At 73.0% G+C, this 57671-nt stretch carries 52 protein-coding genes and 3 tRNA genes (2 of these 55 cut by a window edge); 44 read left to right on the top strand and 11 right to left on the bottom strand.

What is annotated here, in order from left to right; genetic code table 11:
* The 6 genes from LQK89_RS10325 to LQK89_RS10300 form a co-directional block, all read left to right on the top strand.
* Positions 1–165: the 3' end of an NAD(P)/FAD-dependent oxidoreductase gene (locus tag LQK89_RS10325; protein ID WP_231049047.1), read on the top strand. It extends 777 nt beyond the left edge of the window; the window shows 165 of its 942 coding nt (coding positions 778–942); the start codon falls outside the window, past its left edge; its stop codon occupies positions 163–165.
* Between the two features lie 45 nt (positions 166–210).
* Positions 211–282, top strand: a tRNA-Gln gene (locus LQK89_RS10320).
* Positions 283–722: 440 nt separating this feature from the next.
* On the top strand, positions 723–1580 hold the full coding sequence (locus LQK89_RS10315; RefSeq protein WP_231049046.1) for a glycosyltransferase family 2 protein: 858 nt from the start codon (positions 723–725) through the stop codon (positions 1578–1580).
* On the top strand, positions 1577–2539 hold the full coding sequence (locus tag LQK89_RS10310) for a glycosyltransferase family 2 protein (protein ID WP_231049045.1): 963 nt from the start codon (positions 1577–1579) through the stop codon (positions 2537–2539). Before LQK89_RS10315 ends, LQK89_RS10310 begins: the two co-directional genes overlap by 4 nt.
* 92 nt (positions 2540–2631) lie before the next feature.
* On the top strand, positions 2632–4800 hold the full coding sequence (locus tag LQK89_RS10305) for a hypothetical protein (protein ID WP_231049044.1): 2169 nt from the start codon (positions 2632–2634) through the stop codon (positions 4798–4800).
* Between the two features lie 7 nt (positions 4801–4807).
* On the top strand, positions 4808–5665 hold the full coding sequence (locus LQK89_RS10300; RefSeq protein ID WP_231049043.1) for a glycoside hydrolase family 16 protein: 858 nt from the start codon (positions 4808–4810) through the stop codon (positions 5663–5665).
* Positions 5666–5752: 87 nt separating this feature from the next.
* On the opposite strand, the gene LQK89_RS10295 is transcribed toward LQK89_RS10300, so the two are convergent.
* The gene (locus LQK89_RS10295) at positions 5753–7258 is read right to left on the bottom strand and encodes a lipopolysaccharide biosynthesis protein (RefSeq protein ID WP_231049042.1); all 1506 of its coding nucleotides are present in this window, start codon (positions 7256–7258) and stop codon (positions 5753–5755) included.
* Entirely contained in the window at positions 7255–8151 is an 897-nt protein-coding gene (locus tag LQK89_RS10290; RefSeq protein ID WP_231049041.1) for a beta-1,6-N-acetylglucosaminyltransferase, read from the bottom strand. The genes LQK89_RS10295 and LQK89_RS10290 overlap by 4 nt, the downstream gene beginning before the upstream one ends.
* Positions 8152–8601: 450 nt before the next feature.
* Between LQK89_RS10290 and LQK89_RS10285 the strand changes: the two genes are divergently transcribed.
* Positions 8602–9942 (top strand): glycosyltransferase family 2 protein, encoded by a 1341-nt coding sequence (locus LQK89_RS10285; RefSeq protein ID WP_231049040.1) that lies wholly within the window; start codon positions 8602–8604, stop codon positions 9940–9942.
* A 213-nt stretch (positions 9943–10155) separates the two neighbouring features.
* Here the strand turns inward: LQK89_RS10285 and LQK89_RS10280 are convergent, their stop codons facing one another.
* The gene (locus LQK89_RS10280) at positions 10156–11544 is read right to left on the bottom strand and encodes a glycosyltransferase (protein ID WP_231049039.1); all 1389 of its coding nucleotides are present in this window, start codon (positions 11542–11544) and stop codon (positions 10156–10158) included.
* A gap of 313 nt (positions 11545–11857) precedes the next feature.
* On the opposite strand from LQK89_RS10280, the gene LQK89_RS10275 reads away from it, so the two are divergent.
* The 9 genes from LQK89_RS10275 to LQK89_RS10235 all read left to right on the top strand — a co-directional run bounded on the left by LQK89_RS10275 (position 11858) and on the right by LQK89_RS10235 (position 18570).
* Positions 11858–13147, top strand: a complete 1290-nt coding sequence (locus tag LQK89_RS10275) for an ABC transporter substrate-binding protein (protein ID WP_231049038.1) — start codon at positions 11858–11860, stop codon at positions 13145–13147.
* 157 nt (positions 13148–13304) lie between these two features.
* Positions 13305–14279: a carbohydrate ABC transporter permease gene (locus LQK89_RS10270; RefSeq protein ID WP_058741711.1), complete on the top strand. Its 975-nt coding sequence runs from the start codon at positions 13305–13307 to the stop codon at positions 14277–14279.
* Positions 14276–15187: a carbohydrate ABC transporter permease gene (locus tag LQK89_RS10265; RefSeq protein WP_058741712.1), complete on the top strand. Its 912-nt coding sequence runs from the start codon at positions 14276–14278 to the stop codon at positions 15185–15187. Before LQK89_RS10270 ends, LQK89_RS10265 begins: the two co-directional genes overlap by 4 nt.
* A 7-nt stretch (positions 15188–15194) precedes the next feature.
* Positions 15195–15602, top strand: coding sequence for a hypothetical protein (locus LQK89_RS10260; RefSeq protein ID WP_231049037.1), 408 nt, complete (start codon positions 15195–15197; stop codon positions 15600–15602).
* Between the two features lie 13 nt (positions 15603–15615).
* Positions 15616–16629 (top strand): LacI family DNA-binding transcriptional regulator, encoded by a 1014-nt coding sequence (locus tag LQK89_RS10255; protein ID WP_231049036.1) that lies wholly within the window; start codon positions 15616–15618, stop codon positions 16627–16629.
* 188 nt (positions 16630–16817) lie between these two features.
* Positions 16818–17450, top strand: coding sequence for an MBL fold metallo-hydrolase (locus tag LQK89_RS10250; RefSeq protein ID WP_231049035.1), 633 nt, complete (start codon positions 16818–16820; stop codon positions 17448–17450).
* 129 nt (positions 17451–17579) lie between these two features.
* Positions 17580–17655 (top strand) — tRNA-Glu (locus LQK89_RS10245).
* A gap of 67 nt (positions 17656–17722) precedes the next feature.
* Positions 17723–17795: transfer RNA gene (locus LQK89_RS10240), tRNA-Glu, on the top strand.
* 226 nt (positions 17796–18021) lie between these two features.
* On the top strand, positions 18022–18570 hold the full coding sequence (locus LQK89_RS10235) for an FAD-dependent monooxygenase (protein WP_231049034.1): 549 nt from the start codon (positions 18022–18024) through the stop codon (positions 18568–18570).
* A 281-nt stretch (positions 18571–18851) separates the two neighbouring features.
* Here the strand turns inward: LQK89_RS10235 and LQK89_RS10230 are convergent, their stop codons facing one another.
* Positions 18852–19961 (bottom strand): NAD(P)-binding domain-containing protein, encoded by a 1110-nt coding sequence (locus LQK89_RS10230; RefSeq protein WP_231049033.1) that lies wholly within the window; start codon positions 19959–19961, stop codon positions 18852–18854.
* A gap of 119 nt (positions 19962–20080) precedes the next feature.
* Between LQK89_RS10230 and LQK89_RS10225 the strand changes: the two genes are divergently transcribed.
* The 7 genes from LQK89_RS10225 to LQK89_RS10195 all read left to right on the top strand — a co-directional run bounded on the left by LQK89_RS10225 (position 20081) and on the right by LQK89_RS10195 (position 27361).
* A complete protein-coding gene (locus LQK89_RS10225) occupies positions 20081–21586 on the top strand; it encodes a pyridoxal phosphate-dependent decarboxylase family protein (RefSeq protein ID WP_231049032.1) in 1506 nt (501 codons plus the stop codon).
* Entirely contained in the window at positions 21583–22971 is a 1389-nt protein-coding gene (locus tag LQK89_RS10220) for a lysine N(6)-hydroxylase/L-ornithine N(5)-oxygenase family protein (RefSeq protein ID WP_231049031.1), read from the top strand. The genes LQK89_RS10225 and LQK89_RS10220 overlap by 4 nt, the downstream gene beginning before the upstream one ends.
* Positions 22968–25289 (top strand): GNAT family N-acetyltransferase, encoded by a 2322-nt coding sequence (locus tag LQK89_RS10215; RefSeq protein ID WP_231049030.1) that lies wholly within the window; start codon positions 22968–22970, stop codon positions 25287–25289. Before LQK89_RS10220 ends, LQK89_RS10215 begins: the two co-directional genes overlap by 4 nt.
* Positions 25290–25371: 82 nt before the next feature.
* A complete protein-coding gene (locus tag LQK89_RS10210) occupies positions 25372–25842 on the top strand; it encodes a RidA family protein (protein ID WP_083519960.1) in 471 nt (156 codons plus the stop codon).
* A gap of 84 nt (positions 25843–25926) precedes the next feature.
* Complete coding sequence (locus LQK89_RS10205) at positions 25927–26373, top strand: fluoride efflux transporter FluC (protein ID WP_231050784.1); 447 nt, start codon at positions 25927–25929, stop codon at positions 26371–26373.
* Positions 26370–26759 carry a fluoride efflux transporter FluC gene (locus LQK89_RS10200; RefSeq protein ID WP_058742008.1) on the top strand — a complete coding sequence of 130 codons (390 nt, stop codon included), beginning with the start codon at positions 26370–26372 and terminating at the stop codon, positions 26757–26759. The genes LQK89_RS10205 and LQK89_RS10200 overlap by 4 nt, the downstream gene beginning before the upstream one ends.
* The gene (locus LQK89_RS10195) at positions 26756–27361 is read left to right on the top strand and encodes a histidine phosphatase family protein (protein ID WP_058742009.1); all 606 of its coding nucleotides are present in this window, start codon (positions 26756–26758) and stop codon (positions 27359–27361) included. The genes LQK89_RS10200 and LQK89_RS10195 overlap by 4 nt, the downstream gene beginning before the upstream one ends.
* 192 nt (positions 27362–27553) lie before the next feature.
* On the opposite strand, the gene LQK89_RS10190 is transcribed toward LQK89_RS10195, so the two are convergent.
* Positions 27554–28621, bottom strand: coding sequence for an FUSC family protein (locus LQK89_RS10190; RefSeq protein WP_144800840.1), 1068 nt, complete (start codon positions 28619–28621; stop codon positions 27554–27556).
* A gap of 227 nt (positions 28622–28848) precedes the next feature.
* Between LQK89_RS10190 and leuC the strand changes: the two genes are divergently transcribed.
* The 6 genes from leuC to LQK89_RS10160 all read left to right on the top strand — a co-directional run bounded on the left by leuC (position 28849) and on the right by LQK89_RS10160 (position 35351).
* Positions 28849–30300: a 3-isopropylmalate dehydratase large subunit gene (leuC, locus tag LQK89_RS10185; protein ID WP_231049029.1), complete on the top strand. Its 1452-nt coding sequence runs from the start codon at positions 28849–28851 to the stop codon at positions 30298–30300.
* On the top strand, positions 30300–30896 hold the full coding sequence (leuD, locus tag LQK89_RS10180; protein WP_114850093.1) for a 3-isopropylmalate dehydratase small subunit: 597 nt from the start codon (positions 30300–30302) through the stop codon (positions 30894–30896). The genes leuC and leuD overlap by 1 nt, the downstream gene beginning before the upstream one ends.
* On the top strand, positions 30896–32263 hold the full coding sequence (murA, locus tag LQK89_RS10175) for a UDP-N-acetylglucosamine 1-carboxyvinyltransferase (protein WP_058742013.1): 1368 nt from the start codon (positions 30896–30898) through the stop codon (positions 32261–32263). Before leuD ends, murA begins: the two co-directional genes overlap by 1 nt.
* Positions 32264–32267: 4 nt before the next feature.
* Entirely contained in the window at positions 32268–33116 is an 849-nt protein-coding gene (locus tag LQK89_RS10170; RefSeq protein WP_231049028.1) for a lysophospholipid acyltransferase family protein, read from the top strand.
* A gap of 91 nt (positions 33117–33207) precedes the next feature.
* On the top strand, positions 33208–34221 hold the full coding sequence (locus LQK89_RS10165; protein ID WP_058742053.1) for an NAD(P)H-dependent glycerol-3-phosphate dehydrogenase: 1014 nt from the start codon (positions 33208–33210) through the stop codon (positions 34219–34221).
* 32 nt (positions 34222–34253) lie between these two features.
* Entirely contained in the window at positions 34254–35351 is a 1098-nt protein-coding gene (locus LQK89_RS10160; RefSeq protein ID WP_231049027.1) for a D-alanine--D-alanine ligase family protein, read from the top strand.
* A gap of 112 nt (positions 35352–35463) precedes the next feature.
* Here LQK89_RS10160 and LQK89_RS10155 read toward each other — a convergent pair whose 3' ends face one another.
* Positions 35464–35949, bottom strand: a complete 486-nt coding sequence (locus LQK89_RS10155) for a DUF3515 family protein (protein ID WP_058742014.1) — start codon at positions 35947–35949, stop codon at positions 35464–35466.
* Positions 35950–35973: 24 nt separating this feature from the next.
* Here LQK89_RS10155 and thiL point away from each other — a divergent pair, with 24 nt between their 5' ends.
* A complete protein-coding gene (thiL, locus tag LQK89_RS10150; RefSeq protein WP_231049026.1) occupies positions 35974–36990 on the top strand; it encodes a thiamine-phosphate kinase in 1017 nt (338 codons plus the stop codon).
* A gap of 39 nt (positions 36991–37029) precedes the next feature.
* Here the strand turns inward: thiL and LQK89_RS10145 are convergent, their stop codons facing one another.
* Positions 37030–37593 carry an RsmD family RNA methyltransferase gene (locus LQK89_RS10145; RefSeq protein ID WP_114850091.1) on the bottom strand — a complete coding sequence of 188 codons (564 nt, stop codon included), beginning with the start codon at positions 37591–37593 and terminating at the stop codon, positions 37030–37032.
* Between the two features lie 168 nt (positions 37594–37761).
* On the opposite strand from LQK89_RS10145, the gene LQK89_RS10140 reads away from it, so the two are divergent.
* The 7 genes from LQK89_RS10140 to LQK89_RS10110 all read left to right on the top strand — a co-directional run bounded on the left by LQK89_RS10140 (position 37762) and on the right by LQK89_RS10110 (position 46949).
* The gene (locus tag LQK89_RS10140) at positions 37762–39942 is read left to right on the top strand and encodes an ATP-dependent DNA helicase RecG (RefSeq protein WP_442874066.1); all 2181 of its coding nucleotides are present in this window, start codon (positions 37762–37764) and stop codon (positions 39940–39942) included.
* 91 nt (positions 39943–40033) lie between these two features.
* Complete coding sequence (gene coaD / locus LQK89_RS10135) at positions 40034–40537, top strand: pantetheine-phosphate adenylyltransferase (protein ID WP_175325000.1); 504 nt, start codon at positions 40034–40036, stop codon at positions 40535–40537.
* Positions 40538–40603: 66 nt separating this feature from the next.
* Complete coding sequence (locus tag LQK89_RS10130; protein ID WP_231050783.1) at positions 40604–41155, top strand: YceD family protein; 552 nt, start codon at positions 40604–40606, stop codon at positions 41153–41155.
* A gap of 44 nt (positions 41156–41199) precedes the next feature.
* Complete coding sequence (gene rpmF, locus LQK89_RS10125) at positions 41200–41403, top strand: 50S ribosomal protein L32 (RefSeq protein WP_056126067.1); 204 nt, start codon at positions 41200–41202, stop codon at positions 41401–41403.
* Between the two features lie 13 nt (positions 41404–41416).
* Positions 41417–42142 (top strand): ribonuclease III, encoded by a 726-nt coding sequence (gene rnc, locus LQK89_RS10120; RefSeq protein WP_083519962.1) that lies wholly within the window; start codon positions 41417–41419, stop codon positions 42140–42142.
* 4 nt (positions 42143–42146) lie between these two features.
* A complete protein-coding gene (gene mutM, locus LQK89_RS10115; protein WP_231049024.1) occupies positions 42147–43121 on the top strand; it encodes a bifunctional DNA-formamidopyrimidine glycosylase/DNA-(apurinic or apyrimidinic site) lyase in 975 nt (324 codons plus the stop codon).
* Positions 43122–43199: 78 nt separating this feature from the next.
* Positions 43200–46949: a chromosome segregation SMC family protein gene (locus LQK89_RS10110; protein ID WP_231049023.1), complete on the top strand. Its 3750-nt coding sequence runs from the start codon at positions 43200–43202 to the stop codon at positions 46947–46949.
* A 155-nt stretch (positions 46950–47104) separates the two neighbouring features.
* Here LQK89_RS10110 and LQK89_RS10105 read toward each other — a convergent pair whose 3' ends face one another.
* Positions 47105–48133 carry a TerC family protein gene (locus LQK89_RS10105; protein ID WP_231049022.1) on the bottom strand — a complete coding sequence of 343 codons (1029 nt, stop codon included), beginning with the start codon at positions 48131–48133 and terminating at the stop codon, positions 47105–47107.
* Between the two features lie 209 nt (positions 48134–48342).
* On the opposite strand from LQK89_RS10105, the gene ftsY reads away from it, so the two are divergent.
* Positions 48343–49212, top strand: coding sequence for a signal recognition particle-docking protein FtsY (gene ftsY, locus LQK89_RS10100; RefSeq protein WP_058742022.1), 870 nt, complete (start codon positions 48343–48345; stop codon positions 49210–49212).
* 50 nt (positions 49213–49262) lie between these two features.
* Positions 49263–49421, top strand: a complete 159-nt coding sequence (locus tag LQK89_RS10095) for a DUF4175 domain-containing protein (RefSeq protein ID WP_141862001.1) — start codon at positions 49263–49265, stop codon at positions 49419–49421.
* Positions 49422–49522: 101 nt separating this feature from the next.
* Here LQK89_RS10095 and lipA read toward each other — a convergent pair whose 3' ends face one another.
* Positions 49523–50506 carry a lipoyl synthase gene (gene lipA, locus LQK89_RS10090; protein ID WP_231049021.1) on the bottom strand — a complete coding sequence of 328 codons (984 nt, stop codon included), beginning with the start codon at positions 50504–50506 and terminating at the stop codon, positions 49523–49525.
* A complete protein-coding gene (gene lipB / locus LQK89_RS10085) occupies positions 50503–51261 on the bottom strand; it encodes a lipoyl(octanoyl) transferase LipB (protein WP_175325941.1) in 759 nt (252 codons plus the stop codon). The genes lipA and lipB overlap by 4 nt, the downstream gene beginning before the upstream one ends.
* A 117-nt stretch (positions 51262–51378) precedes the next feature.
* Between lipB and ffh the strand changes: the two genes are divergently transcribed.
* The gene (gene ffh / locus LQK89_RS10080; RefSeq protein WP_231049020.1) at positions 51379–52935 is read left to right on the top strand and encodes a signal recognition particle protein; all 1557 of its coding nucleotides are present in this window, start codon (positions 51379–51381) and stop codon (positions 52933–52935) included.
* A 72-nt stretch (positions 52936–53007) separates the two neighbouring features.
* Here the strand turns inward: ffh and LQK89_RS10075 are convergent, their stop codons facing one another.
* Positions 53008–54138, bottom strand: coding sequence for a glutamate--cysteine ligase (locus LQK89_RS10075; protein WP_231049019.1), 1131 nt, complete (start codon positions 54136–54138; stop codon positions 53008–53010).
* Positions 54139–54216: 78 nt separating this feature from the next.
* Between LQK89_RS10075 and LQK89_RS10070 the strand changes: the two genes are divergently transcribed.
* The 4 genes from LQK89_RS10070 to rimM all read left to right on the top strand — a co-directional run.
* Positions 54217–56337, top strand: coding sequence for an FAD-dependent oxidoreductase (locus tag LQK89_RS10070; protein ID WP_231049018.1), 2121 nt, complete (start codon positions 54217–54219; stop codon positions 56335–56337).
* A gap of 176 nt (positions 56338–56513) precedes the next feature.
* Positions 56514–56930 carry a 30S ribosomal protein S16 gene (gene rpsP / locus LQK89_RS10065; RefSeq protein WP_231049017.1) on the top strand — a complete coding sequence of 139 codons (417 nt, stop codon included), beginning with the start codon at positions 56514–56516 and terminating at the stop codon, positions 56928–56930.
* 4 nt (positions 56931–56934) lie between these two features.
* Positions 56935–57171, top strand: a complete 237-nt coding sequence (locus tag LQK89_RS10060) for an RNA-binding protein (RefSeq protein ID WP_022902329.1) — start codon at positions 56935–56937, stop codon at positions 57169–57171.
* Positions 57172–57190: 19 nt separating this feature from the next.
* Positions 57191–57671: the 5' portion of a ribosome maturation factor RimM gene (gene rimM / locus LQK89_RS10055; protein ID WP_331000541.1), read on the top strand. The gene runs 62 nt beyond the window's last position; only the first 481 of its 543 coding nucleotides appear in the window; its start codon is at positions 57191–57193; its stop codon lies off the right edge, out of view.

Below are 57671 nucleotides of genomic sequence, written 5' to 3'. Positions count from 1 at the left end.
CGGCTCGGGCGGACAGGTGTCGCAGGGCTCTACGCGGTCGGTGACGTGACGCCGCCCGGACCGGAACAGCTCATCGTGGCGGCCGGTCACGGGGCGGCGACGGCGGCTGCCGTGCACCGTGACCTGGTGGGTGGTCTCGAAGACGCTCGGGATGCTGTACAGTAGTTGATCGTGCCCCGGGCAACCGGGAACAGAAGGCCAACGGCCTTTTGGGGTATGGTGTAATTGGCAACACAGCGGTTTCTGGTACCGTCGTTCTTGGTTCGAGTCCAGGTACCCCAGCAACAGGACAAGTGAAAGGCCCCCGGGAATCCCGGGGGCCTTTCGCGTTGTCCGCGGACGGCCTCGGATCCGAGGACACGCCCGGATCGCCCGCGAGGCTCGGATCCGCCCGGGTCGCGCGCAGCAGACTGCTCACGTCGGATGGTCCGCGCTGGACTGGTCGCGCCGGCGGCTCGCACCAGGGTGGGGAGCACCCGGCGGGACGCGCGGGGCGGGCGCGGTGGCGATCCTCCAGGCCGGCGGCGGAGCCGCTTGCGGGTTTCCGTAGCGGTCGCTGGTGAGCCGCAAGGCGGACCCGAGCGCATTGACCCGCCCATGCGCCGCGACGAGGGTTGGAGCACGGACGAGGCGTACCCACTCGTCCAGGACCCCCGGCGTCGTACCCGCGTCCCTGCTGGGAGCCGTCCCCTGCACCCTGAACCCGACAGGAGCACCTCCGCATGTCCGTCAGCCCGGTCCGTCCGGCAGACCCCCGCGTCTCCGTGGTCATCCCGGCGCGCAACGAAGCGCGCAACCTCGAGATCATCCTCCCGAAGCTCCCGCCGGTGCACGAGGTCATCCTCGTGGACGGCAACTCGGTCGACGACACCGTCGCGACCGCCCGCCGGATCATGCCCGGCATCCGTGTCGTGCACCAGACCCGGAAGGGCAAGGGCAACGCCCTCGCATGCGGGTTCGAGGCCGTGACCGGCGACGTCGTCGTGATGTTCGACGCCGACTGCTCGGCGGACCCGGACGAGATCCCGCGCTTCGTCCAGGCGCTCCGCGACGGTGCCGACGTCGCGAAGGGCACCCGGTACGCCCTGGGCGGCGGCAGCGACGACATCACCATCGTCCGGAGCCTCGGCAACCGCGGGCTGAACCTGCTGTGCAACGTCATCCTCGGCACCCGGTACAGCGACCTCTGCTACGGCTACAACGCCTTCTGGGCCGACACGCTGCCGGCGATCGCGCTGCTGTCCTCGACGCTGCCGAAGCCGCTGGACGGCTCGATGCTGTGGGGCGACGGGTTCGAGATCGAGACCGTGCTGACGTGCCGGTGGTCGGCCGCCGGACTGCGCATCGCCGAGGTGCCGAGCCACGAGAAGCTGCGCGTGCACGGGGCGAGCAACCTCAACGCCGTCACGGACGGCATCCGCGTCCTGACGTCGATCGTGCACGAGCGGCGGCGGGCCTCCGGGCGCCGAGCCGTGTCGGCTGCGCCGGTGGTGGTTGCGCCGGTGGTGCTGCCGGCGGCGCACGCGCCGGCGGCGGCGCACGCGTCGCCGGCCGGGGCGCTCGAGGGGGACGCCGCGTGACACGGGTCGCCGTCGTCGTCTGCGCCTACACGCAGCTCCGGTGGGGCGACCTGCAGGACAGCGTCGAGTCGGCGCGTCGGCAGCCGGAGCACCCGGAGGTCGTGCTGGTGATCGACCACGAGCCGGAGCTGCTCGCTCGGGCCCGTGCGCGCTGGCCGGAGCTGCTCGTCCTCGAGAACGCCGAGGACCGCGGCCTGTCCGGCGCCCGCAACACCGGGGTGGCGGCGACGGACGCCGACGTGGTCGCGTTCCTGGACGACGACGCCACCGCCGACCCCGACTGGCTCGGGCACATGCTCGCCGCGCTCGAGGACCCCGCGGTCGTCGGCGTCGGCGGCCGCGCCACGCCGTCCTGGCCCTCGACCACGGGCTCCGGGCCGTACGTCGACGAGCTCCTGTGGATCGTCGGCTGCAGCTACACCGGCCTGCCGGAGACCGCGGGCGACGTCCGCAACGTGATCGGGTCGAGCATGGCGTTCCGTCGCGAATCGATCCTGCGCGCCGGCGGCTTCCGGTCCGGCATCGGCCGCGTCGGGAACCAGCCGCTCGGCTGCGAGGAGACCGAGCTGTGCATCCGCATCGCCGCGGTGCAGCCGGGGGCGCGGATCCGCCACGAGCCGCGGTCGAACGTGTCGCACCGGGTGTCGGCGGACCGCGTCGGCATGCGGTACCTGCTCCGCCGGAGCTACTACGAGGGCATCTCGAAGGCCGTGCTGGCACGTCGCGTCGGCACCGGTGATGCGCTCGCCAGCGAGTCCACCTACCTGACCCGGGTGATCCCGCGGGCGGTGCTCCGCGAGCTCCGTGCCGTCGGTCGCGGCGGGCTCGCTCGCGCTGCCACGGTGGTCGCGTCGGTCGCCACGACCGTCCTGGGCTACGCCGTGGGCCGGCTGCTCGGCGGCGTGGTCGTCGCCGCATCGGCACCGCGTCCCGTCGCCGACCCGGTCGGCACGCGATGAGCCGGGGGACCGCCACGCCCGCGGTCGGTGCCCACGTCGCCACCGGACCCACGTCGGCCCGACGGCGCGATGGTGTGGACGCGGACGACGTCATGGGACCCGGTGCTCGGCTCGCCGCGGCCGGGGTCGTCGTCGTCACGCTCGTCGCCGTGGCCCTCGGCGCCGGGCTGCACCTGCCGGTCCTGCGGGGGAGCGCGGCCGTCGTCTTCCTGTTCGCCCTGCTCGGCGTCACGCCGCTGCTGCTCGTCCGACCGATGCCCCTGGCACGCTTCGCGCTGCTCGCGGTCGCCGGGTCGATCACCGGCACGATCGGGATCGGCTACACGATGGCGACCGTCGGGTGGTGGCACCCGGCGGTGCCCTTCGCCGTCGTGGTCGTCCTGACGTCGGCGGTGCTCGCGTCCACCGTGCTGCGGGACCTCCAACAGCTGCGTCGACGGGAGCGCCGACCGGCCCCGGCACCCCTGACGGAGTCCGTTCGGACCGGGTCCGGGCGGATCGTGATCGGGTGGATCGTGATCGGGGGGACCGTGCTCGGTCTCGCGACGGTGGTGGTCGCCGCGGTGACCCACGTCGGCGACCCGATGCCCGCCGGACTGTTCGGCCGGCTCGGGATCGGGCTGCCGGTCGGACTCGCCGTGCTCGTCGCGGCGGCGGTCGTCGCGTTCGTCCGGGGTCGAGCCGTCGCCGTGCCCGTCGTGGCGCTCGGCCTGGCCGTGCAGCTCGCGCAGGCGATCACCTACGGGATGCCGACCGTGACCGCTGCCGCGCGGCACGTCGGGGTCCTGGAGTACATCCGGCAGTTCGGCCGCACCGATCCGGCCTCGGACATCTTCCAGACCTGGTCGGGGCTGTTCGCCGGGGGTGCGTGGGCCGCTGACGTCGGCGGCATCGTGAACGCGATGACGATCGCAGCGTGGGTGCCCGTGCTGCTCGCGGGCGTCACGACGCTCGGCGTCGGGGTGCTCGCCGCGCACTGGCTGCCCGGTCGACGCCGGCCGTGGATCGCGGCGTTCCTCACCGCGATGACCGGTTCGCTCAACACGACGTACTTCTCGCCGCAGTCGACCGGCGTCCTGCTCGTCGTGGCGATGCTCGTGCTCGCCACCGCTCCGCTCCTGGAGACCACAGTGCCCGCCGACGACGGATCCGTGCAGCGGGTCCTCCGGCCGCGCACCGTGCGGCTGCCGCAGGTGCTCGCGATCGCCGTGATCGGCGTCGTCCTCGTCGTCACGCACCAGATCTCGCCGTACCTCGCGGTCGCGGCGCTCGGCGTGCTCGTGGTCTTCCGGCTCCTGCGTCCGTGGTGGCTGCCGGTCGTCGTGCTCGTGCCGGCGGTGGTCTTCGCCGCGCTGAACGGCGACGTGCTCGGCCGGTTCCTGTCGCTCTCGGCGATCGGGAAGGTGTTCGACAACGTGCAGCCGCCCGAGCACGACATGACCGTGCTCCCGAAGCCGCTCGTCACCGGGCTGGCCTTCGACGTGCCGGCGGCGACGCTCGTGCTCGTCGGCCTCGTCGCGGTCGTCACCGTGCTGGCCCGGCGCGACCGACTGCACTGGGGGCTCCTCGCCGCGGCCGCGAGTCCGATCTCGCTGCTCGTCGCGACGAACTACGGGCAGGAGGGCATCTTCCGCGTGGTCCTGTTCGCGACCCCGTGGCTGGCGGTCCTCGCCGCCGGGCTCCCGCTCCCCGCCGGTCGGTGGGCACGCGTCGGGACGGCCGTCCGGGCAGCGCTCCGGCCGGCAGCCGCCCGGTACGTCCTCGCTGCGGCGGGCGTCACGGCCCTCGTGGCGGTCGGTGCCTTCGGACAGACCGCCCTGGACTGGAACCGCGTGACGACCCGGAGCGAGTCGGCGGCGACGCAGTGGTACGACCGGACCGCGCCGAAGGGCTCGGTCATGCTCCTCACCGGTTCGGGGAACGCGGTGCCGGGGAACACCGGCGCCCGGTACTTCGACGTCGACTACGTGTCGCGTGAGGCGCTCGGCCCGTACCCGTCCGGTACCGGCTACGACCCCGACGCCGACGTCTCGACCCTGACGCGGCAGTTCGTCGCCCGGACCACCGCGACGAAGTACTACGCCCTCGTGGCCGCGCCGATGGGTGCGTACGACGAGCGCTACGGCTACCAGCGGTACCCCGACTACGAGCGGCTCGCGGACGCGATGGCCTCGTCGCCGTACTGGCACCGGGTCTGGTCGTCCGGCACCACCGCCGTGTACGAGCTGACCACGGCCGGGATGCGGCATGCCGCGAGCTGATCCACCGATGACGACGACGGCCGCGCGGGCCACCACGGACCGTGGCGGCCCGCCCGGCCGCGGCCGTCACCGTGCGACGGCGCTCGGTGTCGGCGCGGTCGTCGGCGCGCTCGCCGTCGGCGCCGCGGTGCTCACGGTGACCGGCGGCTCGAGCGCGCACGACCCGAGCGGCGAGACGATGCCGACCTCGGACGGCGGTGCGTGGCATCGCGTGTACTCCGAGGACTTCGCGGACGACGCGCCGACCGGGACGTTCGCGTCCCGGTACGCCGACCGGTTCACCACCTACGACGGGTTCGCGGACACCGCCGGGACCGGACGGTACAGCGCGTCCGCGGTCACTGCGCACGACGGGCTGCTCGACGTCGGGCTGCGGACGACCGACGGCGGCACCCCGCTGGCCGGTGGCGTCGTGCCGCTCGTCGACGGGCGCTGGGGCGGGCAGACCTCGGGACGGTACAGCATCCGGATGAAGAGCGACCGGGTCGACGGCTACGGCGTGGCCGTCCTGCTGTGGAGCGACGCGAACCGGTGGTCGGACGGCGAGGTCGACTTCCCCGAGGGTGGCCTGGGGCAGCGTGCGTGGCTCAACGTGCACTGCCTGGACGACCCTGCGCGGCAGTGCGTGCACCACGAGACGGACGCCCGGCTCAGCGACTGGCACACCTACACGATCGAGTGGACGCCCGAGCGGATGACCTTCCTGGTGGACGGACGCGCGGTCGGCACGACCACCGAGGACGTCCCGACGGCGCGCATGCACCTCGTGCTGCAGGCGGGTTCCACCGGTGGCACGCCGCCGCGGGCCGCACGGGGCTCGGTGCTCGTGGACTGGGTCACGATCGACGTCCCCGCGGCGGGCTGAGACCGTCGGCCCCGACGCACGGACGGCATCGCGCCCGCCGCTTGCGCCGGACCGGGCGCACGAGCACGCGTCCGCGCGGCTCCGTCGTCAGGCCGCGGTGGCTCCGCCGCGCGCCGCCCCGAGCCGTCGCAGGAACCACGGCACGCACGCCGCGACGCCGACGACCCGCACGACGTCCCACGGGGTGTCCTGGGGCAGCAGCAGGGACACCCCGGCCACCACGAGGGCTGCCACGAGGGGCAGGGTCACCCGGGCTCCCGGTCCCCGCCACGCCCGACGGTCGGGCAGCGCGAGCAGCTGGGCCGCCGCGAGGAGCGTGTACGCGAGCACGGTCGCGACGCCCGCGCCGAGGATGCCGAGCCACGGGACGAGGACCAGGTTCGCCGCGATGTTCACGGCCCCGGCGCCGGCCGCGATGACGCCGACGGCGACTCCGCGGCGCTCGACCACGAGCAGCCGCCCGGTCGCGCCGCTCGCCACGACGGGCACGGCCGTGACGGCCACGACGAAGACGACGACGCCGAGCTCGTCGACGCGGTACGACGCGGGCGCGAGGAACGGCAGCGCGACGGGTGCCGCGAGCGTCACGGCGAGGACGACGGGCGCCACGAGCCGGTAGAGCTCGTCCCGCGCGTGCAGGGCCAACCGGAGTCGGGCGCCGGCGTCCCGGAGCGCGGCGAAGTGCGGTGCCCACGCCGAGTTCGTGAACGTGAGGAGGAGGACCACGGCCGACCCGACGACGTAGGCGATCTGGTAGCGGGCGACCTCCGCCGGGCCGAGCAGGCTCTGCACGACGACACGGTCGCCGGCGTTGAGCACGAAGTACGACAGGTTGCCGAGGGCGACCGGGACCCCGAGTCGGAACGCCCGGGCCGTGGTCCGCCGGTCGAACAGGCCCTGGAGGCGGGGCCGCGTCGCCGCGATCCCGATCACCATCGCGACGCCCTGGGCGACGACACCGCCCCATGCGTACGTGGTGGCGTCGGCGTGCACCCACAGGAGCAGCCCGAGACCGATGACGGAGCCGCCGACCGACGACAGCAGGCTCGTGACCGCGAAGACCCGGATGCGGTCCTGCGCGACGAGGAGCGCCAGCGCCACCTGGACGACCGCGGCCGGCGCGGTCCAGAGCACGGCGACGAGGAGCAGCGGGTGCGCCCCGACGAAGCCCGCGGCGTCCGCCCAGACCGGGATCGTGGCGAGCGCCGTCCCGGTGACGACCGCGGCGGTCAGCGCGCCGACGGCGAGCAGCCCGCGGGCGCGACGGTCCGAGCCGTCCTCGGCGCGCTGCAGGACCGTCGCCTGGTCGAGCCCGGCGACCGCGAGCACGGAGAGCGCCTGGAACAGGGCGATCGAGGACGCGAGGACGCCGAACTCCGACGCGGGCAGCAGGTGCGCGAGGACGGGGGAGATCAGCGACGAGACGACGAGCTGCATCGACCAGACGACGACGTACAGCAGACCGCGGCCGAACAGTCGGGACGACCCCTCGGCGACGTCGTCGACTGCCGCGTCCGATGCGTCCGACATCCGGTCGGACGCGGCCCGTCGTGCCCGACCGAGCGCCTCGCGCCGGGTGAGGGGCTGGGTCACGACCGGACCACGTCCTGCCGCAGGGCGAACGCCCCGTCGATGAGGTCGAGCAGCTCCGTGCTCCGCTCGGTCGAGAACTTCCGCGCGAACAGGTGCGGCAGGCCGCCGTCCGGGACGGTCCGGCGCTCGAGCACCCGTCCGGCGTCGGCGGTCCCGAGCCACGGCGGGCTCTTCCGCCGCGAGTCGTCCCAGCCGATCCACCACAGCGAGTGCTGCACGTGCTCGTCCGCGAACCCGGGGGTGAGCGCCGGGGTCGCCAGCACCGTCGGGACGAAGGTCTCGTCGGCCACCCAGCTGCGCCGCCAGGTCCGGACGAGCTCGGGGCGGCCGTCGAACGCGTCCACGACCGCGGTGGCGTGCCGGCGGGCGAGGACCTTGAGCTGCGACCCGCCGGTCAGGACGACGCCCGAGGGCAGCCGCCGGGGGATCGGCAGCCGCAGCATGTGCTTGCGCCAGGCCCAGTGCCGGTAGCGGAGCCGGGCGAGCCCGCCGTCACGGCCCCAGAGCGGGTCGGGCAGCGGGAACGTCGCGACGAAGGAGTCCTCGCGGTGCGCCTCGAGGGTCGCGCGGATCTCGGCGGCGTCCGCCAGCGGGTAGTCGCTCCCGGTGAGGACGGCGACGTGGGTCGCGTCCGTGCCGTCGAGCGCGGCCCGGTAGCCGGCGACCTCGGCGACGACGTTCTCCCACCGGGCCCACCCGGTGCGGATGCGCGGCAGGAGTCGGACCCGGTCGGGCAGTCCGTCGACCATCGCGCGGTACACGGACTCCGGGGTGCTCACGTCGCAGTGCAGGAACACGTCGAACGGGTCGAGTGCCTCGACGAGCCGGCGCACGTGCGCAGGGTCCTGGTGCGCGAGCACGACGCACGCCGGGACCGCGGGGGAGATGGCCATGCCGGGACGCTAACCCGGGTGCAGCGCGGCGGGCAGCCGGTCCCGGGCCCCCTGCGGGGAAGCGGCGGTTTCCCGCAGACGACGACACAGGCGCACGGCGCACGACACAGGCGCACGGCGCACGACGCAGGCGCCGGCCACGGCGCCAGCGCAGCCGCAGTCGCCGGTCAGCGCCGCAGGCGGAACCTCGGACAGTCGCAGAGCGCGCAGTCCGTGCCCGAGCGGTAGTGCTCGTGCGCGGCACGCGGGTGCCCGCAGACGCAGGGGTCCGTGTCGGATCCGGCCGGCATGGGTCCTCCTCGTGCCCGGCTCGGGTCGGCCGGTGCGTCACCCGCGATCCTACGGGGCGCGAGCGGTCCGGTCGCGGCAAACCGCACGGCTCGGCGACCGTCGCCGCAACCGTCGCCCGGGTCGCTTGACCCGTCCCGGCCCGCTGCCGAGCATCGGGACGTGACCCCGAGCCGGACCAGCCCGATCGCCAGCAGCGTCCTGACGCTCCGCCCTGCGCTGCCGCGCGCCGACGAACCGACGTGGGCCGGAGCCGCCTGGGTCGGCGCCGTCGACCGACCGACGGCGCTCGCCGCGACGACGGTCGCGCTCGCAGGAGCCGACGGCTTCCGTCGCGCCCGCCTGCTCGTCCGCGACGGGCTCGAGATCGCCGGCTCCGTCGACGTGTCCGTCACCCCGGACGGGGACCTGGACCCGGCCGAGCTGGGACGGGCGCTGCGCGCGCTGCCGGCCACGATCCTCCCGGCCGACACCGGCCCCGCACCCGTGGGGCGCGTCTCCGTCGTGATCGGGACCCGCGACCGGCCGGAGGACCTGCGGACCTGCCTGCGGTCCGTCCTCGCGTCGACGTGGCCCGACCTCGAGGTGGTCGTCGCGGACAGCGCGCCGACCACGTCGGCGACGCGGGACGTGGTCGCCTCGATCGCGGATCCTCGTGTCACCTACGTCCTGGAGGCACGGCCTGGCGTCGCGCGGGCACGGAACGCCGGGCTCGCCGTCGCCACGGGCGAGGTGGTCGCGTTCACCGACGACGACGTCGTCGTCGACCCCGACTGGGTGACGGCCGTCGCGGGCGCGTTCGCGCGCGACGCGGACGTCGCGTGCGTGACGGGGCTCGTGCCGAGCGCGGAGCTCCGGACGCCCACGCAGCGGTGGTTCGACGAACGCGTGACCTGGGCACGGAACACCCGGCGCCGGGTCTTCCGGGCCGCTGAGCCGCCCGCCGACCTGCCGCTCTTCCCGTTCTCGGTCGGGGCGTTCGGCACCGGGGCGAACGTGTCCCTCCGGCGCTCGGCCGCGGTCGCGCTCGGCGGGTTCGACGACGCCCTCGGCGTGGGGACGCCGACGAAGGGCGGCGAGGACCTGGACGTGTTCGTCCGGGTGCTGTCCTCGGGTGCGGCGCTCGCGGTCGAGCCCTCGGCCGTGGTGTGGCACCGGCACCGCTCGGAGCCGGCGGCGCTGCGCGCGCAGGCGGTCGGCTACGGCGCCGGGCTCGGGGCGTGGGTCACGAAGCTCGTGCTCCACCCGCGGACGGCGCTCGCCGTGGTGCGGCGTGCGGTCCCGGCGCTGCGGCGGCTCGGGTCGCTCGGGCAGGACGACGGTGGGCGGTCGGCCGGTGCTCCTGGCGCGGTGGGTGCGGATGCACCGGGGACGGCACGGTCCGGCGCGTGGGCGGCCGACGAGGAGCTCCGTGCGGCGACGGCGGGGTTGCGGCGGATCGAGCTGACCGCGGCGCTCGGCGGCCCGTGGCGGTACCTCGTGTCGCGGCGCGCACGACGCTGACGCGGGGCGCTCGCGCGCGGGGTCGGCGCGCGCGAGCCGTCCTCCCGCGGGCCGTCGTGGCGCGGGTCGTCGTGGCGCGGGTCGAACCACGGATGCGACGTCGAACCAGGGAGGGGCGCTGGTTCGACGTCGCATCGCTGGTTCGACGCAGCCGGGCGCGGCGGGCGGCGGGCGGCGCGCGACGGGCGCGGGCAGCGGGGCGCCCCGCGCGCGTCAGGCGCCGGTGTGCCTCCGCTCGACCTCGCGCCAGGCGCGACGGCTGCGCAGCCACGCGGCCGGTCCCGCCGGGAACCCCCGGAGCTCGTGGAACGCCAGAGACCGCGGCACACGCGTCGGCGGCACGGTCGACGGGGTCACGGACGCCGCCGGGGTGCTCCCACGTCGGACGAGTCGGCCGAGCACCCGGCCCGCCATCGCCCGGGCCGCCGGGGGAGCGAGCCGCACCAGGGCTGCCAGGTGCCGACGGTCCGCCGACACGAGTGCGCAGAGCAGCGCCGTGAAGCCCACACCGTTCGCGTGCAGCTGCGCGTGCAGTCCGGCCAGGTCCGGCCGGTGCCGGTGGTGCACGACCGCGCGCGGCTCGACGCCGATCCGCCCACCGCGCCACAGGACGTCGATGAACATCGCGAGGTCCTCGCCGCCGCGTGCGGGGACGCCGGCACCGAGCACCGGGTCGAACCCGCCGACGCGGTCGAACACGCTCCGACGCACCGCCCAGTTCGCACCGGCACCGTACCCGCCCACGCCGTACACCGGGAACCGCCGACGGACCGAGCCGTCGGCCGCCACGGCGGAGACCCGTGCGTGCCGCAGGGCCCCGGGAGCGTCCTCGGGCACCAGGGTCAGCGGGTCGAAGGTGCGCTCGCCGCTGAACCCGCCGTAGTACGCCTCGTACCAGATCTGCGCGGGGGTCTCGAGCTCGGCCGGCAGGATCATGCCCGTGACCGCGTCCAGCTCGGGTTCCTGGACGAACCGGGTACCGATCATCCGGAGCCACCGCGGGTCGACGCGGACGTCGTCGTCCGTGAAGGCGACGACCTCGCCCGTGGCCGCCGCGACACCGGCGTTCCGTCCGGCGGAACAGCCCGGGCGACGCTCGACGACGAGTCGCACGTCGTGCCCCGCGAGCAGTCCGGGCAGCGGGTCCTCGGCGGGGACCGCGACACGGTTGTCGACGACGACGACCTCGTAGGACGGGTAGTCGAGTGCCGCGAGGTGGTCGAGCAGCCGCGCGATGTCGGCCAGGCGCGTCACGATCGTCGAGACCACGACGGAGACGGACGGCAGCGCGGCGTCCGGTACCGCGGACGTGCCGGCGGTCCAGCCGGTCGGCACGACGGACGAGCCGGCGTGCGGGCCGTCCGATGTGCCGGCGCGCGCATCGGCGGGACCCGCGGCGAGGGCTGCGATCGCCCGCCCGGCATCGGCCGGGTCGTCGGTCAGTGCGACGTCGAGCGTCGTCACGGGGTGGCCGTCGCGGTACCCGACCACGAGCGCGGTCGCCCCGCGGTCGTCGGCGACGAGGTCCGGGAGCGGGGCGTCCAGGTCCACACGGACCACCCGTCGGGGACCGGGGGTCGACACGGGCGTGAGCAGGGCCATGTCCGGACGGTACCGAGCAGTGCGGGAGACGGACAATGCCCGACGAGCGCCGTGGCGGGGTTCCCACGCGGTTCCTGCGTGGTTCCGCAGTCAGAACGTCTCAGATTCCGCGCTGCCGGGGAAGTGAGCGCTCACCAGGGAAAACCGTCCACCGGGTGGAGATCACGGGCAGGTCACGATCTCTTTGCAACCGGTTGCGAAGATCTTCTGGATGGGCGTAGCTTCCTCCTCCAGCAGGCAGCGCCGCCTGCTCCAGGCCGCGTCGTCGCACCCGATCGACGCCCCCTGGTGATCTCGATGAGGAGACAACGCTGTGCAGAAATCTCGCGCCAAGGTGCGCCTCGCATCCGTCGCCGGGGTCGCCGTCATCGGCCTCGTGCTCACCGGTTGCTCGTCCGGCGGCTCGGCCAGCTCGAACGACGCTTCGAACGGCCAGGACAGCCGCGGACCGATCACGTACGTGCAGGGCAAGGACAACTCGAACGTGGTCCGCCCGCTGATCGAGAAGTGGAACGCCGCCCACCCGGACGAGAAGGTCACGTTCAAGGAGCAGTCCGACCAGGCCGACCAGCAGCACGACGACCTCGTGCAGCACTTCCAGGCCAAGGACGCGAACTACGACGTGGTCGACGTCGACGTCGTCTGGACCGCGGAGTTCGCCGCGAAGGGCTGGCTGACCCCGCTCACCGGCAAGATGAAGATCGACACGTCGAAGCTCCTGCCGTCCACGGTCAAGACCGCGACGTACAACGACACGCTCTACGCCGCACCGCAGACCTCCGACGGTGCGCTGCTCTACTACCGCAAGGACCTGGTCAAGACGCCCCCGACCACGTGGGACGAGATGATGAAGGACTGCGACATCGCCAAGCAGGCCGGCATCGGCTGCTACGCCGGTCAGTTCGCGAAGTACGAGGGACTGACCGTGAACGCCTCCGAGGCGATCAACGGCTCCGGCGGTTCGGTCCTGAACAAGAGCGGCTCGCCCGACGTCGACACGGCCGACGCGAAGGCCGGTCTGCAGAACCTGGTCGACGCGTTCAAGGACGGGAACATCCCGGCCGAGGCGATCACCTACCAGGAGGAGCAGGGCCGCACCGCGTTCGAGAGCGGCAAACTGCTGTTCCTGCGCAACTGGCCGTACGTCTACAACCTCGCGAAGACCGACGGGTCGAGCACGGTGAAGGACACCTTCGGCATCGCGCCGATCCCCGGCAAGGACGGCACGGGCGCCTCGACGCTCGGCGGCCACAACGCCGCGATCAGCGTGTACTCGAAGCACAAGGCGACCGCGCACGACTTCCTCGAGTTCCTGGAGTCGAACGAGACGCAGAAGTTCTTCGCGACGCAGGGCTCGCTGGCCCCGGTCGTCGGTGACCTGTACACCGACTCCGAGCTCACGTCGAAGCTGCCGTACCTGCCCACCCTGCTGAAGTCGATCGAGTCGGCCGAGCCGCGTCCGGTGACGCCGTTCTACCCGGCCGTGACGAAGGCGATCCAGGACAACTCCTACGCCGCGCTCAAGGGCTCGAAGAGCGTCGACGAGGCCGTCAAGGACATGCAGGCCGCGCTCAAGACCGCGACGAGCGGCAACAGCAACTGACCGTGGTCCGCGGCTGACGCCGCAGCGGACGGGAGGATCGTGGCGGTCCCGCCACGATCCTCCCGTCCGCCCCCACATGCGTCCCGACACCCGGCAAGGAGGCCGCCACGTGTCCGCAGCAACCGAGATCCCCGCCGCCATCCCGAACCCACAGGGGATGGAGCCGCCGAAGCGGCGGAAGGGCGGACTGAACGCCGAGCACGGCCGGTGGGCCGTGTACCTGATCGGCCCGACGATCGTGCTCCTCGCGATCGTCATCGGCTACCCCGTCGTCAGCGCCGTCATCCAGTCGTTCCAGCTCGACGCCGGACTCGACAAGGCGACCGGCCTGTTCGTGCAGGGCGGGTTCGCCGGCGTCACGAACTACGTGCACTGGCTCGCACAGCAGTGCGGCAACACCACCTGCCCGCCCGGCAACCTCGGCTCGCAGTTCTGGGTGTCGATGGGCAACACGGTCTTCTTCACCGTGGTGACCGTCGCGCTCGAGACCGTCATCGGCGTGTGGATGGCGATCATCATGAACCGCAACTTCAAGGGCCGCGCCTTCGTCCGTGCCGCGATCCTGGTGCCGTGGGCCATCCCGACCGCCGTCACCGCGAAGCTCTGGTACTTCATCTTCGACGCGAACGGCGTGCTCAACCACGTGCTCGGGCAGCAGATCCTGTGGACGTCGAGCGAGTGGGCGTCCCGCTGGGCGATCATCATCGCCGACACCTGGAAGACGACGCCGTTCATGGCGCTCCTCATCCTCGCCGGGCTGCAGCTCATCCCGGAGGAGGTCTACGAGGCCGGGAAGATGGACGGCGCCTCCACCGTGCAGCGCTTCGTCAACATCACGCTGCCGCTCATCAAGCCCGCGCTCATGGTCGCCGTCCTGTTCCGCGTGCTCGACGCGCTGCGCATGTACGACCTGCCGGCGATCCTCACGGGCGGCGGCGGTGGCTCGGGCAACGCGACGACCACGCTGTCGATCCTGGTCGTCGACCAGATCCGGCAGGGCTTCAACTCCGCCTCGGCACTCTCCACCATCACGTTCCTGGTGATCTTCCTCGTCGCGTTCGTCTTCGTCCGGTTCCTCGGCGCGAACGTCGTGCAGACCCAGGCCGCCCAGCAGAAGGGTGAACTCAAGTGACGCTCGCAGCAGACCGACCCCGCTCGGCCGCCCGTTCCCGCGACCACGCCACCGACCGGTCGCAGGTGCGGGTCAAGCGGCACACCGGCCCGCGGCTCCGCACCGGCATCCAGGCCGTGGTCATCGCCGTGTGGTGCCTGCTGCCGTTCTACTGGATGGTCGTCACGAGCTTCCGGGACGTCGGCTTCACGTTCGACGCCACCCCGTGGCCGACCCACGTCACGCTCGACAACTACGCGACGGCGTTCTCGACGGCGCTCGGCAACCATCTCGGCCGTGCGCTGCTGAACAGCCTGCTCATCGGCGGCGTGGTCACGATCATCGCGCTGCTCGTCGGCACGAGTGCGGCGTACGCGCTGGCCCGGCTCGAGTTCAAGGGGAAGTCGCTCATCGCAGGCGCAATCCTCGCCGCGTCGATGTTCCCGGGTGTCGCGCTCATCTCGCCGCTGTTCCAGCTGTTCACGGACATCGGCTGGATGGGCACCTACCAGGCGCTCATCCTGCCGAGCATCTCGTTCGTGCTGCCGCTGACCGTCTACACGCTCGCGTCGTTCTTCCGCGAGATGCCGTGGGACCTCGAGGAGGCGGCCCGCATCGACGGGTGCACCCGGGTTTCGGCGTTCCGGCGGATCATCCTGCCGCTCGCCGCGCCCGCCGTGTTCACGACCGCGATCCTGGCGTTCATCTCGTCCTGGAACGAGTACCTCATCTCGTCCCAACTGTCGTCGGACGCCACCCAGCCGGTCACCGTCGCGATCGCGTCGTTCGCCGGGTCGCAGCCGCACCAGGAGCCGTACACCGCGGTGATGGCGGCGGGCACGATCGTCACGATCCCGCTCGTCATCCTCGTGCTCGTGTTCCAGCGACGCATCGTGGCCGGCCTCACCGCCGGTGGCGTGAAGGGCTGACGGAGTCATGGCACAGCGAGGACCCACCCGTCCCACCGCCCGGATCGAGGAGGCGATCGGCTTCGCCGGCACCTTCGGCGTCCTGTTCCTCGGCGTCACGGTGTTCTGCGAGGTCACCGGACGCCCCGCGCTCGGCTGGGCGATGACCCTGCTCGTCTGCGTGTTCGCCGTGGTGGTGCTCGACCGGTGGCGGGCCTCCGTCCTCCGGCGGCACGCGGCGGCGACCGGTGTCGTCGACGGGATCGGTGGGGCGGGACCGGCGGGCGGTCGGCCCGGGTCCTCCCGGACCGGCGTCGACCGGACCGGCGACGACCGGGCCGCGTCGGACCGGACCGCGTCGGCTTCCGCACCGGCGTCGCCGGCCGCGGTCCGGACCCGGCCCGTCGCGGACGCGACGCACGGCGCCGACGGCTGACGGGCCTCCCGGCATGCCCATGGGGATCCAGGAGATCGCGACCGTCACGGGCCTGTCCAAGTCGACCGTGTCCCGCGCGCTGCGGGGGATGCCGACGGTGGCGGACGCCACCATCGACCAGGTGCGGCGGGTCGCCGACGAGCTCGGGTACGTGCCGAGCTCGGCGGCGGCCGGACTCGCGACCGGACGGCAGCGGGCCGTCGGGGTGGTGGTCCCGGTGATCGACCGGTGGTTCTACGTGCGGGCCCTCGGCGGGGTCGACGCGGAGCTGCGGCGGGCCGGGTACGACCTCGTGCTCTACAACCTCGGCGGTCCCGGCGGCGACCGTGGTCGGGCGTTCCGGCGCTCGATGCTCCGGCACCGCGTCGACGGCCTCGTGCTGCTCTCGCTCGTGCTCGACGAGACCGAACGCGCCGAGCTCGAGCTCACCCGGCACCCGATGATCGTGATCGGGGGCCCCGCGCCCGGGCTCCGGAACGTCGGGGTCGACGACCTCGCCGTCACCGAGACCGCGATCGGGCACCTCGCCGGGCTCGGCCACCGCGAGGTCGCGTACCTCGGCGGCCAGGACGAGGACGGCATGAACGTCGCCGTGCCGTACCTGCGCCGGGACGGGTTCGCGGACGCGATGCACGCGCGGGGCCTCGACGTCCGCGCGGACCGGCTGCTCGACGGACGGTTCTCGTTCGCCGGGGGAGTGGCGGCCGGCGCGGACCTGTTCGACCGAGACCCGGCGGACCGTCCCACGGCGGTGTTCTGCGCCTCGGACGAGATGGCGCTCGGGGTGCTGCTCGCGGCGTCGCGGGCCGGGCTGTCGGTCCCGGGGGACGTGTCCGTGATGGGCATCGACGGCCACGAGTACGGCGCGGTCGTCGGGCTGACCACGGTGGCGCAGGACCCGGAGGCGCAGGGCCGCGCGGCCGCACGGGCCGTGCTCGCCGAGGTCGACGGCGGTTCGGCGGGGCCGTTGCCCGCGGCGCCGGCGGAGCTCGTGGTGCGCACGTCGACGGCGGCCCCGCGGCGGTAGGGCGCGGGGCGCGGCGGCGGCGCGGGGTGGCGCGCGGGCCGGTCCGTGGTGCGGCGTGCTGCCGCACAACCGGAAGCACGCCGCGCCGTCGAAGTCCGTGGCACGGTGTGCTTCTGGTTGTGCCGAGGCCCGCCCGACCCGGCCCGCCGGCCCGACCGGCTCGGCGCTCCGGGCGTAGGGTCGCCGGCGTGGAGGTCACCAAGCTCGAGCACGCCTGCCAGGTCGTCCGGTCCGGGAACGCCCGCCTGGTGCTCGACCCCGGCGAGTTCACCCGCCCGGTCGAGGTCACCGGGGTCGTCGCCGTCGTCGCCACGCACCAGCACCCCGACCACGTCACGGCCGAGCAGGTCCGCCGGATCCTCGCACGCAACCCGGACGCGGTCGTCCTCGGACCGCCCGGGGTCGCCACGGACCTCGCCGACGCCGGGATCACCGTGGACGTGGTCACCGACGGCGACCACCGCGAGGTCGGCCCCTTCACCCTCGACTTCCACGGCACGCGGCACAACGTGATCCACGCGTCCGTCCCCGTCGTCGACAACACCGGCGTGCTCGTGGACGGCCGGCTGTTCCACCCGGGCGACGCCTACACGGTGCCGGGGGTCCCGGTCGAGGTCCTCGCCGCACCCGTCGGCGCCCCCTGGCTCAAGGTCGCCGAGATGATGGACTGGATCGCCGCGGTCGCACCGCGCCGTGCGTACCCGATCCACGAGGCGACGCTCTCCGCGGTCGGCTTCGCGATGCACACAGGCCGCCAGCGCGAGGCGCTCGGCGACGGGGAACTCGTGGTGCTGCAGCCGGGCGACGTGCTGCAGGTCTGACCCGACACCGGCCTGGAGGCACGCCCCACCACCCACGGATCGGCCCGCTCCGGACGCGGCACACCCGGGCGACACGCCTCGTTTTGGCAGTGCGCGGCTGCTGTGCCATACTTATCGGGTTGTCGGAACGGCCCCATCGTACAGCGGCCTAGTACGTCGCCCTCTCACGGCGGTAACGCGGGTTCGAATCCCGCTGGGGTCACCAAGAGCAGGTCACTTCGGTGCCTTGCCTCCGTGTCCGACAACACGTGTGCTCCGTCCGCGGAGACCACGGCCCCATCGTACAGCGGCCTAGTACGTCGCCCTCTCACGGCGGTAACGCGGGTTCGAATCCCGCTGGGGTCACACACCACGAACCCCCGTCGAGCTCCGGCTCGGCGGGGGTTCCGTCGTTCCCGGACTGTGTCGCCGCCGGGCTCCGAGCTCCGAGCTCCGAGCGCTGCTTGCGCGCTGCTGCCCGTGCGTCGCGCGTCTCCGGTCGCTCGTCGATTGAGCAGAAGACTTCGGACATCCGGATCCGAGGGCGATCCTCGCGTACGCAGCCGAGGGCGACCAGGACGACCTGGGCGACGTGGACAGCCGGGACCGATCGGCCGTCGTCGCGGCCCTCGCCCGTCGGTACGAGGGTGTCGGGTGGGAGACCGACCGTGTCCTCGGGGGCTTCGCCACCACCGACGACCTGTACGTCGACCGCCTGACCCAGATCCGGATGCCGTCCTGGCGGCGCGGGCGTGTCGCCCTGGTCGGCGACGCCGCGTGGTGCGTCACGCCGATGGGCGGCGGCGGGGCGTCACTCGCCCTGACGAGCGGCTACGTCCTCGCCGCGTCCCTGGCCGCCCAGCTCTTCGACGACACCGCAGCCCGTGACGACACGTCGTCCGCGTCCGTCGAGCGGGCGCTGGCGGCCTTCGACGACTGGATGCGTCCGCTCGTCGACGACGTGCAGGGCATCCCGAGCGGCGTCGTGCGGTTCGCCTACCCGCGCAGCCGGGTCGGACTCGCGGTACGGTGGGCCGTCGACGCGCTGCTCCTGTCGACGCCGCTCCGCTCGCTGGCCGCGCGGGTGACCCGGGTCGCGGACACCGACCGGCCGCTCCCACCGCTCACCGTGGCCTCCTGAGGCGCCCTCCTGCGCGCCGGACGCCGCCGAGCCCGCGAGCCTCCGCCGGATCCGAGGGCGTCTCGCTGCGCTGGAGGCGTCTCGCGGACTCGGGGCGTCTCGCAGGCGCAGGGCGCGGGAGCGGGAGCGGGTGCACGTGCGTCCGGCGTCGCGACCCGACCAGGCGACGGACGGGAGGCGCGGGGCGGGCTGGCGCCGTCCTCCCTCGCAGGCTCGGTCGGCGCAGCCCGCGTGCCGCTGGCGCGTCACCGCTGAGCGTGCCGCGCCCGCCCGCCCTGTGGTCACGTCGCGGACGGGACCGGCGCGCCGTCGAGGAACCGCGCGACCTCGCGGGCGGCCGCGCGTCCCGCGCGGTTCGCGCCGATCGTGGACTGCGACGGTCCGTAGCCGACCAGGTGCACACGGGGGTCCGCCGTGACCTGCGTCCCGGTCATCGGGATGCCGCCGAGCGGGCCGCGCAGCCCGAGCGGCGCGAGGTGGTCGAGGTCGGCGCGGTAGCCCGTCGCCCAGAGGACGACGTCGACCGAGGTGGACGACCCGTCCTGCTCGACGACCCCGTGCGGCCCCATCCGCGTGAACATCGGCCGCCGGTCGAGCACGCCGCGCTCCCGGGCAGCCACGGCGTAGTCGGTCCAGATCAGGCCCGTGTAGGACACGATGCTGCCCGGGGTGCGACCGGCCATGACGTCCGCCGCGACCCGGCGCTCGACGTCGACCCCGTCGAGCTCGTGGACGAAGTCGCCCGGCAGGAACACCGGCTCGCGGCGGGTGTACCAGACGGTGTCGGTCACCCGGCTGACCTCCTCGAGGAGCTGCACGGCCGAGATCCCGCCACCGACGACCGCGACGCGCCGGCCGCGGAAGTGCTCGGCGTCGACGTAGTCCCGGCTGTGCAGCTGCTCGCCGGTGAACCGCTCGGCACCGGGCACGTCCGGGACGACCGGGGTGTCCCAGGTGCCGGTGGCGTTCACGACCGCACGGACCTGCCAGTCGCCGCGTTCCGTCTCGACGAGCAGCGGCGCCGTGGTCGTCGCCCCGAGGGACCGGACGGCGCGGACGTGCACCGGGCGGTGGACCGGCAGGTGCTCGTGCTCCTCGTACGCCGCGAAGTACCGGGGGACCGCCGTGCGGCTCGGCTCCTCGGGGTCGATCGGTGGCACGGGCATGCCGGGCAGGTCGAAGATGCCGTTCACGGTGCGCATCCGGAGCGACTCCCAGCGGTGCTGCCACGCCCCGCCCGGCCGCGCGTTCGCGTCGAGCACGACGACGCTCCGTCCCGCCGGGTCGCCGTCCGGGACGAACCCGCGTCGGACGAGGTGGTGCGCTGCCGACAGTCCGGCCTGCCCGGCCCCGACGACGGCGACCGACGCGGTGGCGGGGGCAGCGGGCACGGTCCGACGATAACCCGGCGGGTGCGTCGCCTGCTCCGGGGGACAGTCCCGCCAGAACGACCGTTCTTCCCCCGAACGCGGGTACCGGCGGGCCGCAGGTAAGGATAGCCTTCCCTAACGTGAACGCCTCCGAACCACAGCTCGAGATCCTCGACACCGCCCGGGCCGACCGCTACCGGGCCGTCGTCCACACCGCCGTCGACCGGACCGCGGACCGCTTCGCGTCGGTCACCGCGCCGACCACCGACACCCCGGCCGCCGTGCTCCGGGACCGGATCGCCGCGATCGACCTCGACCGCCCGCTCGGGACCGCCGAGGCCGCCGTCGCGGAGGTCGACACGCTCTTCTGCGCCGAGGCGGTCTGGTTCCACCACCCCGACTCCCTCGCACACCTCAACTGCCCGGTCGCGGTGCCCGCCGTCGCCGCGGAGACGGTGCTCGCGGCCGTGAACCCCTCGGTCGACACCTGGGACCAGTCGCGCATCGGCACCGACATCGAACGGCGCGTGGTCCGCTGGGCCGCCGGGACGATCGGCTTCGCGGACGGGGACGGGATCTTCACCTCCGGCGGGACCCAGTCGAACCTGCACGCCCTGCTGCTCGCACGGCAGGCCGCCACGAGCCGGACGGGCCGGGCCGGTCGCCGTCCGGCGCTCGACGACCTGGTCGTGTTCGCCACCGCGTCGAGCCACTTCAGCGTCCGCAAGTCGGCGATGCTCCTCGGGCTCACCGAGCACGCCGTCGTCGACGTCGCGGCCGACGCCGCCGGCCGCATGCGCCCCGACGCCCTGGCCCACGCCGTCGCGGACGCCCGCCGCGAGGGCCGCACGCCGATGGCCGTCGTCGCCACCGCCGGGACGACCGACCGCGGGTGCATCGACCCGCTCGAGCCGATCGCGGACGTGTGCGACCTCGAGGACGTCTGGCTGCACGTCGACGCTGCGTACGGGTGCGGACTGCTCGTGTCCCCGACGCGCCGGCACCTGCTCGACGGGATCGAACGGGCGCGGAGCGTCACCGCGGACTTCCACAAGTCGTTCTTCCAGCCGGTGTCATCGAGCGCGCTGCTCGTGCGGGACCCGGCGGACCTGGGCCGTGCGGCCTGGCACGCCGACTACCTGAACCCCGCGGACGCCGACGAACCGAACCAGGTCGACAAGTCGCTCCAGACGACCCGGCGCTTCGACGCGCTCAAGCTCTGGGCGACGCTGCGGGCGAGCGGTGCGACCGCGATCGGCCGGGCGTTCGACACCGTGCTCGACGTGACCGAGCAGGTGCACGAGCACGTGGGTGCGCACCCGGACCTGGTGCTCGTCGCGCCGACCCAGCTGAGCACGGTGCTGTTCCGCTGGCAGCCGGACGGGGTCGTCGACGCCGATGCGGACGTCCTCGTCGCACCCCTACGCGCCGCACTGCTCGCCGAGGGGCGGGTGCTCGTCGCGAAGACCGTGGTCGACGGTCGGCCGTGCAACAAGCTCACGCTGCTCGACCCCGGGACGAGCGCCGAGCAGGTCGTCGCGGCGCTCGACCACGTGGTCGCGACCGCGGAGCGCCTGCACGCGGAGCGCACCGCGACGACGACGAACCACCTCCGCACCACCGAGCCGACGGGAGCGAACCGATGACCCCGACCCCGACCCCGACCACGGGCACCGTCCACGACCTCGTCGGCGTCGGCATCGGCCCCTTCAACCTCGGCCTCGCCTGCCTGACGGACCCGATCGCCGACCTCGACGCCGTGTTCCTCGACCGGGCCGACGGCTTCGCCTGGCACCACGGCATGATGCTCGACGACGCCACGATCCAGGTGCCGTTCCTCGCCGACCTCGTGACGATGGCCGACCCGACCTCGCCGTACTCGTTCCTCGCCTGGCTCAAACGGACCGGGCGGCTCTACCCGTTCTACATCCGCGAGGACTTCCACCCCCTGCGCAGCGAGTACGACGCCTACTGCCGGTGGGCCGCCGACCAGCTCGACACCCTCCGCTGGGGCCGCCGGGTCGTCGCCGTCGAGCACGACCCCGAGACCGACCTGTTCACGGTGCACGCCGAGACCCCGACCGGGCCCGAGACCTACCGCGCCCGCCACGTCGTCACGGGCATCGGCACCGAGCCGGCGGTTCCCGAAGCCCTCCGCGACCTGGGCGGCCCCGTCGTGCACTCCGCCGGGTACCTGCCCGCCCGCGAGGACCTTCGCCGCGCCGACTCGATCGCCGTCGTCGGCAGCGGGCAGTCCGCCGCCGAGGTCTACCGCGACCTGCTCGAGGGCATCCGCGACGGCGGGTACCGCCTCGACTGGATCACCCGCTCGCCCCGGTTCTTCCCGATGGAGGACACCAAGCTCACCCTCGAGATGACGAGCCCGGAGTACACCGACCACTTCCACGCGCTGCCGCCCGACGAGCGCGACCGCCTCGGTCGCGAGCAGCGCGGGCTGTACAAGGGCATCAGCGCCGACCTCGTCGACACGATCTACGACACGCTCTACCGGATCAGCGCCCACGGACCCGTCCCCACGACGCTCCGCACGGACACGAGCGTGGTCGCGGCAGAGTGGCTGCCCGACCGCGACCGCTTCCGCCTGACGCTCCGGCACGCGCAGCTCGGCACCGAGGCGACGCACGAGGTCGCCCGGCTCGTCCTCGCGACCGGGTACCGCCCCCGCACGCCCCACTTCCTCGCCCCTGTCGAGCACCTCGTCGCCCGCGACGAGCGCGGCCGGTTCGCGGTCGCCCGCGACCTGCACGTCGACACCCTGGGCGGCCGCATCTGGGTGCAGAACGCCGAGGAGCACACGCACGGCCTGACCGCGCCCGACCTCGGGATGGGCGCGTGGCGGAACGCGTCGATCATCCGGTCCGTCACGGGGCGCGCCGTGTACGGCCTGGAGGATCGGATCGCCTTCCAGGAGTTCGGCCTGCCCGGCGGGCGGCCGGTTCCCGGAGCGTCGCCGGTGGCGGCGAGCGCCGCCACCACGCGCCTCCCGCAGGCCGCGGGGGTGCGCGCGTGAGCGCCCGCACGGCCGAGCGCGACCTGGCGCGCGCAGCCACGGGCCTCCTGTCCGTCGAACCCGTGGACCCGGGACGGGACGCCGCCCTGCTGCGATCCTGGCTGGCGGACCCCGCGTCGTCCTGGTGGGGGATGGCGGACCGCGACGTGGACGCGGTCCGGACGTACCTGACGGCGGTGCGCGACGACCCGGCGCAGGCGGGGTGGCTGCTCCGCCGCGACGGCGCGCCGATCGCCTACGCCGAGACGTACGACCCGGCCGTCGTGCTGCTCACCGACGTGTGGGACGCCGAACCGGACGACGTCGCCATGCACCTGCTCGTCGCGCCGCCGCCCGCCGAGGGACGGGTGCACGGCCTGACGAGCGCGGTGATGCGGGCGGTCGTCGAGCACTGCCGCGACGTGCTCGGCGCGCGCCGCGTCGTCGTCGAGCCGGACGTGCGGAACACGGCCGTGCAGCGGAAGAACGCCGAGGTCGGGTTCCGAGCACTCCGCGTCGTGGACGTCGACGGCAAGCGGGCGCTCCTCTCGGTGCTCGACACCGCGCGCATCGGGGTGCCGGACGACGGCGGGCCGGCGGCGCACCTGCGGCCAGAGCACCTGGAGCCCGCGGAACGGCACCTCGTCGCGAAGGCGATCGCCGAGTTCACCCACGAGCGGTTGACCGCGCCGCGTGTGGACGGTGACGGGTGGGCGCTCGACGCGGGGGACTCGACCTACCGGTTCCGGGCGCGGGTGCACACGCTCGAGCACTGGGTGCTCGACGAGGACTCGCTGACCCGGACGCGTGACGGCGTCCCCGCGCCGCTCAGTGCGCAGGAGCTCGTGCTCGACCTGCGGGACGTGCTCGGGGTCCCGGACGCGATGCTCGGCACCTACCTGGACGAGATCGCGTCGACGCTGGCGAGCGCGTCGGCGAAGCACCGGCGAGGTGGGCCGTCCGCGGCGCAGCTGGCGCGCGGGCGGACGGACGGCGACGTCGTCGCGTCGTTCCAGGACGCCGAGGCCGCGATGACCGAGGGGCACCCGGCCTTCGTCGCCGCGAACGGGCGGATCGGGTTCGGGCTCGACGAGTACCACGCCCACGCCCCGGAGGCGGGCGCCCGCTTCCGCTACCGGTGGCTCGCCGCACGGCGGGAGCACACGCACCTGGCGCTCGCCGCGGACCGCACCGAGCACGACCACTGGGCCGCCGAGCTCGACGCGGCGACCGTCGCAGACTTCCACGCGACGCTCGAGCGCCGCGGCCTCGACCCCGACGGGTACACCTGGTTCCCGGTGCACCCGTGGCAGTGGCAGCACCGGATCGCCGTGACCTTCGCGCCCGACCTCGGTCGGCAGGACCTCGTCGACCTCGGCGAGGGACCCGACGAGCACCAGCCGCAGCAGTCGATCCGCACGGCGTTCAACCGGAGCCGTCCCGCGCGCTCGTACGTCAAGACGGCGCTCGCCGTGCAGAACATGGGGTTCCTCCGCGGCATGTCGCCCGCGTACATGCGGACGACCCCTGCCGTGAACGACTGGGTCGCCGGACTCGTCGACGCCGACCCCGTGCTCGCCGACGCCGGCTTCGGCGTGCTCCGCGAGCACGCCGCCATCGGGTACACCGGGGACGCGCACCACCGCGTCGACGTGGCGTCACCACAGCGGAAGATGCTCGCCGCGCTCTGGCGGGAGAGCCCCGTGCCGCGGCTGGGGCCGGGGGAGCGGCCGATCACCATGGCCGCCCTGCTGCACCGGGACGCGCGCGGTCGCTCGGTGGCGGCTGCCCTCGTCGCACAGTCGGGCCTCGACGCCGCGGACTGGGTGCGCCGGTACCTCGACGCGTACCTCCGACCCGTCGTGCACTGCCTCACCGAGCACCAGCTGCTCTTCATGCCGCACGGCGAGAACCTCGTGCTCGTGCTGCGCGACGGCGTGGTCTCCCGGGTGTTCATGAAGGACGTCGGGGAAGAGGTGGTGGTCGTCGGCGACGTCGCCGTCCCGGTCGGCACCGAGCGGATCGTGCACCCGGTCGACGACGCCGAGGCGGCCCTCGGCGTGTTCACCGACGTGTTCGACGGGGTGCTCCGGTACCTCGCCGCGATCCTCGACGAGGACGGGGTCCTGCCCGGTGCGACGTTCTGGCGGTTGGTCGGCGCGTGCGTGGACGACGCCGTCGTGGGCCGTGCGCGACCGCTCGACCTGCGGGCGCCGGACTTCGAGCACTCGTGCCTGAACCGGCTCCAGCTGCGGAACACCCTGCAGATGGTGGACCTGTCCGCGCAGACGGAGTCGCTCATCCGAGCGGGGCGGATGCCGAACCCGATCGGGCGCTGAGCGCGGGCGGCGCCGGGCCGCGCCGTGCTGCGCCGGGTCGTGCCGTCGCGCCGGCCCGGCGCGGCTCTGCCAGGCTGGGGCCATGACCGGTGTCGTCCAGCTCGTCCGATCCGACCGACTCAGTGACGTCGCCGAGTACGCGTACGCGGCGACCGCACCCGCCGACGCCCGCCTGGTGTTCGCGGCCGGGGCGTGCCCGCTCGACGAGCAGGGTCGGACCGTGGCGGTCGGGGACCACCGCGGCCAGGCCGCCCGGTGCATGGCCAACCTCGAGACGGCGCTCGCCGCAGCGGGAGCGGGACTCGGTGACCTGCTCCACACGCGGGTGCTCGTGGCGTCCTCGCGGCAGGAGGACCTCGTCGCCGCGTGGCAGGTGGTCCGTGCGGCGATGGGCGACCACGACGTGCCGAGCACCCTGATGGGTGTCACCGTCCTGGGCTACGACGACCAGCTCGTCGAGGTCGAGGGCGTCGCCGCGGTCCGGGACGGAAGCGGTATCGTCGGGATGTCGTCAGACCCGGCAGTGGGGCCTGCCGGACCCAACCGCGGCTGAGCCGCCAACGGTCCCTGTTCCGAGATGAGTGCACGTGTGCGATGCCGCGTGCTCGGTGACAGGAGACCCGTGACGACCAGACCCATGACGACCGCGACCGACCGCCCCCCGCACCGCCGCTGGCGGTACCTCTTGCTCGTCGCCCTCGGCGGCGCGATCGGCACCGGTGCCCGTGCGGCGCTCGCCGCGGCCCTGCCCGCGGTCGACGGCCTGAGCTGGACGATCCTCGCGATCAACGTCGTCGGGGCGCTCTGCCTGGGCGCGCTGCTCGAGTCGCTCGCGCACCGCGGCCCCGACGTCGGTGCGCGCCGCACCGTCCGCCTGTTCGTCGGCACGGGTGTCCTCGGCGGCTTCACGACGTACTCGACGCTCGCCGACGACACCGCGAAGCTCCTCGACGTCGGCCGGTGGGGCGCGGGCACCGGGTACGCGCTGCTGTCGGTCGCGCTCGGGGTGGTGGCCGCGGCCGCGGGTGCGTGGCTCGCCGGAGCCCGCCGCTCGCGCCGCGCCCGGACGGAGGACGCCCGGTGAGCCCCCTCGAACTCCTCGTCGTCTCGCTCGGCGGCGGCCTGGGCTCCGCGCTCCGCTTCGCACTCGACGGCACCGTGAAGGCGCGGGTGGCACGGGCCGCGCTGGGGTGGTTCCCGGTCGGCACGATGCTCATCAACGTCACCGGATCGCTCGTGCTCGGGGTCGTGACCGGGCTCGGCGAGGCGGGCACGCTCGGCCTGCCGCTGGTCGCGGTCCTCGGGACGGGCATGATGGGCGGGTACACGACGTTCTCGACGGCGAGTGTCGAGACCGTGCAGCTGTTCCGGTCCGGGAAGCCCGGGCCCGCCGTGCTCAACGGCCTCGGGATGCTCGTCGTCTCGGTCGGCGCGGCTGCGCTCGGCCTGTACCTCGGAAGGAACACATGACCTCGGAACGCCCCGGCGAACTCGTCCTCGTCCGCCACGGAGAGACGGAGTGGTCGAAGAGCGGTCAGCACACCGGCCGCACCGACATCCCGCTCACCGAGAACGGCATCGAGCAGGCGAAGCGCGCCGGACGCTACCTGGCGGACCGGACGTTCGCGCTCGCGCTGTCGAGCCCGCTCGAACGCGCCCGCGAGACCGCGCGGCTCGTCGGTGTCGACCCGGAGCTCGACGAGGACCTGTACGAGTGGGACTACGGCGCGTACGAGGGCTTGACCACCCCGCAGATCAAGGTCAAGCGGCACGGACCCTGGGACCTCTGGACCGACGGCGTCCCCGCAGGCGACACCCCGGGGGAGAACGCCGCCGAGGTCCGCGTCCGCGTCGAGCGCGTGCTGAACCGGGTGCGCCCGGTCCTCGCCGAGGGGGACGACGCGATCGTGGTCGCCCACGGGCACGTCCTGCGCGCCCTCGGTGCCGCCTGGATCCGCCTCGCGCCGCAGGACGGTGCCGTGCTGAAGCTCGGCACGGCCACGGTGAGCTCGCTCGGCTACGAGCACGGCCGCCCGGTGATCGACTCCTGGAACATCGCACCGCGCGACTGATCCCGGGGGCGGAACGTCCCATCGCACGTGCGATCGGAGGACGATCCGCGCATGGACAGCCGGAACGAATGGCCTTCCATGCGCAGATCGTCCTCCTTCGCGCGGAACAGCCTCCGACGCGCGGAACAGCTTCCGACGCGCGGAAGAGCCTCCGACGCGCGGATCGGCCGAGCAGACCACCCGCCTCGCGGCTCAGACCGTGCGGATCGCGCCCGTCGCGCCGAGCGCCCGGCCCCGCCGACGCTCGATCAGCCGCCCGACCACGAGGAGTGCGACGCTCACCACGGCGCCGAGCGTCGTCTGCGCGATCCGGTCGAGCGCGAGGAGCTCCGGCGCCTCGGGCAGGCTCAGCCACGACACCGCGAGCGCGAGCGGCGTGAGGAACAGCAGCGTCACGGCGTAGTGCCGCGCGACGAAGATCTCGGCGAAGAACTGCCCGACGACCGCGATCACGACGATCCACCACGCCGAGGGCTCCAGGAGCAGGATCCCGACGGCGACCACGGTCCCGCCGATCGTGCCGATGACGCGCTGGAACGCGCGCCGGACGGTGTGCCGCTGCCGGATCGCGGGCAGGGTCGACACCACGGCGACGACCGCCCAGTACGGGTGCCCGAGGGCCGGGACCGACTCCGCGACCGCCCCCGCGACGAGCGCCCCGACGACGTTCAGCCCGACGGTCTCCCACAGTGCCGGCGTCCGCAGGACCGCGAACGACCGGTGCTTGTGCGGCGCGATCGGACGGAACACGTGCGGTGCGCGCGGGTGCAGCACGAGCCGGATGACCGCGCCGGACATCGCCACGAGCCACGCCCACACGACCGAGCCGACGATGATCGTCGCGACGAGCGGCAGGTCCGCCGGGCGCACCGGGACGAGGGCCGACACGCAGAACGCGAACACTGGGAAGATCGGCTGGGCCGGGATCGTCTGCAGCGTGCTGAGGGTGCACACCGCGACGACGAGCACCACGACGAGCCCGGTGCCCTGCAACCACAGCGGCGCGCCGGACATCGACACCGCGATGCCGGCGGCCATGCACGCGGCCTGCAGCAACCCCGCGATGCCGGTGGTCACCATCCGCTGTCGGTACGGCTCGGTCGCGCCGAAGATCGCGGTGAACCCGGCGAACATCGCGAACGCCGCGTACCCGGGCATCCCGAGCGCGATGAGCAGGGCGAGCGGGGCGCCGCCGGCGATCGCGGCGCGGGCTGCGCCCTCGAGGTTGGTGGTCCGGGTCGAGTGCGCAGGTGTCGTCATGTCCTCCCCATCATCCCACCGCGACAGGTGTCGTCCGGGACCGCGGGTGCTCGGCCCGCCCCGGCGCGCGACGCGACCCACCACCGGACGGGAGGACCGTGGCGGCCCCGCCCCGTGCCTCCAGGCTGTCCCGCCCTGGGCACGCGAGTTGGTATACCAACCTGCTAGTCTTGCCGGACCGAGCCGCGCACGCGGCGCATCGACGTCAACGAGGAAGGGCCGGGCCGATGGGAAAGACGCTCGCCGAGAAGGTGTGGGACGACCACGTCGTGGTCAAGGGCGAGGACGGGAACCCGGACCTCCTCTACATCGACCTCCACCTCGTGCACGAGGTCACGAGTCCCCAGGCGTTCGACGGCCTGCGCCAGGCCGGCCGCCCCGTGCGCCGCCTCGACCTGACGATCGCGACCGAGGACCACAACACCCCGACCCTCGCGATCGACCGGCCCATCGCGGACCCGACGAGCCGCACCCAGATCGAGACCCTGCGCCGCAACTGCGCCGAGTTCGGGGTCCGCCTGCACTCGCTGGGCGACAAGGAGCAGGGGATCGTCCACGTGGTCGGCCCGCAGCTCGGCCTGACGATGCCCGGCATCACGGTCGTGTGCGGCGACTCGCACACGAGCACCCACGGCGCGTTCGGCGCGATGGCGTTCGGCATCGGCACGTCCGAGGTCGAGCACGTCCTCGCCACCCAGACCCTGCCGCTCAAGCCCTTCAAGACGATGGCGATCACGGTCGAGGGCACGCTGCGCCCCGGCGTCACGGCGAAGGACATCATCCTGGCGGTCATCGCCCAGATCGGCACCGGCGGCGGACAGGGCTACGTGCTCGAGTACCGCGGCTCCGCGATCCGGGCGCTCTCGATGGAGGGCCGCATGACGATCTGCAACATGTCGATCGAGGCCGGGGCCCGCGCCGGCATGGTCGCCCCCGACCAGACCACCTACGACTACGTGCAGGGCCGCGACCACGCGCCGACCGGCCAGGACTGGGACGACGCCGTCGCGTACTGGGACACGCTCGCGACCGACGACGACGCCGTGTTCGACGCCGAGGTGTTCATCGACGCCGACGCCCTCGAGCCGTTCGTCACGTGGGGCACGAACCCCGGCCAGGGCGTGTCCCTGTCCGAGTCGGTGCCGGACCCCGCGAGCTACAGCGACCCGAACGACCAGGCCGCGGCGCAGCGCGCGCTGGAGTACATGGACCTGCAGGCCGGCACGCCGATGAAGGACATCGCGGTCGACGCGGTGTTCATGGGCTCCTGCACGAACTCCCGCATCGAGGACCTCCGGGCCTTCGCGTCGATCATCAAGGGCCGGTCGAAGGCACCCGGTGTCCGCGTGATGGTCGTGCCGGGGTCCGCCCGGGTCCGGCTCGAGGCCGAGGCCGAGGGGCTCGACCACGTCTTCACGGACTTCGGCGCCGAGTGGCGGTTCGCCGGCTGCTCGATGTGCCTCGGCATGAACCCCGACCAGCTCGCGCCGGGGGAGCGCTGCGCGAGCACCTCGAACCGGAACTTCGAGGGCCGCCAGGGCAAGGGCGGGCGCACCCACTTGGTGTCGCCGCTCGTCGCGGCCGCGACCGCGGTCCGCGGCACGCTCTCCAGCCCGTGGGACCTCGCCACCGATGACGAACTGAACGACGTCGTGAACAGCACCGAAGGGGCCAACTGATGGACAAGATCACCACCGTCACGGGGATCGCCGCCCCGCTGCAGCGGTCGAACGTCGACACCGACCAGATCATCCCCGCGGTGTACCTCAAGCGCGTCACGAAGACCGGCTTCGAGGACGCCCTGTTCGCCGGGTGGCGCCAGGACCCCGAGTTCGTGCTCAACCAGCCCGTGTTCCAGGGCGCCCAGGTGCTCGTCGCCGGGCCGGACTTCGGCACCGGTTCCTCGCGCGAGCACGCCGTCTGGGCGCTCCGCGACTTCGGGTTCCGCGTCGTCGTCTCACCCCGTTTCGCGGACATCTTCAAGGGCAACGCGGGCAAGCAGGGCCTGGTCACCGCGATCGTGACCGAACCGGAAGTCGAGCGGCTCTGGGCCGAGATCGCGGCGAACCCGGGGATCGAGGCGACCGTCGACCTCGTCGCGCAGCGCGTGTCGCTCGGCGCGGTGGACGTGCCCTTCGAGATCGACGCTTACACTCGTTGGCGGTTGATGGAAGGGCTCGACGACATCGGGCTCACCCTCCGTGACGAGTCCTCGATCACGGAGTTCGAATCCCGCCGCTCCAGATGGCGGCCGAAGACATTGCCGGTGAAGTAGTGAACTCCCTCGTACAGGACGCAGCAGCAGCAGGGGCCCGCGTCGGCCTGAAGTCGGACGAGATCGTCATCCGGGGCGGCAAGCCGCTCGTGGGACGCATCGAGGTCCGCGGCGCGAAGAACCTCGCGACCAAGGCGATGGTGGCGTCCCTGCTCGGTGACACCCCGTCGATCCTCAAGGACGTCCCGGACATCTCCGACGTCAAGGTCGTCCGCGGCCTGCTCGAGGTGCATGGTGTGCGCATCACTGATCCTGCACGAGGCGAGCTCATCCTCGACCCGTCGAACGTCGAGTCGGCGCACTTCGCCGAGATCGACGCGCACGCCGGGTCGAGCCGCATCCCGATCCTGTTCTGCGGCCCGCTGCTGCACAAGCTCGGCGAGGCGTTCATCCCCGACCTCGGCGGCTGCCGCATCGGCGACCGGCCGATCGACTTCCACCTCGACGCCCTCCGCGCGATGGGCGCCGTCGTCGACAAGCAGGTCAACGGCATCCACCTGACCGCACCGGACGGCCTCCGCGGCGCGAAGATCGAGCTGCCGTACCCGAGCGTCGGCGCGACCGAGCAGGTCCTGCTGTCCTCGGTCCTCGCCGAGGGCGTGACCGAGCTCCGCAACGCCGCGATCGAGCCCGAGATCATGGACCTCATCGCGATCCTGCAGAAGATGGGCGCGATCGTCACGGTCGAGCCGTCCCGCACGATCTTCATCGAGGGCGTCGAGTCGCTCCGCGGCTACACGCACCGCGCGATCAACGACCGCAACGAGGCCGCCAGCTGGGCCTCGGCCGCGCTCGCCACGAACGGCGACATCTTCGTCGAGGGCGCGGACCAGCAGGACCTCATGACGTTCCTCAACGTCTTCCGCAAGGTCGGCGGCGGGTTCGACGTCCAAGAGGACGGGATCCGCTTCTACCGCGAGCGCGAGGTCCTGCGCCCGGTCGTCGTCGAGACCGACGTGCACCCCGGCTTCATGACCGACTGGCAGCAGCCGCTCGTCGTGGCGCTGACCCAGGCCGAGGGCACGAGCATCGTGCACGAGACCGTCTACGAGAACCGCTTCGGCTTCACCGACGCCCTGAACGAGATGGGCGCCGACATCGTCGTCCACAAGGAGGGGCTGCCAGGCCACGACCGTCGCGTCGCCCGCCGCCCGTTCGAGCAGGCCGCCGTCATCACCGGGCCGACGCCGCTGCACGCCGCGAACGTCCGCGTCCCCGACCTGCGCGGCGGCTTCAGCCACCTCATCGCGGCGCTCACCGCCGAGGGCGAGTCGCACATCACCAACGTCGGCATCATCAGCCGGGGCTACGAGCACTTCATCCCGAAGCTGCGCAAGCTCGGCGCCGACTTCGACTTCGCGGGCTAGGCGCGTGGCTGCTGACGCGGTCGGTCGCGGCCCGGCAGACGGTGCCGGCGACGGCCTGGAGGCACGGCGCACGTCCGCCACGGACGTCACGACGGGTCTGCCCACGCCCGGGCGCCGGTGGCGACGCGGAGAGCTGAACACCGCGTTCCGCATCACCGCCTCCGTCGTGATCCCGGTCTTCCGGTTCTCGGCGCGGTACCACTGGCACGGGTCGAAGCGGCTGCCGGAGGGCGGCGCGTTCGTGCTCGCCCCGAACCACTTCACGAACATCGACCCGCTCGTGGTGGGCACGGCCGTGTGGCTGTCCCGGCGCGCCCCGCGGTTCCTCGCGAAGGCGTCCCTCTTCAAGGTCCCGGTCTTCGGCAAGCTCATGTCGGGGATGGGCCAGATCCCGGTCGAGCGCTCCGGACGCACGCGGCTGAGTGACCCGCTCGGCGGCGGCAGGTCGGTCATCGAGCAGGGCGGTGCGATCATCGTCTACCCCGAAGGGACGCTGACCCGCGACCCCGACCTGTGGCCGATGCGCGGCAAGACCGGCGCGGTGCGGATCGCGCTCGAGAACGACGTGCCGCTCATCCCGATGGCCCACTGGGGTACGCAGGGGATCATGGCGCGGTACGGCAAGAAGCTGAAGCTGTTCCCGCCGACCCGCGTCGACGTGATCGTCGGCGACGAGGTCGACCTGTCGGCGTACCGCGGCCGACCGATCGACCAGCAGATGCTGCTCGAGGCCACCGCGATCGTCATGCAGCGCATCACCGAGCTGCTCGAGGAACTGCGCGGCGAGACGGCTCCCGCCACCCGCTGGGACCCGTCCGCGAACAACCAGAAGGAGACCGGCAAGTTTGAGTGACCACGGCACGGGCCTCCGCCCGCACGAGGACCACCCGGACCCCGCGGTCGCCGCACCCGGCGCGGTCGACACCGCCGCCATCCGCGTGGTGATGCAGTCGACCGACAAGCCGCGCGTCGCCGTGATCGGTGCCGGCAGCTGGGGGACCACGTTCGCCAAGGTGCTCGCCGAGGGCGGTGCCGACACCGTCGTCTGGGCACGTCGGCCCGAGGTCGCCCGCGAGATCACCGAGACGAAGCGCAACTCCGACTACCTGCCCGGCATCAACCTGCCCCGGACCCTGACGGCGTCGACCTCGCTGTCGGCCGTGCTCGACGGCGCCGAGCAGGTGTACGTCTCGGTCCCGTCGCAGTCCCTGCGCTCGAACCTGGCCGCGATCGCGCCGCTGCTGCCCGAGGGCGTCCCCGTCGTCAGCCTGATGAAGGGCGTCGAGAAGGCCACCGGGCTGCGGATGAGCGAGGTCCTGCACGAGGGACTCGGCATCGACCGCGACCGGATCGCCGTCGCGAGCGGCCCGAACCTCGCGCTCGAGATCGCCCGTCGGCAGCCGACCGCGGCCGTCGTGTCGTCGACCTCGATCGACACCGCCACCGCGGTCGCCGCGGTCGCCACGAACCCGTACTTCCGGTCGTTCACGAACACCGACGTGATCGGGACCGAGTTCGGCGGCGTGCTGAAGAACCTGATCGCCGTGGCGATCGGCATCGTGGACGGCGTCGGCTACGGCGAGAACACGAAGGCGTCGATCATCACCCGCGGGCTCGCCGAGATGACCGACTTCGCGGTGTCCCTCGGGGCGCAGCCCTCCACGCTGTCCGGGCTCGCCGGGCTCGGGGACCTCATCGCCACGTGCCAGTCGCCGCTCTCGCGGAACAACACCGCCGGGCGACTGCTCGGGCAGGGGTACCGTTTCGACGAGGTCGTGCGGCAGATGGACCAGACCGCCGAGGGGCTGGCATCGGTCGCCCCGATCCTCGAACTCGCGGCGGCGAACGGCGTCGACATGCCCATCGTCGGGCAGGTGGCCGAGGTCCTCGCCGGTAGGCTCGACCCGCGCAACATCGCGCCGCACCTCACCGAGACCGACGAACCCCAGGGCGAGTGACCGGTCCGGTCCCGACCAGCAAGGGGACTGCCATGCCCACGATCGCTCCCGCGACCACGACCGTCGCCGTGCTCTTCGGCGGGCGCTCCAGTGAGCACGAGATCAGCTGCGTGACCGCCGGCGGGATCATGGACGTCGTCGACCGGTCGTCCTACGACGTCGTGCCGATCGGCATCACCGCCGAGGGTGCGTTCACGCTGCAGGCCGACGACCCCGCGCAGTGGGCGCTCCGGGACGGCGTGCTGCCGACGGTGCCCGACAACGGCACCCGCGTGGCGTTCCCGACGTCCCCCGCGACGAACGAGCTCGTCGTGTCGCACCCGGACGGCTCGGTCGAGACGATCGCCGTCGACGTGGTGTTCCCGATCCTGCACGGCCCCTTCGGCGAGGACGGCACGATCCAAGGCCTCCTCGAGATCGCCGGGCTGCCGTACGTCGGCGACGGCGTGCTCGCGAGCGCCCTGGCGATGGACAAGCACACCGCCAAGGCCGTGCTCGAGCACGCCGGGCTCCGCGTCGCGCCGTGGACCACGGTGCTCCGCCGCGAGTGGTCCGCCGACCCGGTGGACGTCGCCGAGACAGTCGCCGCGCACGGCTGGCCGCTGTTCGTGAAGCCCGCGCGCGCCGGTTCCAGCATGGGCGTCTCGCGGGTCGACGAGCCGTCGCAGCTCGGTGCCGCGATGGACCTGGCGTTCGAGCACGACTCGAAGGTCATCGTCGAGCCGCGGGTCGTCGGTCGCGAGGTCGAGGTCGCCGTGCTCGAGGGCCGCGACGGTGTGCCGCGAACGAGCCTGCCCGGCGAGATCGTCGTCGCCGAGGACGGCTTCTACGACTTCGCCTCGAAGTACCTCGGCGGGGACGAGGCGCTGCTCTGCCCGGCGCCGCTCACCGAGGCCGAGACCGACGAGATCCGGTCGATCGGTGCCCGTGCGTTCGAGGCGATCGGCGGCGCGGGACTCGCCCGCGTCGACTGCTTCCTGACCGACGACGGCTTCGTGGTGAACGAGGTCAACACCATGCCCGGGTTCACGCCGTTGTCGATGTACCCGCGGTGCTGGGCGGCGTCGGGCGTGTCGTACGGCGAACTCGTGACGGAGCTCATCGAGCTGGGGCGCGCCGCCGTCCGTTGACGCGCGGCGGGTCGTGCGTCAGCCCGAATCTCGCGTGCAGCGACGAGTCGCGGCGTGGCGCGACCGAGTCGTGTCGGTCAGCCCGAGACTCGGGGCGACTGGCGGCCGTGCGTCACCCCTGCACCTGCGACGGGTCGAGGCACTCGCGTCCGTCCTTCGGCAGCGTCGACACCGCGTCGGAGAGGTCCTGCACCACCTGTGAGGTGGTCAGCTTCGTGTCGATGACGACCTGCACCGCGGGCGTGCGGCCGAACGTGGTGAACACGATCTGCGCGCCCCGGTCGTCGCGGATCCAGTCGACCCCGCCCTGGCTGAAGCACGGCAGGTCGGACACGGTCGGCACCGCGACGCCGCAGTGGTAGATCGCCGCCTCGGGGTCGCCCCACGCGGCGGTCGACTGCGCGTTCGTGTTCCGCATCGCGTACTTCGTGTCGACGGTGCTCGGCAGCCGGACCTGCACCGCGGCGCACGCGGCCGCGTCGGCAGAGGGCGCCGGGGACATCGAGACGGCGTTCGTGCAGCCCGTCAGGCCGGCGGCGAGGGCCACGGCCACGCCCGCGATCGCGGTCCAGCGGAGGGGGCGGCGCACGGTGTCCATCGGGGTCCAGGCTACCGTTCTGGTGTGGACGCACCGAACGAGGCCTGGGCCGGACCGACCGCGGGCGAAGCCGGACCGACCGTCGGCGAGGTCGGTGAGCTGGCCGTCCTGGACCGCATCGTCCGACGGCTCCCGCCCGGGTCACCCGAGGTCGGCCCCGGCGACGACTGCGCCGTGGTGTCGGCGCCGGACCGCCGGTTCGTCGTGACGACGGACATGATGGTGCACGGTCCGGACTTCCGGTGGGCGTGGTCCTCGCCGGCCGACGTCGGGTGGAAGGCCGCGGCGACGAACCTGTCCGACGTCGCGGCGATGGGCGCGGTCCCCACGGCGCTCGTGATCGCCCTCGCGGCGCCCCAGGACACCCCGGTGACGGTCCTCGAGTCCTTCGCGGACGGGGTCCGGCAGGCCGTCGACGCGCTGGCGCCCGCGTGCGGTGTCGTCGGCGGCGACCTCTCGACGTCGGCGACGTTCACGGTGTCCGTCTCGGCGTTCGGCGACCTCGACGGACACGCACCGGTCCTGCGCTCGGGAGCCCGTCCCGGCGACGTCCTCGCCGTGTCCGGCGAGCTCGGCCCCGCGGCGCGTGGGCTCGCTCGGCTCTTCCGTGACGGCGTCGACGCCGAGGGCGAGCCGTCCCGCGCGGCGACGCTCGCGAGTGGTGCCGACACCGACCCGGACGTCGCGCGGCAGCGGCGTCCCGTCCCACCGATCGCCGACGGCCCCGCGGCCGCGGCTGCGGGGGCCACGGCGATGCTCGACCTGTCCGACGGCCTCGCGATCGACGCCGGTCGCCTCGCCCGCGCGAGCGGGGTCACGCTGGCGTTCGACGCCGAGGCCGTCCCCGAGGGCCCTGCGCTGCACGGCGGCGAGGACCACGGGCTCCTCGCGACCTTCCCCGCCGGGACGGACCTGCCCGGGGGCTTCCGGCGGATCGGCATCGTGCTCGACCGCGGCGACCACGACCTGCTCCGCGCCGGCGTCCCGGTGCCGACCTCCGGCTGGGACCCCTACGCGGACTGGGACGGCGCCGCGGGCTGACACGCCCGCACCCGTCCAGCGAGCACCACCGGCCCCGCGTCACACGCTCGGTGCGACGGCCTCCCACGCCACGGTCTCGCCGTAGCTCCGCTTGCTGAAGGGCTCCAGTCCCGCGGGCCACGTCGGCTCCGGGGAACGCTTGCTCCGCTCGACCACCACGACCGCACCAGGGGTCAGCCGCGGCACGAGCGCCTCGAGCACCTCGGCGATCTCGTGCTCCGTGACGTCGTACGGCGGGTCGATGAACACCAGGTCGAAGGTCCGCACCGTCGCCCGCAGGAACCCGAGCGCCGGCTGCGGGTGCACGTCGACGCGCACCCCGGGGACCCGCTGCTGCACGGCCCGCGCGTTCGCCCGGCACGCCTCGGCCGCCCCGGAGGCCCGGTCCACCAGCACCACCTCGACCGCGCCGCGGGACGCCGCCTCGAGTCCGAGCGCGCCCGTGCCGGCGTACAGGTCGGCCACCGCCGCGTCGTCGACGAGCCCACGCGCCTCCAACGAGGAGAACAGCGCCTCGCGCACCCGGTCGCTCGTCGGTCGCGTCCCGGACTTCGGCACGCGGAGCGTCGTGGAACCGGCGGCACCGGCGATGATCCGTGTCATGCAGCCACCGTAGCGGCCGCCGGGCGCCACCCCGGGTCCCTCCACAGGCGCGCGTGACCAGTCGCCTGCTCCACAGGCCGGACGGGAGGATCGGGGCACGTCGGCCGTGCCGGGTACCGTGGTCGCGTGGTCACCTCCGCGAGCCCCGCACCGGCGGTGGCGCCCGACCTGGGTCCGGCGCCGCTCGACGCCCGGCTGAGCGGCGTGGTCGGCGGCCGGACGGCGACGGCGATCGAGAAGGCGTTCGGGTACCGCACCGTGGGGGAGTTCCTCGAGCACGCCCCGCGGCGCTACGCCGAGCGCGGAGCCCTGACGGCGCTCGACTCCCTGGCGATCGGCGAGTCCGTGACGATCGTGGCCGAGGTCATCGACGTCCGCGAACGCACGATGCGCGCCCGCCGCGGGTCGATCCTCGAAGCGAAGATCGGCGACGGCAAGGGCCTCCTGACGCTGACGTTCTTCAACCAGGGCTGGCGGACCAAGGACCTCGTCCCCGGTGCCCGCGGGGTGTTCGCCGGCAAGGTGGGCGACTACCGCGGCGCCCGGCAGCTGGCGCACCCCGACTACGAGCTGTTCGACGCGGACGACCCCCGTGCGACCGCGGACCCGGAGAGCGACGAGGCCATCCGCTGGTCCCGCCAGCCCATCCCGATCTACCCGGCGACCGCCTCGCTGACGTCCTGGCAGATCGCGAAGGCCATCGGTGTGGTGCTCGACACCCTGCCCGACGTCGACGACCCGATCCCGGCACCGGTCCGGAACCGACTCGGCCTCGTGCCCTTCCGCCGGGCACTCGAGCTGCTGCACCGTCCGGAGAAGGTCGCGGACTTCAAGCGCGCCCAGGACGCCCTGCGCTACCGCGAGGCGTTCGTGCTGCAGACCGCGCTCGTGCAGCGGCGGATCGCGGCTCGGGCGACCGCCGCGACCCCGCGGCGCGCTGCACCGGGCGGGATCCTCGAGCGCTTCGACGCGACGCTGCCGTTCACGCTCACCGACGACCAGCGTGCCGTCGGCGCCGAGATCGACCACGACCTCGCCGGCGACTGGCCGATGCACCGGCTCGTGCAGGGCGAGGTCGGTTCGGGCAAGACCCTCGTGGCGATCCGGGCGATGCTCACGGTCGCCGAGTCCGGCGGGCAGTCGGCGCTCATCGCCCCGACCGAGGTGCTGGCGGCGCAGCACCTGCGCTCCATCGTGAAGTTCCTCGGGCCGGACCTGGCCGCCGAGCTCCGCCCCGTCATCCTGACCGGCTCGCAGTCCACCGACGAACGCCGACGGGCCCTGCTCGCCGCCGCGTCCGGCAGCTCCCGCCTCGTCGTCGGGACGCACGCGCTCCTCGGCGACCGCGTGGACTTCGCCGAGCTCGGACTCGTCGTGGTCGACGAACAGCACCGCTTCGGCGTCGAACAGCGCGAGGCGCTCCGCACGAAGGGCGCGACCCCGCCGCACGTGCTCGTCCTGACCGCCACGCCGATCCCGCGCACGGTGGCGATGACGGTCTTCGGCGACCTCGACGTCTCCACGATCACGGGCCTGCCGTCCGGCCGGGCCGGTGTCGAGACCTTCGCCGTCGGGCTCGCCGAGCACCCTGGGTGGGAAGCCCGGATCTGGACCCGGATGGCCGAGGAGCTCGCTGCGGGGCGCCAGGCGTTCGTGGTCTGCCCGGCGATCGACGACGCCCACCGCGAGGACGACGGCGACGCCGACCCGGACGGCGACGACGCGCCGAAGCGCGCGCCCGCCACGGTGCTCGCGACCGCCGAGCGGATGCGCGCGATGCCCGTGCTCCAGGGCCGCCGGATCGAGGTCCTGCACGGTCGGATGTCCGCCGACGAGAAGGACCGCGTGATGACCTCGTTCGCGGCCGGCGACGTCGACGTGCTCGTCGCGACCACCGTCATCGAGGTCGGGGTCGACGTCCCGAACGCCTCGATGATGGCCGTGCTCGACGCCGACCGGTTCGGGGTGTCCCAGCTCCACCAGCTCCGCGGGCGCATCGGCCGCGGGCAGTACCCGGGCGTGTGCCTGCTGGTCACCACCGCCGAGGCCGAGACGGTCTCCCGCGAGCGCGTCGACGCGGTGGCGGCCTCGGACGACGGCTTCGAGCTCGCCCGGGTGGACCTCGAACTCCGCCGCGAAGGAGACGTGCTCGGCGAGCGGCAGTCCGGCGGCCGGTCGTCGCTCAACCTGCTGCGGGTGGTCGAGCACGCCGACCTCATCGTCGACGCGCGCGAGGAAGCCGAGCGGGTCCTCGAGCCGGACCCGCAGCTGCAGGACCACCCGGCCCTGCGCGAGGCCCTCGCGCGCCGCCTGGACGAGTCGGACGCCGCCTTCCTCGGCAAGAACTGACGGCACGCGGCCGGACGCGGCGGCACGCGGCCGGACGCGACCACACGCGCTCCGAGGCACCCGGACGCCCGGACTCGGTAGCGTTGCGGCCATGGCCCACATCGCCGTCGTCCCCGGCTCCTTCGACCCCGTGACCCTCGGGCACCTCGACGTCATCGGACGGGCCGCCCGGCTCTTCGACGAGGTGCACGTCCTCGTCGTGCACAACCCCGACAAGAAGCCCGCCATGTTCGAGGCCGCTGACCGGGTGCGGCTCATCGAGTCCTCGCTCGCCGAGGTCGGCGTGCCGGGGGACGTCCGGGTCGGCGAGTGGACGTCGGGCCTGCTGGTGGACTACTGCCGGCAGGTCGGTGCCGGGGTCCTCGTGAAGGGCGTCCGCTCGGGCGAGGACGTCGCGTACGAGACGCCGATGGCGATCATGAACCGGCACCTCGCGGACGTCGAGACGGTGTTCCTGCTGCCGGAGGCCTCGCGGGCGCACGTCTCGAGCTCCCTCATCCGCCAGGTCTCCACACTGGGCGGCGACGTCACGCCGTACGTCCCCGCCGTCGTGGCCGAGGCGCTGGCAGGGCGCACGGGCGCGACCGACGACTGACACGCCCTCCCGCCATCTCGACTCTCCGCCCGGTTCGCGCTAGGCTCGTCGATCGTGTCTTCCCCCGTGAACAGCCCCTACGCCCTGCGCGTGCGTGACCTCGCGCACCGTCCGGGCGAGATGCGCGAGCACTCGCTCGACGTCGAGGTGCCGGACGCGATGGGTGCGGGCGTCATCGCCGTCCGCGCGGGGGCGCAGCTCCACCTGGACGTCCGACTTGAGGGCCTGCACGAGGGTGTCCTCGTCTCCGGTCACGCCTCGGCAGAGGCGACGGGGGAGTGCTCGCGCTGCCTCATCGACATCAGCGAACCCGTCGAGGTCGATTTCGCCGAGTTGTTCGCGTATGATGCCTCGGAGGATTTCGACTTCTTCGTTCGCGACGACCACGTGGACTGCGAACCGGTCGTTCGAGATGCGGTGGTGCTGTCGCTGCCGTTCCAGCCGGTCTGCCGACCGGACTGCCCAGGACTCGACCCGGAGACGGGTGAGCGTCTGGCCGACCTCGACGGGTACACCCCTCGCGAGGTCCTGGACCCGCGCTGGGCCGCACTGAGCGGCTTCCAGGGCGCCGACGACACACCGAACCAGAGCCCCGAGGACGACGGCCGCACGGCCTGACGCTCCTCGCACACCGACCACCGACCTACCGAAAGAGAACCACCATGGCCGTTCCCAAGCGCAAGCAGTCCCGTGCCAACACGCACGCCCGTCGTTCGCAGTGGAAGGCCGCGCCGGTCCAGCTCGTGAAGACGATCGAGAACGGTCAGGTCACCTACAGCCTTCCGCACCGCGCGAAGGTCGTCGAGGACTCGGCCGGCACGCCCCTGTACATGGAGTACAAGGGCCGCAAGGTCGCCGACGTCTGATCGGACACCACGCATGACCGCGACGTCCGGCACCACGGGGTCCCGCCCCGTGGGGCCGGACGTCGTTCGTCTGCAGGGCATCCTCGGCGTCGACCTCGACCCCGAGCTGCTCCAGCTCGCCCTGACCCACCGCTCGTACGCCTACGAGCACGGCGGAGTCGGGCACAACGAACGCCTCGAGTTCCTCGGGGACTCCATCCTCGGCCAGGCCGTGACCGTGAAGCTCTTCCGGTCCTTCCCCGACCTCGACGAGGGCGAGCTCGCCAAGCGGCGTGCGAGCCTCGTCTCGACGGTCGCCCTTGCCGAGATCGCCCGCATCATCGGGCTCGGTGCCTTCCTGCGCCTCGGCAAGGGCGAGGAGCAGACCGGCGGCCGTGACAAGGCGTCGATCCTGGCGGACACCGTCGAGGCCGTGATCGGCGCGACGTACCTGTCCGCGGGCCCCGACGACGCGACCGACCTCGTGCTCCGCCTGGTCGAACCGCTGCTCGTCGACCCGGACCGCTTCGGCGCCGCGATGGACCCGAAGACGAGCCTGCAGGAGCTCGCCGCCAGCCTGGCCCTCGGCAACCCGTCGTACCGGGTGACCGAGGAGGGCCCCGACCACGACAAGACGTTCCACGCGACCGTCGTGCTGCAGGGCGAGGACGTCTCCACGGGCTCCGGCTCGAGCAAGAAGACCGCCGAGATGGCCGCCGCGCTCGACGCGTGGACGCGGCTGTCCGGCCGGGCGGCCTGACCGCGTGCCCGAACTCCCCGAGGTCGAGGTCGTCCGCGCCGGCCTCGAACCCGCCGTCAGCGGCGCTCGGGTCCTGCACGTGGACGTCGTCGACGACCGGGCGCTCACCCGGCACGACGGCCCCGCCGAGGACTTCGCGGAGCGCCTGACCGGGCGGACCATCGCCGCGGCCGTCCGTCGCGGCAAGTTCATGTGGTTCCCGCTGGCGCCCGCGCCGGACGGCGACACGCACCCCGAGGCGCTCGTCACCCACCTCGGCATGTCCGGCCAGGTGCTCCTCGGCCGCGACCGCCCGGCGGCGAAGCACCGCCGCATCCTCATCGACGTGCAACCCGTCGGCACCGACCGCGACGGCGCCCCCGAGGCCCCGGTCCAGCTCGAGTTCGTCGACCAGCGGACCTTCGGGTCGATGGCGATCGACGCCATGGTCCCCACCGTGGACGGCGCCCCGGCTGGGTCCGCCGGGGCCGTCGACACCCGGGACCCCGACGCACCGTGGCGCCGCTCGATCCCGTACCAGGTGTCGCACATCGCGCGGGACCCGCTCGACCCCGCATTCGACGACGACCGGTTCGTCGCCACGGCACGGAAGCGCTCGAGCGGCATCAAGCGGGTGCTCCTCGACCAGGGCGTCGTGAGCGGCATCGGGAACATCTACGCCGACGAGTCGCTGTGGGCTGCCCGCCTGCACTTCGACCGTCCGGCGGACCGGCTGCCCCGGGCCGACCTGCACCGGCTCCTCGCCGAGGTCCGGAGCGTCCTGGGCCGCGCGCTCGAGGACGGCGGGACGAGCTTCGACGCGCAGTACGTCAACGTGAACGGGCAGTCCGGGTACTTCTCGCAGCGCCTGGCGGTCTACGGGCAGCAGGGGAAGCCGTGTCCCCGGTGCGGCACGACGATCGTGCGCGAGGCGTTCATGAACCGGTCGAGCCACCGTTGCCCCGTGTGCCAGCCCGCCCCGCGCCCGCGCAGGCGTTAGCCTGACGCCCACCAGGACCACCGCCAGCGGCGGCAGCACCGCCGCCCCCAGCAGCGCAGCAGACCGCCCGGAGACCGCATGTACTTGAAGAGCCTGACCATCAAGGGGTTCAAGTCCTTCGCGCAGCCGACGACGTTCGCGTTCGAGCCCGGGGTGACCTGCATCGTCGGACCGAACGGATCGGGCAAGTCGAACGTCGTCGACGCCCTCGCGTGGGTGATGGGGGAGCAGGGCGCGAAGACCCTGCGCGGCGGCAAGATGGAGGACGTCATCTTCGCCGGGACCTCCACCCGCGGCCCGCTCGGCCGGGCGCAGGTGCTCCTGACGATCGACAACACCGACGGTCTGCTGCCGATCGACTACTCCGAGGTGACGATCTCGCGCACGCTCTTCCGGAACGGCGGCAGCGAGTACGCGATCAACGGCGAGAACTGCCGCCTGCTCGACGTCCAGGAGCTCCTGAGCGACACCGGACTCGGCCGCGAGATGCACGTCATCGTCGGGCAGGGCCAGCTCGACAAGGTCCTGCACGCCACCCCGGAGGACCGCCGCGGCTTCATCGAGGAGGCCGCCGGGATCCTCAAGCACCGTCGGCGCAAGGAGAAGACCCTCCGCAAGCTCGACGCGATGCAGACGAACCTGACGCGCCTGTCCGACCTCGCCGGAGAGATCCGTCGGCAGCTGAAGCCCCTCGGGCGCCAGGCCGAGGTCGCCCGGCGCGCGCAGTCCGTCGCCGCCGTGGCCCGGGACGCCAAGGCCCGCATCCTCGCCGACGACGTGGTCCGGCTCCGTCGCGAGCTGCACGACCACCAGGAGGTCGAGGCCGGCCGGAAGTCCGAGCGCATCGTGCTGCAGGAGCGCCTGGAGCAGACCAGGGCCCGGCAGCAGCAGGTCGAGCAGAGCATGGTCGGCGACGACGTCGACCGCGCCCGGACGGTCGTGCACCGGCTGGAGAGCGTCCAGGAGCGGCTGCGCGGCCTGTCCAGCCTCGCGAACCAGCGGCTGATGTTCCTCGCGCAGCAGGCCGACGCGCCGCAGCAGGGCCCGACGATCACCCCGGAGCGGGTGCAGGGCGTCCGCGACGAGGCCGCGCGGCTCGAGGCCCGTGCCGCCGCGATGACCGCGGGCACCGCCGACACCGCCCGTGCCGTCGCCGAGGCCCGCGCGCGGCTCGACGCCCTCGACGAGCAGATCGCCGCGCAGGCCGCCCTCGTCGCGCAGCACGACCTCGAGGCCCAGCGGCTCGCCGGTGCCGTCGACGTCGCGCGGTCGCGCCGCGGATCGGCCGTCGCCGACCGGGAGCGACGGGCGCGCGCCCTCGCCGAGGCCGAGGACCGTGCGGAGCGCGCGGCCGCGGCGCTGGCCGAGGTCGGCGTCGACCCCGCCGAGGGCGTCGACGAGTCGGCGCTGACGACCGCGCACGAGACCGCCCGGCACGACCTCGAGGCTGCCCAGACCGAGCGGGACGCGCAGCGCGACCGGCTGCACGCCCTGGAGCGCGAACGGGACGCCCTCGACGCGCGCGTCGCCGCGCTCGGCATGTCCATCGACGTGCGCGACGGCTCCCAGGCGGTCATCGACGCGGCACGGGACGGCGTGCTCGGTCGCCTGGCCGACGCGCTCACCGTCACCGCCGGCTTCGAGGCGCCGGTCGCCGCCGCCCTCGACGGGCTCGCCGACGCCGTGCTCACCGCGGACCGCGCCGCCGCGCTCGACACCGTCGCGCACGCCCGCGCAGCGGACCTCGGGCGCGTCGACGTGGTGGTCGCCGACGCCGTCGACGACGGCCCCGGGCTGCCGACGACGCTGCCGGCCGGCGTCCGACCCGCCCTGGACGTCGTCCAGGGCCCGCCCGCCCTGACCGCGCTCCTCCGGACCACGCTGGTCGCGGTGGACGACACCGTCGACCTGGAGGCGGTGCTCGCCGCCGCCCCGCACGCCACGGTCGTCACGGGGTCGGGTGACCTCGTCCGTGCGGTCCGCGTCAGCGGCGGCGGGGAGCGCGCGGTCTCCCGCATCGAGCTCGTCGCGGAACGCGACGCCGCCCGGGCCCGCCGCGACGCGGTCGCGACGGACGCCGAGGGCGCGGCCACGAGCCTCCAGGCCGCGCGGACCGCCGTCGAGGACGCGCGCCGCCGGACCGACGAGGCCGACCGCGCACTCCGCGCGCACACCGCGGCGAAGGCCGAGTACGACCGGTCGAGTGCGTCGACGCGCGCGAAGGCCGAGAACGCCGCAGCCGAGGTCGAGCGGCTGCGTGCCGCCCTCGCCGAGACCGACGGTGCCGGCGAGGCGGCCGAGGCCGCGCTCGCGGCCGCCGAACAGGACCAGCACGCGTTCGCCGAGCGGCCCCGGCCGGTCGTCGACGCGTCCGGGCGGCCCGCGCTGCAGGAGGCCGTCGAGGCGGCCAGGGCCGCCGAGATCGAGCACCGGATCCAGGTCGAGACGGTGCGCGAACGCGCGCGATCCGAGCGGAACCGGGCCGCGGGGCTCCAGCGGCAGCTCGAGGCGGAGCGCGCGGCCGCCGAGGAAGCAGCCCGACTCGCCGTCGTGCGGCGGGGGCAGATTGCGGTGGCCGAGAGCGTGCTCGCGGACCTGCCGGGGCTGCTCGGCGCCGTGGACCGCTCGCTCGCCGAGGCCCGCGTGCGGCTGGCCACCGAAGAGGCCGAGCGGACGAAGCGCAACACCGAGCTCCAGGTCATCCGGAACGAGGAGCGCGAGCTCCGGGACCGTCTGCAGACCATCACCGACGGCGTGCACTCCCTCGAGATGGAGATCTACGAGAAGAAGCTGCACGTGTCGGGGCTGCTCGACCGGGCGCAGAGCGAGCTCGGACTGCCCGAGGCGGTGCTCGTCACGGAGTACGGGCCGCACGTGCCGGTGCCGGTGGACGTCCTGGTCGACCCGCGGGTCCTGGCGCGGCGGCACCGCGAGTCGGAGCGGGCGCGCGCGGCGGCGGAGCGGGACACCGACACCGACACCGACGCCGCGGGCGTCGACGCGGTCGAGGCAGGGGCCGAGGACCTGGATGCCGACGACGTGGTCGAGCTCGTCGACGCCGGGTCCACGCTGCCCGGCGGTGCGGCCCTGCCCGAGTTCGACGCCACCGACGAGGTCGACCCCGCCTCGGTCGAGACCGTGCCCTACGTCCGCGCCGAGCAAGAGGCCCGACTCGCAGCGGCCGAGCGCGACCTCGGGCGGCTCGGCAAGGTGAACCCGCTCGCCCTCGAGGAGTTCCAGGCGCTCGAGCAGCGGCACGCGTTCCTCGCGGAGCAGCTCGAGGACCTGCAGAAGACCCGGACGGACCTCCTCACGATCATCGAGGAGCTCGACACGAAGATGCAGACCATCTTCGAGGCCGCGTTCCACGACACCCGCGAGGCGTTCGACGTGATCTTCCCGATCCTGTTCCCGGGCGGCTCCGGGTCGATCACGCTGACGAACCCGGACGACCTGCTCGCCACCGGCATCGACGTGCAGGTGAAGCCCGCCGGCAAGAAGATCGACCGCCTGACGCTGCTGTCCGGCGGGGAGCGGTCCCTCGCGGCCGTGGCGCTCCTCGTGGCGATCTTCACCGCGCGGCCGTCGCCGTTCTACATCATGGACGAGGTCGAGGCGGCGCTCGACGACGCGAACCTCGGGCGTCTGCTCACGGTGTTCGAGCGGCTCCGCGAGTCCTCGCAGCTCATCGTCATCACGCACCAGAAGCGCACGATGGAGATCGCGGACGCGCTGTACGGGGTGTCGATGCGGCAGGACGGGGTCTCGGCCGTGGTCGGGCAGCGCGTGCAGCGCCGCGAGCCGGAGCCCGCGGACGCGGTCGCGTAGCGCGGGCACGAGCTCACGCGCTGAGCGACAGTCCACGCGCTCGGCGCGCCGTGAAGTGTCGCTGGGCGCGTGAAGTCGCCCGGTCGCGACCCACGGACGGACAGGAGGCACGGTGCCAGCTGGCACCGTGCCTCCTGTCCGGAACCGTCCCGCGACTACTTCGCGTCGGCCTCGACCGCGGTCTTCGGCTGACCCGTCGGGGTGAGGCCGCGCTCCTGGCGCTTCTTCGAGACGACCAGCGAGGCGACCGTCGCGACGGCGATCGTCAGCGCGATGAAGCTCAACGAGAACCAGATCGGGATCTCCGGCGCCCAGAGGATCGGCTGCCCACCGTTGATGAACGGCACCTCGTTGACGTGCATCGCGTGGAAGACGAGCTTCACGCCGATGAACGCGAGGATGACGGCGAGACCCTGACCGAGGTAGATGAGCCGCTCGAGCAGCCCCGCGATGAGGAAGTAGAGCTGGCGGAGACCGAGGAGCGAGAACGCGTTCGCGGTGAACACGATGAACGCGTCCTGCGTCAGACCGAAGATCGCCGGGATCGAGTCGAGGGCGAACAGCACGTCGGTCAGACCGATCGCGACCATGACGAGCAGCATCGGGGTGAACAGCCGCTTGCCGTCGACCCGGGTGGTCAGCTTGTCGCCGTCGTAGTCCTTCGACGTCGGGATGATGCGGCGGAGGATCCGGATGAGGCGGGAGTCGCCCTCGGACGCGTCGTGCTCGCCACTGCTGCGGGCCTGCGACCACGCGAGCCAGAACAGCAGCGCGCCGAACAGGTAGAACACCCACGAGAAGTTCTCGATGATCGTGACGCCCAGGGCGATGAACACACCGCGCGCGACGAGCGCGATCGCGACACCGACCAGCAGGACCTTCTGCTGGAACTCCTTCGGCACCGCGAAGCTCGTCATGATGATGAGGAAGACGAACAGGTTGTCGACCGACAGCGCCTTCTCGGTCAACCACCCGGCGAAGTACTCGCCGCCGGCCTGTCCGCCGCCGAAGACGAGGATGCCGACACCGAACAGGATCGCGAGCCCGACGTAGAACGCCGACCAGAACGCGGACTCCTTGATGTGCGGCACGTGCGGCGTGCGCACGTGCGAGTAGAAGTCGAACACCAGCAGCGCGAGGATGCCCGCGATGGTGATGAGCCAGACGTAGAGAGGAACGTCCATGGATGTCCTTCAGGTTCGGGGCGTCCCGCCGTGCGGGTACGCCGATGCCTGAAGGTCTCCTCCACCGTGTCGACCGTGTCGTCACGACCGGCGTCCCGGGCCTGGATCGTCCCAGACCGTACTGACGGGTGCGCCGCGAGGGAGTACTCCCCTTCAGGACCTGAGCCTATCCGGCACAGCCCGCACTCGACGCGCTCTAAGCTGGGAACATGGCGAGTTCCTGGTCCCTGTCCTCCCGTCTCCGCGGCCTGTTCCAGCGGAAGACCATCGACGAGACCACGTGGGACGACCTCGAGACCGCGTTGATCGGTGCGGATTTCGGCCCCGACATCGCGGACGAGGTCATCGAGGACCTGCACGCGCGCGTCGACCGGTACGGCACGACCGACCCGGCGGACCTGCAGCGCATGCTCCGCGAGGTGCTCGAGGAGCGCCTGTCGAAGCTCGACACCACGCTCAAGCTCAGCGCCCGTCCAGCCGTCGTGCTGGTCGTCGGCGTGAACGGCGTCGGCAAGACGACGACCATCGGCAAGTTCGCGAAGTTCCTCAAGACGTACGACCGCACCGTGCTCGTCGGCGCGGCGGACACGTTCCGCGCGGCCGCCGTCGAGCAGGTCGCCACGTGGGCCCAGCGCGCCGGCGTCGACGTCGTGCGCCCGGCGCAGCCCGGTCAGGACCCGGCTTCGGTCGCGTACCAGACGGTCGAGAAGGCCATCCACGACGGCACCGAGATCGTCGTCATCGACACCGCCGGCCGACTGCACACCAAGGCCGGGCTGATGGACGAGCTCTCGAAGATCAAGCGCGTGGTCGAGAAGCAGACCGAGATCGCCGAGGTGCTGCTCGTCCTCGACGCCACGACCGGGCAGAACGGCCTGGCCCAGGCGCAGGCGTTCATCGAGGGCGCCGGGGTCACCGGGCTCGTCATCACGAAGCTCGACGGCTCCGCGAAGGCCGGGTTCGTGCTCAGCGTGCAGGAGAAGACCGGGATCCCGATCAAGCTCATCGGTCAGGGCGAGGGGATCAACGACCTGACCGGCTTCACCCCCCACGTCTTCGTGCAGAACCTGGTGGGCTAGATCCGGGTACCGTCTCCGCCGTACTGCCCGCCAGAACTAGGAGACACCCCATGCCCGCTCTGCTGATCATCGCGATCATCGTCGGCCTCGTCCTGCTTTTCAGCGGCATCTTCGTCGGTGCCCTGAAGTTCCTGCTGTGGGTCGGCATCGTCATCGTCCTGCTGGCCGTCATCGGCTGGCTGCTGCGGAGCATCCGCGGCCGCGCGTAGCGACGACCGGGCACGTCCCGACGTGACCACAGGACGGACTGGAGGCGCGGTGCCAGCTGGCACCGCGCCTCCAGTCCGTCTCCCGGTCGCGTCGGCGGACGTCAGACAGCCTGGCGCCCTGGCGTCGCGTCGAGCAGGTGGGACAGGTGCGGCGGCACCGAGCCGCCACGCGCCACCGTCGCACGGGCCCACAGCCGCCCGGCGCGGTAGGACGACCGCACGAGGGGGCCCGCGAGGACGCCGGCGAACCCGATCCGCTCGGCGACCTCGCGGAGTTCGACGAACTCCTCCGGCTTGACCCACCGCGCGACCGGCAGGTGCCGAGGCGACGGTCGGAGGTACTGGGTGAGGGTGATGATGTCGGTTCCCGCGTCGTGGAGCTGCTGCAGGGCGTCCTCGACCTCGGCGCGCTCCTCGCCCATCCCGAGGATCAGGTTCGACTTCGTCACGAGTCCCGCGTCGCGACCCTGCGTGATGACGTCGAGTGACCGGTCGAAGCGGAACGCCGGCCGGATGCGCTTGAAGATCCGCGGCACGGTCTCGACGTTGTGCGCGAAGACCTCGGGGCGGGCGTCGAACACCTGACCGAGCTGGTCGGCGCGTCCGTTGAAGTCGGGGACGAGGATCTCGACGCCGGTACCGGGGGAGTGCTCGTGGATCGCGCGGATGGTCTCGGCGTAGAGCCACGCGCCGCCGTCGTCGAGGTCGTCGCGGGCGACACCCGTCACCGTGGCGTACTTCAGGCCCATCTCGGCGACCGAGTCCGCGACCCGTCGGGGCTCGTCGCGGTCGAGGGGTTCCGGCCGACCGGTGTCGATCTGGCAGAAGTCGCAGCGCCGCGTGCACTGCGAGCCGCCGATCAGGAAGGTGGCCTCGCGGTCCTCCCAGCACTCGAAGATGTTCGGGCAGCCGGCCTCCTGGCAGACGGTGTGCAGCTGCTTGTCGCGGACCAGGCCGGACAGCTCGCGGAACTCGGGGCCCTGCACCGCCCGCGTCTTGATCCAGGCGGGCTTGACCTCGATGGGCGTCTCGGCGTTGCGGGCCTCGACGCGGAGCATCCGGCGGCCTTCGGGGGCGAGGGTCATGCGGCGACCTCCTGTCGCGTGCTGGTGGGACCGGCGTGACCGGCCGTGCTGATGCGGGCGCCGGCGTGCATGCCCGCGACGGCCTGCTCGATGCGGTGCCCGACCGCGGCGGCGACCTCGTCGACGGTGACGTGCCGTCCGGTCGCTCGGCTCAGGGTCGTGACCCCGGCGTCGGCGATGCCGCACGGGACGATCGCGGCGTACGGGGTCAGGTCGTTGTCGCAGTTCACCGCGATGCCGTGGCTCGACACGCCCTCGGCGACGTGCAGGCCGATCGCGCCGACCTTGTCGAGGGTGCGGCCGGACCGGTCGTCGCCGGCGACGGCGCCGGCGGATCGGGCGCCGGGTCCGTCCTCGCCCGGTCGGGGCAGCCACACGCCGCTGCGCCCGGGGACCCGCTGCGCGCTGAGCCCGACGGACGCCGCGGTGTCGAGCACCACCTGCTCGAGGTCCCGGACCCACGCGACGACGTCGAGCGGTGCGGGCAGTCGGACGATCGGGTAGGCCACGAGCTGCCCGGGACCGTGCCACGTGATGCGCCCGCCCCGGTCGACCTCGACCACGGGGGAGCCGTCCGTCGGCAGGTCGGACGGCTCGGTCCGGCGACCGGCGGTGTACACCGACGGGTGCTCGCAGAGCACGACGACCCCGGGTGAGCGTCCTGCGACGACGTCGGCGTGGTACGCGCGCTGCAGGGCGACGCCTTCCTCGTAGTCGAGGAGTCCGGGCCACCGGATGATCTCGAGTTCCTCCACGGGGAGCACGCTACGGCAGTTCCTGGACTGCGTCCAACAACCTGTCCCGGAGTGCAGTGGACGGACATCGTCCGCGGTCCGGGGGCCCGGCGGTGCGGCCTGTAGAATCGACGGATCATGGCGCAATTCGGCTCACTCTCCGATCGGCTGACCGAGACCTTCCGCAACCTGCGGACCAAGGGTCGTCTGTCCCCGTCCGACGTCGACGGCACCGTCCGCGAGATCCGCCGGGCCCTGCTCGACGCGGACGTCGCGCTCGAGGTCGTCAAGTCCTTCACCGCATCCATCCGCGAGCGCGCGCTCTCGGACGAGGTCAACAAGGCCCTCAACCCGGCGCAGCAGGTCGTCCAGATCGTCAACGAGGAGCTCGTCGGCATCCTCGGCGGACAGCAGCGTCGGCTCGAGTTCGCCAAGCGGCCGCCGACGGTCATCATGCTCGCGGGCCTGCAGGGCGCCGGCAAGACGACCCTCGCGGGCAAGCTCGGCAAGTGGCTCAAGAAGGACGGCCACACCCCGATGCTCGTCGCGGCGGACCTGCAGCGTCCGAACGCCGTGCAGCAGCTGCAGGTCGTCGGCGAGCAGGCCGGCGTGCACGTCTTCGCCCCGGAGCCCGGCAACGGTGTCGGCGACCCGGTGAAGGTCGCGAAGAACGCGATCAAGGCCGCCGTCGACCAGCAGTACGACACCGTCATCGTGGACACCGCCGGTCGTCTCGGCGTCGACGCGGAGCTCATGAAGCAGGCCGCGAACATCCGCAAGGCGGTCGACCCGGACGAGGTCCTGTTCGTCATCGACGCGATGATCGGTCAGGACGCCGTGAACACCGCGCGCGCCTTCCAGGAGGGCGTCGACTTCACCGGTGTCGTCCTGTCGAAGCTCGACGGCGACGCCCGCGGTGGTGCGGCCCTGTCGGTCGCCAGCGTCACCGGCCGCCCGATCATGTTCGCGTCGACCGGCGAGTCGCTCGACGACTTCGAGCCGTTCCACCCGGACCGCATGGCGAGCCGCATCCTCGACCTCGGCGACGTCCTGTCCCTCATCGAGCAGGCGCAGCAGGCGTTCGACGAGGACGAGGCGCGCAAGGTCGCCGAGAAGATCGCGAGCGACTCGTTCACGCTCGACGACTTCCTCGGGCAGATGCAGCAGCTCCGCAAGGCCGGCTCGATCAAGGGCATGCTCGGGATGCTCCCGGGTGCCAAGGGCATGCGCGAGGCGCTCGACAACTTCGACGAGCGCGAGATCGTCCGGACCGAGGCGATCATCCAGTCGATGACGAAGCAGGAGCGCCAGCTCCCGAAGCTCCTCAACGGCTCGCGGCGGCTCCGCATCGCCAAGGGCTCCGGCACGACCGTCACCGAGGTCAACGCCCTCGTGAACCGCTTCGAGCAGGCGGCGAAGATGATGAAGACCGTCGCGCGCGGCGGTGTGCCGCAGATGCCGGGCATGGGTCCGATCCCGGGCATGCACGGCGGCAAGAAGAAGCAGCAGCAGGGCGGCGCCAAGAAGAAGAAGGTCGGCAACCCCGCCAAGCGCGCGGCGCTGGCGTCGGGTGCCGCGGCGCAGCCGCAGCAGCAGACGCCGAGCGGCTCGGGCTTCGGGTTCGGCGGGTCGAAGAACCCCAAGGCTCCCACCGAGGAAGAGATGGCGAGCCTGCAGAAGTTCCTGGGTCGCTAGTCGCGACCGGATGACGGACAGGAGGCCCGTGGCGATCCCGCCACGGGCCTCCTGTCCGTTCGCGGGTCGCGTCTAGAGCGAGTCGCGCAGCTCGGTGACCAGGTGGCGGACGACGGCGCGGAGGTCGCCGCCGTGCTCCTGCGCGATCCGGAGCTGGCGCTGGTACGAGGCGCCGTCCGCGATCATCGTGTCGAGGTGGTGCAGCTCCTGCTGGCAGCCGAGCCGCTCCGCGATCGGGTCGAGCCGCTCGACCAGGTCGTGCACCTCATCGGTGACCAGGCGCTCGTCGCCGGCCGCGTTCGTGATGATCTCGGCCTCCATGCCGTAGCGGGCCGCGCGCCACTTGTTCTCGCGGATGAACCAGGGCTGCATCGACGGCAGCGTCTCGCCGCGGTCGAGCCGGTCGGACAGTGCGGTGACCAGGCACTGCACGAACGCGGTGACCGCGCCGACCTCGTGCAGGGTGGAGACGCCGTCGGACACGCGGTTCTCGAGCGTGCCCCAGCCCGGCGAGGGCCGGATGTCCCAGCGGAGGTCCTTGAACCCGTCGATCACGCCGGTCTTCGTCAGGTCGTCGACGACGGTCTCGAAGCCGGACCACGCGCCGATCGAGGGTGGGAGGCCGCCGGTCGGGAGCTGCTGGAACATGAGCGCGCGGTTCGACGCGTAGCCCGTGTCGGTGCCGGCCCAGAACGGGCTCGACGCGGTGAACGCCTGCAGGTGCGGGACGTACGCGAGCATCGCGTTCATGATCGGCACGGCCTTGTCGCGGTCGTCGATGCCGACGTGCACGTGGACACCCCAGATGAGCATCTGCCGGCCCCACCAGCGCGTCCGGTCGATGAGCGTCGTGTAGTGCTCGCTGTCGGCGGTGATCTCCTGCTGGTCCCACACCGCGAAGGGGTGCGTGCCGGAGCACATCACCTGGGCGTCGAGGGGTTCGGCCGCGTCGATGACCTCGCCGATGATCCCGGAGAGTTCGGACGTGGCACCGCCGACGGTCTCGTGGACACCCGTGACGACCTCGACCGTGTTCGTGAGGAGCTCCTCGGTCACCCGGTCGTGGTCCCCGAGACGCTCCTGCACGGCGGCGATGACGGCGGGGGCGCGGGGTGCGAGGTCGCCGGTGTCCCGGTCGACCAGCGGGAGTTCCCACTCGACGCCGAGGGTCGACGGGCGGGACTCGGTGAAGCGGATCTCCATGCGGCCATCCTGCCCGTGATGTTGGAGGGTCGGCACAAGGAACACGGCGCCCGGCGCGGCGTCCGGCAGAGTGGTGGCATGCGCAACGTTGCCGTGCCCGAGCTCGCCGTCGTCTCCTCGCCGTGGACCCTGGGGCCGCTGCGCCTGGCGAACCGCGTGCTCATGGGGTCGATGCACACCGGGCTCGAGGTGCTGGACGACGGCGGGGCCGCGATGGCCGCGTTCTACCGGGAGCGGGCGGCGGGCGGTGCCGCGTGCATCGTGACCGGCGGCATCGCGGTGAGCGACGAGGCCCGTGGTGGCCCGGACTTCGCGGTGTTCGGCGCCGGGGGAGCGGACGAGCGCTTCCGGGTGGCCGTCGCCGCCGTGCACGACGAGGGCGGGACGATCCTCGCCCAGCTCTTCCACGCGGGGCGCTACGCCCTGGTGCAGGGCGTGCTCGACCGGCGCGGGCGGCAGCAGCGCGCGGTGGCACCGTCGGCGCTGCCGTGGGCGGCCGCACGCGGGGTCGTGCCCGAGGAACTGACGGCGGCCGAGGTCGAGCGGACCGTCGAGGACTTTGCCGCGGCGGCCCGGTCGGCGCGGGCGATCGGGTTCGACGGTGTCGAGATCATGGCGTCCGAGGGGTACTTGATCAACCAGTTCCAGTCACCGCTCACGAACCTGCGCGACGACGCGTGGGGCGGGACGCCGGAGAAGCGCCGGCGGTTCGCGGTCGAGGTCGTCCGTGCGGTGCGCGCCGCGGTGCCCGACCTGGCCGTGACGATCCGGCTCTCCGGGGCCGACCTGATGCCGGGGTCGACGACCGACGCCGAGGTGGACGCGCTCGTGCACGACCTGCTGCCCCTCGGGCTCGACGGGATCTCGGTCGGCATCGGCTGGCACGAGTCCCGGACGCCCACCGTGCAGGCCGCGGTGCCGCACGGTGCGTGGCTCGCGTACGCCGAACGCATCGCCCGGGTCGTCCGGGCGTCCGCGTTCCCCGACGTGCGGGTCATCGCCTCGAACCGGATGACCGACCTGCGCGACGGCGAGGCGGTCCTGGCCGACGGCCTGCTCGACGCGGTCGCCCTCGCGCGGCCGTTCCTCGCCGACCCCGCGCTCGTCGACCGGTCCCTTGCCGGTCGCTTCGACCTCGTCAACACGTGCATCGGCTGCAACCAGGCGTGCCTGGACCGGTCGATCGTCGGTGCGCCGGTCTCGTGCCTGGTGAACCCGCGCGCGGGCCGTGAGCTCGCGTTCCCGTCCTGCCCGACGGACGAACCGAAGCGGGTCGACGTCGTCGGCGGCGGTCCGGCCGGCCTCGCCGCGGCCGTGGACGCCGCGCGGCGGGGGCACCGCGTCACGGTGTGGGAGGCCGACGACCGGCTCGGCGGCCAGTTCGACCTCGCGGCGCTCGTCCCGGGCAAGGAGGACTACGCCGCGACGGTCCGGGCCGCCCGCGCCGAGCTCGAGGAACGGGGCGCCGTGGTCCGCACCGGACACCCCGCGGACGTGGCGGACCTGCTCGGCAGCGACGCGGTCGTGGTGGCGGTCGGGGTGGTCCCGCGCACCCTCGACGTCCCCGGGGCCGACCTGCCGCACGTCGTGAGCTACGAGCACGCGCTCCGGGACGGTGTCCCGGCCGGGACCGTCGCGCTCGTCGGGGGCGGCGGCATCGGGGTGGACACGGCGGCGTTCCTGGTCGAGTCGCCCGACGAGGTCGTCCGGGCACGGGAGTTCGGCGAGCGGTGGGACGTCGCGGTGTCCGACGAGGTCCTCGGCGACGTGCCGCAGCGCGAGCCGGCCGCCGAACGGGTGCTCCGGCCGGGGTCGGACGTCACGGTGCTGCGGCGGTCCGGGAAGTTCGGGCAGGGGGTGGGCATAACCTCCCGGTGGGTGGCGGTCGGACGGCTGCGGGACGCCGGCGTCCGGATGGTCGGCGGGGTGCAGGAGTACCTCCGCGTCGAGCCGGGGCGGCTCTGGATCCGCGACGAGGACGGACAGGAGCGCGCCGTGCCGGCCGACCACGTGGTGGTGTGCGCCGGGCAGGAACCGAGCCCGGCCGCAGCGGCGACCGCCGCCGACGGACTGGTGCCGCGCCTCCGCGCCGCCGGTGTGCCGTTCGCGGTGGTGGGCGGCGCCCGGGACGCGCGCGGTGTGGACGCCGTCCGGGCGACGAGCGAGGCGCTGGAGGCGGTCCGCCGACTCGCACCGTGACGATCTCCGGCGCGTCTCGGCTCGCTTCTCGGCCGGAGATCTGCAAGAATGAACGGTCGAATCGCGTCTGCTCGACCCTCTATCCAGCAGTGCGCGACTCCCTTCGAGCTTCCACCGCGCGTGCCCCCACGCCCGCGGTTCCGGTTCAACCACAACAACACGCAACAGGAGCAATTGTGGCTGTCAAGATCCGTCTCAAGCGTCTCGGTAAGATCCGTGCGCCGTACTACCGTGTCGTCGTCGCCGACTCGCGCACCAAGCGCGACGGTCGCGTGATCGAGGAGATCGGCAAGTACCACCCCACCGAGGAGCCCTCGGTCATCGAGATCAACTCGGACCGTGCCCAGTACTGGCTCGGCGTCGGCGCGCAGCCGACCGAGCAGGTCGCGGCGCTCCTCAAGCTCACGGGCGACTGGGGCAAGTTCAAGGGCGAGGGCAACACCGAGTCCGTCGTCAAGGTCGCCGAGCCGAAGCAGGCCTTCGTGGCCGACTCGGCCAAGAAGCCGGTCCTCAAGCCGAAGTCGGAGAAGAAGGCCCCCGAGGCCCCTGCTGCCGACGAGTCGGCCGACGCCGCCGAGACGACCGAGGCCTGATTCCTTGCTCGAATCCGCGCTGACGCACCTCGTCAAGGGGATCGTCGATCACCCGGACGACGTGCGCGTCGCCAGTTCCACCTCCGCGCGGGGCGAGGTCCTCGAGGTGCGTGTGCACCCCGAGGACCTCGGCCGCGTGATCGGTCGCGCCGGACGGACCGCGAAGGCGCTCCGCACCCTCGTCTCGGCTCTCGCCGACGGCAAGCGGGTGCGGGTCGACGTGGTCGACACCGATTCCTAGGGAGACGACCCAGCTCCGGGTGGGTCGAATCACGAAGGCGCACGGGCTCAAGGGCGGCATCAAGCTCGAGCTCTACACCGACGACCCGGATCGTCGGTTCACGCCAGGAGCGGAGTTCACGCTCCAGGTGCCTGCGGAGTCCCCGTGGTCGGGCAAGACCATCACGCTGGACGAGCTCCGCTGGTACAACGGCCACCCGGTCGCCTTCTTCGAGGGCATCGGGGACCGCACCGCGGCCGAGACCCTCGCACGGGCGATCCTCTGGGTCGAACAGGACGCCGACGCCGACACCGGCGAGGACGACGCCTGGTACGACCACCAGCTGGTCGGCCTCCGCGTCCTGCGGAACGACGTCGAGGTCGGGACGGTCGCACGCGTCGACCACCTGCCGGCGCAGGACCTGCTCGCGATCGACACCGCGGACCGCGGCGAGGTACTCGTACCGTTCGTCTCGGCGATCGTGCCGTCGGTCGACATCGAGGCCGGCACGGTGACCGTGA

The sequence above is a fragment of the Curtobacterium sp. C1 genome, assembly GCF_021049325.1.
In the GTDB taxonomy this organism is placed as follows: Bacteria; Actinomycetota; Actinomycetes; order Actinomycetales; family Microbacteriaceae; genus Curtobacterium; species Curtobacterium citreum.
The sequence above is the reverse complement of the archived record's forward strand: the minus strand, read 5'-3'. Positions and strand labels throughout refer to the sequence as shown.

Bases quoted from the DNA above. Each gene is read 5' to 3' on its own strand.
- LQK89_RS10315 (WP_231049046.1), top strand. From the start codon at position 723: ATGTCCGTCAGCCCGGTCCGTCCGGCAGACCCCCGCGTCTCCGTGGTC.
- LQK89_RS10305 (WP_231049044.1), top strand. From the start codon at position 2,632: ATGGGACCCGGTGCTCGGCTCGCCGCGGCCGGGGTCGTCGTCGTCACG.
- LQK89_RS10300 (WP_231049043.1), top strand. From the start codon at position 4,808: ATGACGACGACGGCCGCGCGGGCCACCACGGACCGTGGCGGCCCGCCC.
- LQK89_RS10290 (WP_231049041.1), bottom strand. From the start codon at position 8,151: ATGGCCATCTCCCCCGCGGTCCCGGCGTGCGTCGTGCTCGCGCACCAG.
- LQK89_RS10280 (WP_231049039.1), bottom strand. From the start codon at position 11,544: ATGGCCCTGCTCACGCCCGTGTCGACCCCCGGTCCCCGACGGGTGGTC.
- LQK89_RS10270 (WP_058741711.1), top strand. From the start codon at position 13,305: ATGGAGCCGCCGAAGCGGCGGAAGGGCGGACTGAACGCCGAGCACGGC.
- LQK89_RS10260 (WP_231049037.1), top strand. From the start codon at position 15,195: ATGGCACAGCGAGGACCCACCCGTCCCACCGCCCGGATCGAGGAGGCG.
- LQK89_RS10255 (WP_231049036.1), top strand. From the start codon at position 15,616: ATGCCCATGGGGATCCAGGAGATCGCGACCGTCACGGGCCTGTCCAAG.
- LQK89_RS10220 (WP_231049031.1), top strand. From the start codon at position 21,583: ATGACCCCGACCCCGACCCCGACCACGGGCACCGTCCACGACCTCGTC.
- LQK89_RS10210 (WP_083519960.1), top strand. From the start codon at position 25,372: ATGACCGGTGTCGTCCAGCTCGTCCGATCCGACCGACTCAGTGACGTC.
- LQK89_RS10205 (WP_231050784.1), top strand. From the start codon at position 25,927: ATGACGACCGCGACCGACCGCCCCCCGCACCGCCGCTGGCGGTACCTC.
- LQK89_RS10195 (WP_058742009.1), top strand. From the start codon at position 26,756: ATGACCTCGGAACGCCCCGGCGAACTCGTCCTCGTCCGCCACGGAGAG.
- LQK89_RS10190 (WP_144800840.1), bottom strand. From the start codon at position 28,621: ATGACGACACCTGCGCACTCGACCCGGACCACCAACCTCGAGGGCGCA.
- leuC (WP_231049029.1), top strand. From the start codon at position 28,849: ATGGGAAAGACGCTCGCCGAGAAGGTGTGGGACGACCACGTCGTGGTC.
- leuD (WP_114850093.1), top strand. From the start codon at position 30,300: ATGGACAAGATCACCACCGTCACGGGGATCGCCGCCCCGCTGCAGCGG.
- LQK89_RS10165 (WP_058742053.1), top strand. From the start codon at position 33,208: ATGCAGTCGACCGACAAGCCGCGCGTCGCCGTGATCGGTGCCGGCAGC.
- LQK89_RS10160 (WP_231049027.1), top strand. From the start codon at position 34,254: ATGCCCACGATCGCTCCCGCGACCACGACCGTCGCCGTGCTCTTCGGC.
- LQK89_RS10155 (WP_058742014.1), bottom strand. From the start codon at position 35,949: ATGGACACCGTGCGCCGCCCCCTCCGCTGGACCGCGATCGCGGGCGTG.
- LQK89_RS10145 (WP_114850091.1), bottom strand. From the start codon at position 37,593: ATGACACGGATCATCGCCGGTGCCGCCGGTTCCACGACGCTCCGCGTG.
- coaD (WP_175325000.1), top strand. From the start codon at position 40,034: ATGGCCCACATCGCCGTCGTCCCCGGCTCCTTCGACCCCGTGACCCTC.
- rpmF (WP_056126067.1), top strand. From the start codon at position 41,200: ATGGCCGTTCCCAAGCGCAAGCAGTCCCGTGCCAACACGCACGCCCGT.
- rnc (WP_083519962.1), top strand. From the start codon at position 41,417: ATGACCGCGACGTCCGGCACCACGGGGTCCCGCCCCGTGGGGCCGGAC.
- LQK89_RS10110 (WP_231049023.1), top strand. From the start codon at position 43,200: ATGTACTTGAAGAGCCTGACCATCAAGGGGTTCAAGTCCTTCGCGCAG.
- LQK89_RS10105 (WP_231049022.1), bottom strand. From the start codon at position 48,133: ATGGACGTTCCTCTCTACGTCTGGCTCATCACCATCGCGGGCATCCTC.
- ftsY (WP_058742022.1), top strand. From the start codon at position 48,343: ATGGCGAGTTCCTGGTCCCTGTCCTCCCGTCTCCGCGGCCTGTTCCAG.
- LQK89_RS10095 (WP_141862001.1), top strand. From the start codon at position 49,263: ATGCCCGCTCTGCTGATCATCGCGATCATCGTCGGCCTCGTCCTGCTT.
- lipA (WP_231049021.1), bottom strand. From the start codon at position 50,506: ATGACCCTCGCCCCCGAAGGCCGCCGGATGCTCCGCGTCGAGGCCCGC.
- ffh (WP_231049020.1), top strand. From the start codon at position 51,379: ATGGCGCAATTCGGCTCACTCTCCGATCGGCTGACCGAGACCTTCCGC.
- LQK89_RS10075 (WP_231049019.1), bottom strand. From the start codon at position 54,138: ATGGAGATCCGCTTCACCGAGTCCCGCCCGTCGACCCTCGGCGTCGAG.
- LQK89_RS10070 (WP_231049018.1), top strand. From the start codon at position 54,217: ATGCGCAACGTTGCCGTGCCCGAGCTCGCCGTCGTCTCCTCGCCGTGG.